Source organism: Mesorhizobium hunchu, assembly GCF_040081975.1.
In the GTDB taxonomy this organism is placed as follows: domain Bacteria; phylum Pseudomonadota; class Alphaproteobacteria; order Rhizobiales; family Rhizobiaceae; genus Mesorhizobium; species Mesorhizobium hunchu.
On sequence record NZ_JBEBMG010000001.1, the window covers coordinates 56104 to 110269 of the forward strand.

The 54166-nt window shown below is 65.7% G+C and carries 59 protein-coding genes (1 of these 59 cut by a window edge); 29 read left to right on the forward strand and 30 right to left on the reverse strand.

All coding sequences use genetic code 11. The features are described 5' to 3' along the window. Nucleotides 1-299, reverse strand: the 5' end (the start) of a protein-coding gene (locus ABMA46_RS00270) for a branched-chain amino acid ABC transporter substrate-binding protein (protein WP_348997288.1). Its footprint begins 808 nt before the window's first position; the window shows 299 of its 1107 coding nt (coding positions 1-299); the start codon lies at nt 297-299; the stop codon falls past the left edge of the window. A 139-nt stretch (nt 300-438) separates the two neighbouring features. Continuing rightward, the gene (locus tag ABMA46_RS00275; RefSeq protein WP_348997289.1) at nt 439-711 is read right to left on the reverse strand and encodes an usg protein; all 273 of its coding nucleotides are present in this window, start codon (nt 709-711) and stop codon (nt 439-441) included. Between the two features lie 293 nt (nt 712-1004). On the opposite strand from ABMA46_RS00275, the gene acs reads away from it, so the two are divergent. Together acs and ABMA46_RS00285 are read left to right on the forward strand one after the other, a co-directional pair. Next, the gene (acs, locus tag ABMA46_RS00280; RefSeq protein WP_348997290.1) at nt 1005-2960 is read left to right on the forward strand and encodes an acetate--CoA ligase; all 1956 of its coding nucleotides are present in this window, start codon (nt 1005-1007) and stop codon (nt 2958-2960) included. 14 nt (nt 2961-2974) lie between these two features. After that, a complete protein-coding gene (locus ABMA46_RS00285) occupies nt 2975-3706 on the forward strand; it encodes an MOSC domain-containing protein (RefSeq protein WP_348997291.1) in 732 nt (243 codons plus the stop codon). A 15-nt stretch (nt 3707-3721) separates the two neighbouring features. Here ABMA46_RS00285 and ABMA46_RS00290 read toward each other — a convergent pair whose 3' ends face one another. Next, nucleotides 3722-3880, reverse strand: a complete 159-nt coding sequence (locus ABMA46_RS00290) for a DUF72 domain-containing protein (RefSeq protein ID WP_348997292.1) — start codon at nt 3878-3880, stop codon at nt 3722-3724. A gap of 142 nt (nt 3881-4022) precedes the next feature. On the opposite strand from ABMA46_RS00290, the gene leuD reads away from it, so the two are divergent. The 7 genes from leuD to ABMA46_RS00325 all read left to right on the forward strand — a co-directional run bounded on the left by leuD (nt 4023) and on the right by ABMA46_RS00325 (nt 8966). Continuing rightward, entirely contained in the window at nt 4023-4628 is a 606-nt protein-coding gene (gene leuD / locus ABMA46_RS00295; RefSeq protein ID WP_348997293.1) for a 3-isopropylmalate dehydratase small subunit, read from the forward strand. A gap of 59 nt (nt 4629-4687) precedes the next feature. Next, a complete protein-coding gene (locus ABMA46_RS00300; RefSeq protein ID WP_348997294.1) occupies nt 4688-5635 on the forward strand; it encodes a hypothetical protein in 948 nt (315 codons plus the stop codon). A 5-nt stretch (nt 5636-5640) separates the two neighbouring features. Continuing rightward, on the forward strand, nt 5641-6027 hold the full coding sequence (locus ABMA46_RS00305; RefSeq protein WP_348997295.1) for a RidA family protein: 387 nt from the start codon (nt 5641-5643) through the stop codon (nt 6025-6027). Further along, nucleotides 6024-6374, forward strand: a complete 351-nt coding sequence (locus ABMA46_RS00310; RefSeq protein ID WP_348997296.1) for a VOC family protein — start codon at nt 6024-6026, stop codon at nt 6372-6374. Before ABMA46_RS00305 ends, ABMA46_RS00310 begins: the two co-directional genes overlap by 4 nt. Before the next feature lie 120 nt (nt 6375-6494). Then, on the forward strand, nt 6495-7601 hold the full coding sequence (gene leuB / locus ABMA46_RS00315; RefSeq protein WP_348997297.1) for a 3-isopropylmalate dehydrogenase: 1107 nt from the start codon (nt 6495-6497) through the stop codon (nt 7599-7601). Nucleotides 7602-7685: 84 nt separating this feature from the next. Continuing rightward, complete coding sequence (locus ABMA46_RS00320) at nt 7686-7820, forward strand: hypothetical protein (protein WP_348997298.1); 135 nt, start codon at nt 7686-7688, stop codon at nt 7818-7820. A 111-nt stretch (nt 7821-7931) separates the two neighbouring features. Further along, nucleotides 7932-8966 carry an aspartate-semialdehyde dehydrogenase gene (locus ABMA46_RS00325; RefSeq protein ID WP_348997299.1) on the forward strand — a complete coding sequence of 345 codons (1035 nt, stop codon included), beginning with the start codon at nt 7932-7934 and terminating at the stop codon, nt 8964-8966. Nucleotides 8967-9214: 248 nt separating this feature from the next. Here the strand turns inward: ABMA46_RS00325 and ABMA46_RS00330 are convergent, their stop codons facing one another. Then, a complete protein-coding gene (locus ABMA46_RS00330; protein WP_348997300.1) occupies nt 9215-9640 on the reverse strand; it encodes an ACT domain-containing protein in 426 nt (141 codons plus the stop codon). A gap of 48 nt (nt 9641-9688) precedes the next feature. Beyond that, nucleotides 9689-10831 carry an alanine racemase gene (gene alr / locus ABMA46_RS00335; protein ID WP_348997301.1) on the reverse strand — a complete coding sequence of 381 codons (1143 nt, stop codon included), beginning with the start codon at nt 10829-10831 and terminating at the stop codon, nt 9689-9691. Between the two features lie 437 nt (nt 10832-11268). Here alr and ABMA46_RS00340 point away from each other — a divergent pair, with 437 nt between their 5' ends. Continuing rightward, nucleotides 11269-11655 (forward strand): DUF2794 domain-containing protein, encoded by a 387-nt coding sequence (locus ABMA46_RS00340; RefSeq protein WP_348997302.1) that lies wholly within the window; start codon nt 11269-11271, stop codon nt 11653-11655. A gap of 37 nt (nt 11656-11692) precedes the next feature. Here the strand turns inward: ABMA46_RS00340 and ABMA46_RS00345 are convergent, their stop codons facing one another. The 4 genes from ABMA46_RS00345 to ABMA46_RS00360 all read right to left on the reverse strand — a co-directional run bounded on the left by ABMA46_RS00345 (nt 11693) and on the right by ABMA46_RS00360 (nt 16914). Beyond that, a complete protein-coding gene (locus ABMA46_RS00345; protein WP_348997303.1) occupies nt 11693-12259 on the reverse strand; it encodes a GNAT family N-acetyltransferase in 567 nt (188 codons plus the stop codon). Nucleotides 12260-12372: 113 nt separating this feature from the next. Next, nucleotides 12373-13149 (reverse strand): Bax inhibitor-1/YccA family protein, encoded by a 777-nt coding sequence (locus tag ABMA46_RS00350; protein ID WP_348997304.1) that lies wholly within the window; start codon nt 13147-13149, stop codon nt 12373-12375. 235 nt (nt 13150-13384) lie between these two features. After that, nucleotides 13385-15931: an ABC transporter permease gene (locus ABMA46_RS00355; protein WP_348997305.1), complete on the reverse strand. Its 2547-nt coding sequence runs from the start codon at nt 15929-15931 to the stop codon at nt 13385-13387. 287 nt (nt 15932-16218) lie between these two features. Continuing rightward, nucleotides 16219-16914 carry an ABC transporter ATP-binding protein gene (locus ABMA46_RS00360; protein ID WP_348997306.1) on the reverse strand — a complete coding sequence of 232 codons (696 nt, stop codon included), beginning with the start codon at nt 16912-16914 and terminating at the stop codon, nt 16219-16221. Between the two features lie 66 nt (nt 16915-16980). Between ABMA46_RS00360 and ABMA46_RS00365 the strand changes: the two genes are divergently transcribed. The 5 genes from ABMA46_RS00365 to ABMA46_RS00385 all read left to right on the forward strand — a co-directional run bounded on the left by ABMA46_RS00365 (nt 16981) and on the right by ABMA46_RS00385 (nt 19816). Further along, nucleotides 16981-17622 carry an arylesterase gene (locus tag ABMA46_RS00365; RefSeq protein ID WP_348997307.1) on the forward strand — a complete coding sequence of 214 codons (642 nt, stop codon included), beginning with the start codon at nt 16981-16983 and terminating at the stop codon, nt 17620-17622. Nucleotides 17623-17739: 117 nt separating this feature from the next. Next, entirely contained in the window at nt 17740-18336 is a 597-nt protein-coding gene (thpR, locus tag ABMA46_RS00370) for an RNA 2',3'-cyclic phosphodiesterase (RefSeq protein ID WP_348997308.1), read from the forward strand. Next, on the forward strand, nt 18333-18632 hold the full coding sequence (locus ABMA46_RS00375) for a 4a-hydroxytetrahydrobiopterin dehydratase (RefSeq protein WP_348997309.1): 300 nt from the start codon (nt 18333-18335) through the stop codon (nt 18630-18632). Before thpR ends, ABMA46_RS00375 begins: the two co-directional genes overlap by 4 nt. Before the next feature lie 75 nt (nt 18633-18707). Continuing rightward, on the forward strand, nt 18708-19070 hold the full coding sequence (locus ABMA46_RS00380; RefSeq protein WP_348997310.1) for a YkvA family protein: 363 nt from the start codon (nt 18708-18710) through the stop codon (nt 19068-19070). 242 nt (nt 19071-19312) lie between these two features. Then, a complete protein-coding gene (locus tag ABMA46_RS00385) occupies nt 19313-19816 on the forward strand; it encodes an invasion associated locus B family protein (protein WP_348997311.1) in 504 nt (167 codons plus the stop codon). A gap of 65 nt (nt 19817-19881) precedes the next feature. Here ABMA46_RS00385 and ABMA46_RS00390 read toward each other — a convergent pair whose 3' ends face one another. Further along, a complete protein-coding gene (locus ABMA46_RS00390; RefSeq protein WP_348997312.1) occupies nt 19882-21249 on the reverse strand; it encodes a chloride channel protein in 1368 nt (455 codons plus the stop codon). Between the two features lie 204 nt (nt 21250-21453). Here ABMA46_RS00390 and rlmN point away from each other — a divergent pair, with 204 nt between their 5' ends. Together rlmN and ABMA46_RS00400 are read left to right on the forward strand one after the other, a co-directional pair. Beyond that, nucleotides 21454-22686 carry a dual-specificity RNA methyltransferase RlmN gene (gene rlmN / locus ABMA46_RS00395; RefSeq protein ID WP_348997313.1) on the forward strand — a complete coding sequence of 411 codons (1233 nt, stop codon included), beginning with the start codon at nt 21454-21456 and terminating at the stop codon, nt 22684-22686. Beyond that, complete coding sequence (locus ABMA46_RS00400; RefSeq protein WP_348997314.1) at nt 22683-23162, forward strand: hypothetical protein; 480 nt, start codon at nt 22683-22685, stop codon at nt 23160-23162. The genes rlmN and ABMA46_RS00400 overlap by 4 nt, the downstream gene beginning before the upstream one ends. On the opposite strand, the gene ABMA46_RS00405 is transcribed toward ABMA46_RS00400, so the two are convergent. Continuing rightward, nucleotides 23143-23784 carry a LysE family translocator gene (locus tag ABMA46_RS00405; RefSeq protein ID WP_348997315.1) on the reverse strand — a complete coding sequence of 214 codons (642 nt, stop codon included), beginning with the start codon at nt 23782-23784 and terminating at the stop codon, nt 23143-23145. The genes ABMA46_RS00400 and ABMA46_RS00405 overlap by 20 nt on opposite strands. A gap of 193 nt (nt 23785-23977) precedes the next feature. Between ABMA46_RS00405 and ABMA46_RS00410 the strand changes: the two genes are divergently transcribed. Continuing rightward, complete coding sequence (locus ABMA46_RS00410; protein ID WP_348997316.1) at nt 23978-25201, forward strand: argininosuccinate synthase; 1224 nt, start codon at nt 23978-23980, stop codon at nt 25199-25201. A 65-nt stretch (nt 25202-25266) separates the two neighbouring features. Here the strand turns inward: ABMA46_RS00410 and ABMA46_RS00415 are convergent, their stop codons facing one another. The 3 genes from ABMA46_RS00415 to ABMA46_RS00425 form a co-directional block, all read right to left on the reverse strand. Beyond that, on the reverse strand, nt 25267-26064 hold the full coding sequence (locus tag ABMA46_RS00415) for a lytic murein transglycosylase (protein ID WP_348997317.1): 798 nt from the start codon (nt 26062-26064) through the stop codon (nt 25267-25269). Nucleotides 26065-26259: 195 nt separating this feature from the next. Then, nucleotides 26260-26982, reverse strand: a complete 723-nt coding sequence (gene phbB / locus ABMA46_RS00420; RefSeq protein WP_348997318.1) for a beta-ketoacyl-ACP reductase — start codon at nt 26980-26982, stop codon at nt 26260-26262. 127 nt (nt 26983-27109) lie between these two features. Next, the gene (locus ABMA46_RS00425) at nt 27110-28288 is read right to left on the reverse strand and encodes an acetyl-CoA C-acetyltransferase (protein ID WP_348997319.1); all 1179 of its coding nucleotides are present in this window, start codon (nt 28286-28288) and stop codon (nt 27110-27112) included. 291 nt (nt 28289-28579) lie between these two features. Between ABMA46_RS00425 and phaR the strand changes: the two genes are divergently transcribed. After that, nucleotides 28580-29191, forward strand: a complete 612-nt coding sequence (gene phaR / locus ABMA46_RS00430; protein ID WP_348997320.1) for a polyhydroxyalkanoate synthesis repressor PhaR — start codon at nt 28580-28582, stop codon at nt 29189-29191. Nucleotides 29192-29441: 250 nt separating this feature from the next. After that, entirely contained in the window at nt 29442-30509 is a 1068-nt protein-coding gene (locus tag ABMA46_RS00435; RefSeq protein WP_348997321.1) for a dipeptidase, read from the forward strand. Between the two features lie 224 nt (nt 30510-30733). Here ABMA46_RS00435 and ABMA46_RS00440 read toward each other — a convergent pair whose 3' ends face one another. From ABMA46_RS00440 to ABMA46_RS00455, 4 genes are read right to left on the reverse strand one after another with little or no spacing between them, the layout of a single operon-like run. Beyond that, nucleotides 30734-30997 carry a hypothetical protein gene (locus tag ABMA46_RS00440; protein ID WP_348997322.1) on the reverse strand — a complete coding sequence of 88 codons (264 nt, stop codon included), beginning with the start codon at nt 30995-30997 and terminating at the stop codon, nt 30734-30736. 2 nt (nt 30998-30999) lie between these two features. Continuing rightward, a complete protein-coding gene (locus ABMA46_RS00445; protein WP_348997323.1) occupies nt 31000-32238 on the reverse strand; it encodes an aminomethyl transferase family protein in 1239 nt (412 codons plus the stop codon). Next, the gene (locus ABMA46_RS00450) at nt 32235-33920 is read right to left on the reverse strand and encodes a phytoene desaturase family protein (protein ID WP_348997324.1); all 1686 of its coding nucleotides are present in this window, start codon (nt 33918-33920) and stop codon (nt 32235-32237) included. Before ABMA46_RS00450 ends, ABMA46_RS00445 begins: the two co-directional genes overlap by 4 nt. Next, nucleotides 33907-35526 carry a phytoene desaturase family protein gene (locus ABMA46_RS00455; protein ID WP_348997325.1) on the reverse strand — a complete coding sequence of 540 codons (1620 nt, stop codon included), beginning with the start codon at nt 35524-35526 and terminating at the stop codon, nt 33907-33909. Before ABMA46_RS00455 ends, ABMA46_RS00450 begins: the two co-directional genes overlap by 14 nt. A 195-nt stretch (nt 35527-35721) precedes the next feature. Between ABMA46_RS00455 and ABMA46_RS00460 the strand changes: the two genes are divergently transcribed. The 4 genes from ABMA46_RS00460 to ABMA46_RS00475 are packed head-to-tail and all read left to right on the forward strand — an operon-like array spanning nt 35722 to nt 39882. Further along, nucleotides 35722-36522 (forward strand): methyltransferase domain-containing protein, encoded by an 801-nt coding sequence (locus tag ABMA46_RS00460; RefSeq protein ID WP_348997326.1) that lies wholly within the window; start codon nt 35722-35724, stop codon nt 36520-36522. A gap of 30 nt (nt 36523-36552) precedes the next feature. Continuing rightward, complete coding sequence (gene betI, locus ABMA46_RS00465; protein ID WP_348997327.1) at nt 36553-37272, forward strand: transcriptional regulator BetI; 720 nt, start codon at nt 36553-36555, stop codon at nt 37270-37272. Between the two features lie 31 nt (nt 37273-37303). Further along, nucleotides 37304-38386 (forward strand): ABC transporter substrate-binding protein, encoded by a 1083-nt coding sequence (locus ABMA46_RS00470; RefSeq protein WP_348997328.1) that lies wholly within the window; start codon nt 37304-37306, stop codon nt 38384-38386. Beyond that, a complete protein-coding gene (locus tag ABMA46_RS00475; protein ID WP_348997329.1) occupies nt 38383-39882 on the forward strand; it encodes a flavin monoamine oxidase family protein in 1500 nt (499 codons plus the stop codon). Before ABMA46_RS00470 ends, ABMA46_RS00475 begins: the two co-directional genes overlap by 4 nt. On the opposite strand, the gene ABMA46_RS00480 is transcribed toward ABMA46_RS00475, so the two are convergent. The 3 genes from ABMA46_RS00480 to ABMA46_RS00490 are packed head-to-tail and all read right to left on the reverse strand — an operon-like array spanning nt 39846 to nt 42707. Next, a complete protein-coding gene (locus ABMA46_RS00480; RefSeq protein ID WP_348997898.1) occupies nt 39846-40919 on the reverse strand; it encodes an ABC transporter ATP-binding protein in 1074 nt (357 codons plus the stop codon). The genes ABMA46_RS00475 and ABMA46_RS00480 overlap by 37 nt on opposite strands. 46 nt (nt 40920-40965) lie before the next feature. Continuing rightward, a complete protein-coding gene (locus ABMA46_RS00485) occupies nt 40966-41793 on the reverse strand; it encodes an ABC transporter permease (protein ID WP_348997330.1) in 828 nt (275 codons plus the stop codon). After that, entirely contained in the window at nt 41790-42707 is a 918-nt protein-coding gene (locus tag ABMA46_RS00490) for an ABC transporter permease (RefSeq protein ID WP_348997331.1), read from the reverse strand. Before ABMA46_RS00490 ends, ABMA46_RS00485 begins: the two co-directional genes overlap by 4 nt. Before the next feature lie 251 nt (nt 42708-42958). Here ABMA46_RS00490 and ABMA46_RS00495 point away from each other — a divergent pair, with 251 nt between their 5' ends. Then, the gene (locus ABMA46_RS00495) at nt 42959-44371 is read left to right on the forward strand and encodes an aminotransferase (RefSeq protein ID WP_348997332.1); all 1413 of its coding nucleotides are present in this window, start codon (nt 42959-42961) and stop codon (nt 44369-44371) included. Between the two features lie 49 nt (nt 44372-44420). Here the strand turns inward: ABMA46_RS00495 and ABMA46_RS00500 are convergent, their stop codons facing one another. The 3 genes from ABMA46_RS00500 to ABMA46_RS00510 form a co-directional block, all read right to left on the reverse strand. Then, nucleotides 44421-45623, reverse strand: a complete 1203-nt coding sequence (locus ABMA46_RS00500) for an aromatic ring-hydroxylating oxygenase subunit alpha (RefSeq protein ID WP_348997333.1) — start codon at nt 45621-45623, stop codon at nt 44421-44423. Between the two features lie 316 nt (nt 45624-45939). Further along, nucleotides 45940-46248 (reverse strand): DUF1244 domain-containing protein, encoded by a 309-nt coding sequence (locus tag ABMA46_RS00505; protein WP_348997334.1) that lies wholly within the window; start codon nt 46246-46248, stop codon nt 45940-45942. Nucleotides 46249-46276: 28 nt separating this feature from the next. Further along, the gene (locus tag ABMA46_RS00510) at nt 46277-47074 is read right to left on the reverse strand and encodes an N-formylglutamate amidohydrolase (protein ID WP_348997335.1); all 798 of its coding nucleotides are present in this window, start codon (nt 47072-47074) and stop codon (nt 46277-46279) included. A gap of 300 nt (nt 47075-47374) precedes the next feature. On the opposite strand from ABMA46_RS00510, the gene ABMA46_RS00515 reads away from it, so the two are divergent. Further along, entirely contained in the window at nt 47375-47866 is a 492-nt protein-coding gene (locus ABMA46_RS00515; protein ID WP_348997899.1) for a DUF1036 domain-containing protein, read from the forward strand. After that, on the forward strand, nt 47863-49299 hold the full coding sequence (gene pyk / locus ABMA46_RS00520; protein ID WP_348997336.1) for a pyruvate kinase: 1437 nt from the start codon (nt 47863-47865) through the stop codon (nt 49297-49299). Before ABMA46_RS00515 ends, pyk begins: the two co-directional genes overlap by 4 nt. Before the next feature lie 79 nt (nt 49300-49378). Here the strand turns inward: pyk and ABMA46_RS00525 are convergent, their stop codons facing one another. The 5 genes from ABMA46_RS00525 to ABMA46_RS00545 form a co-directional block, all read right to left on the reverse strand. Then, on the reverse strand, nt 49379-49981 hold the full coding sequence (locus tag ABMA46_RS00525; RefSeq protein WP_348997337.1) for a hypothetical protein: 603 nt from the start codon (nt 49979-49981) through the stop codon (nt 49379-49381). A gap of 81 nt (nt 49982-50062) precedes the next feature. After that, complete coding sequence (ykgO, locus tag ABMA46_RS00530; protein WP_035022199.1) at nt 50063-50188, reverse strand: type B 50S ribosomal protein L36; 126 nt, start codon at nt 50186-50188, stop codon at nt 50063-50065. Nucleotides 50189-50444: 256 nt separating this feature from the next. Further along, nucleotides 50445-51536, reverse strand: coding sequence for a 5-(carboxyamino)imidazole ribonucleotide synthase (locus ABMA46_RS00535; protein ID WP_348997338.1), 1092 nt, complete (start codon nt 51534-51536; stop codon nt 50445-50447). Then, a complete protein-coding gene (purE, locus tag ABMA46_RS00540) occupies nt 51533-52030 on the reverse strand; it encodes a 5-(carboxyamino)imidazole ribonucleotide mutase (RefSeq protein WP_348997339.1) in 498 nt (165 codons plus the stop codon). Before purE ends, ABMA46_RS00535 begins: the two co-directional genes overlap by 4 nt. A 77-nt stretch (nt 52031-52107) precedes the next feature. Continuing rightward, nucleotides 52108-52647 carry a DinB family protein gene (locus tag ABMA46_RS00545; protein ID WP_348997340.1) on the reverse strand — a complete coding sequence of 180 codons (540 nt, stop codon included), beginning with the start codon at nt 52645-52647 and terminating at the stop codon, nt 52108-52110. A gap of 97 nt (nt 52648-52744) precedes the next feature. Here ABMA46_RS00545 and ABMA46_RS00550 point away from each other — a divergent pair, with 97 nt between their 5' ends. Continuing rightward, nucleotides 52745-53329 carry a TetR/AcrR family transcriptional regulator gene (locus ABMA46_RS00550; protein WP_348997341.1) on the forward strand — a complete coding sequence of 195 codons (585 nt, stop codon included), beginning with the start codon at nt 52745-52747 and terminating at the stop codon, nt 53327-53329. A 56-nt stretch (nt 53330-53385) separates the two neighbouring features. Here ABMA46_RS00550 and ABMA46_RS00555 read toward each other — a convergent pair whose 3' ends face one another. Next, a complete protein-coding gene (locus ABMA46_RS00555; protein WP_348997900.1) occupies nt 53386-53589 on the reverse strand; it encodes a YdcH family protein in 204 nt (67 codons plus the stop codon). 235 nt (nt 53590-53824) lie between these two features. On the opposite strand from ABMA46_RS00555, the gene ABMA46_RS00560 reads away from it, so the two are divergent. Next, complete coding sequence (locus tag ABMA46_RS00560) at nt 53825-54004, forward strand: YdcH family protein (protein ID WP_348997342.1); 180 nt, start codon at nt 53825-53827, stop codon at nt 54002-54004. Nucleotides 54005-54166 lie beyond the last annotated feature (162 nt).

Genomic DNA, 54166 nt, shown 5'->3' on the forward strand with positions numbered 1-54166 from the left:
GTGACCGGACCGACGACATAGAGAACACCGTCGCCGACGAGGCCGTTGGCGGCGGAAACACCCTGCTTCGGGTCGCCGGCGTCGTCGGCGAGCTGGAGCACGACCTTCTCGCCGAGGATGCCGCCGTTCTTGTTGATCGTGTCGACGGCGACCTGCGCACCGTTCTTGACCTGGTCGCCATAGGCGGCGACCGGGCCGGTCAGCGGCGCGATGAGGCCGATGGTGATGTCGGCCCAGGCAGCGGGCGTGAAGGCCAGGGTCGCGGCGACAGCAACGCTCGCGAGCAGCTTCGTCTTCATGGCTTTCCTCCTTGATTGGCCGGCTCCATCGGCCGGCAGGAACCCCGGCCATAGACGCTCGGCCCACCATTGGCAATCAAGGAGAGACAGTCACCCGTACCGTTTGACTGGACCAGTGGCCCGGCCCGATCCGCAACGATCAGTTCAGCACGAACTCGCCGTCGACCTTGCTCCATTCGCTGGGAGCGATCAGCCGCTGATGCGAATAGGTCACCGAATGCAGCGGGCCTTCCAGCTTCGCCTTCCAGAAGTCGATGAACCTGACCAGCGCCGGAAACGTCGGCGCCAGGTCGTAGTCCTGCCAGACATAGGTCTGGAGAAGGTGCGGATGGTCCGGATAATGGTAGAGGATCCGCGCTGTCGTCAGGCCGTAGCCCTTGAGCATCAGGTCCATCTCGGGATGGTCGCGCATGTCTGCCCCTCGGCGTTCGAGCTGGTCCTCCCGAAGAAAAGGTGCGCGCGGATGGTTAACGGTCAACTAAGAGCCGCCCTTTCGGCCAATCTTTATTCAGACGAAACAGGCGTTTAGCAGCACGATTGGTCGGGTGCTGGCAATTTGTCCGGCCGCGCCGCGACACGCTGCCACGCAACCGAACGTCTAATGTTGCCCCGGCGGCGGAACTGGTAATAATGCCCGCGATTTCGCGGCGGACGGCCGCGAGCCGCTGGCTATCGTCGGCGCGCCGGTTCGGGAGGAGAACAGAAATGTCCGAGGTTCATGCCCATCGCGTCCAGGCCGCCTGGAAGAAGAACGCGCTGATCGACAATGAGACGTATCTGAAATGGTACGCCGACAGCGTGAAGAACCCGGACAGGTTCTGGGGCAAGCACGGCAAGCGCATCGACTGGTTCAAGCCCTACACCAAGGTGAAGAACGCCTCCTTCGACGGCAAGGTCTCGATCAAGTGGTTCGAGGACGGGCTCACCAACGTCTCCTACAACTGCATCGACCGGCATCTCAAGAAACGCGGCAACCAGGTCGCCATCATCTGGGAAGGCGACAACCCCTACGACGAGAAGAAGGTCACCTACAACGAGCTTCACGAGCAGGTGTGCCGCTGGGCGAACGTGCTCAAGAAGCACGGCGTCAAGAAGGGCGACCGCGTCACCGTCTACATGCCGATGATCCTGGAAGCCGCCTATGCGATGTTCGCCTGCACGCGCATCGGCGCCATCCATTCGGTGGTGTTCGGCGGTTTCTCGCCGGACGCGCTGGCCGGCCGCATCACCGACTGCCAGTCGAATTTCGTCATCACCGCCGACGAGGGGCTGCGCGCCGGCAAGCGTATCCCGCTCAAGGAGAATACCGACAAGGCCGTCTCCATCGCTGCGAAGGACGGCGTCAAGGTCGACAAGGTTCTCGTGGTGCGCCGCACCGGCGGCGCCATCGACTGGGTCGACGGCCGCGACCTGTGGCTGCACGAGGAGGCGGCGACGGTGAAGCCGGACTGCAAGCCCGAGAAGATGAAGGCGGAGGACCCGCTCTTCATCCTCTACACCTCCGGCTCCACCGGCAAGCCCAAGGGCGTACTGCACACCACCGGCGGCTACCTCGTCTACGTGTCGATGACCCACCAATACGTGTTCGACTACCATGACGGCGACATCTACTGGTGCACGGCCGATGTCGGTTGGGTGACCGGCCACTCCTACATCCTCTACGGGCCGCTCGCCAACGGCGCCACCACGCTGATGTTCGAGGGCGTGCCGAACTATCCGACGCCGTCGCGCATGTGGGAGGTCTGCGACAAGCACCAGGTCAACATCTTCTACACCGCCCCGACCGCCATCCGGGCGCTGCGCGGCGCCGGCGACGAATGGGTGAAGAGGACCTCGCGCAAGAGCCTTCGCGTTCTGGGTTCGGTCGGCGAGCCGATCAACCCGGAGGCGTGGGAATGGTATTTCGACGTCGTCGGCGAGAAGAAATGCCCGGTAATCGACACCTGGTGGCAGACCGAGACCGGCGGCATCATGATCGCGCCGCTGCCGGGCGCCACCGACCTCAAGGCCGGCTCGGCCACCCGCCCCTTCTTCGGCATCGTTCCCGAACTGCTGGACAGCGACGGCAAGATCATGGACGGCGAAGGCAGCGGCAATCTGTGCATCCAGCAGGCATGGCCGGGCATGATGCGCACCGTGTTCGGCGACCATGACCGCTTCGTGCAGACCTATTTCTCGGCCTACAAGGGCAAGTATTTCACCGGCGACGGCTGCCGCCGCGACGAGGACGGTTATTACTGGATCACCGGCCGCGTCGATGACGTCATCAACGTGTCCGGCCACCGCATGGGCACGGCGGAAGTGGAATCGGCGCTGGTCGCGCACGAGAAGGTGGCCGAGGCCGCCGTCGTCGGTTACCCACACGATATCAAGGGCCAGGGCATCTATTGCTACGTCACGCTGGCCGAGGGCGAAACGGGTAGCGAAGCGCTTCGCAAGGAACTGATCGCCCATGTGCGCAAGGAGATCGGCGCCATCGCCACGCCCGACAAGATCCAGTTCGCCCCCGCCCTGCCCAAGACGCGTTCCGCCAAGATCATGCGCCGCATCCTGCGCAAGATCGCCGAGGACGATTTTTCGGCACTTGGCGACACGTCGACGCTCGCCGATCCGACAGTCGTGGACGACCTGATCGAGAACCGCCAGAACAAGAAGGCCTGACGCTGGATATGACCATGATCGGCAGCGCCGTCGAATTGTGGCGCTATCCGGCAAGCTCCTTCGGCGGCGAGCGCCAGGCGACGCTCAGCGTGGGCGAGGATGGCGCGTTCGGCGACCGCCTCTTCGGCCTGGTCGAGGAAGCGACCGGCGAGCCGGCCCGGCCGGACCGCGAGGCCAGGTGGCATAAGGTGCCGCTGGTGCGCGCCCGCCTTTCGGAAGCGGGCACACTGGAAATCGCGCTGCCTGGCGCCGATTGGATGCCAGCCCCTTCAACCGAAAGCGATGCGGCGCTCAGCGCCTTCATGGGTTTTTCCGTCGCGCTCAGGCCGTTCGGCCCCGATGCGGCGCCCGGCTTTGCCGGCCCCTTGACGGAGCCGCGCTATCGCAAGGCGCCGCTCCATGTCCTGACGACCGCCTCGCTGGCCAGGCTGAAGGCCCTGCACCCGGCCGCCGTTCCCGACCCGCGCCGTTTCCGGCCGAGCGTGCTGGTGGAGATGGACGCGGTCGAAGGTCATTTCCCGGAGACGGAGTGGATCGGCCGCCGCATCGCCATCGGCGAGGTCGAACTGACCATCTCGGAACCGTGCCGGCGCTGCGCCTTCACCATCATCGCCCAGGACGGCTTCGACCACGACGCGGAGATCCTGCGCACGCTGGTGCGCAACAACGGCCACAATATCGGCGTCTACTGCACCGTCGACCGACCCGGCCGTATCGAGACCGGCGACCGGGCGCGCCTGCTGTAACCTTCGCTGTTGGCATCAGCCTTCGTTCGCTGCCGGGCGATAGAAGGACGAGTTGATCTCGACGGCGTTTAGGCGCGCCGCGTAGCGTTCCAACTGCGTGCCCTCGTCGGGAAAACGGCCGGCATGGCGCGACGCGATGTTCCATCCGGCAGTGCCGACACGGACTTTACCCATGAACGGGAACTGGGTATCGCACCCGCCGCGTCAAGAGGCATCCTGGGCCGAACAGCCGACTTTCCTTCGCCCGTCCTTTCTTGTAGACCGGGCACCCTGAAACGCGATAACCAACAGCAAGCAACCGGAAGACTGGCCAGCCATGGACAAGTTCACCAAGCTCACCGGCGTCGCGGCGCCGCTGCCGATCGTCAATGTCGACACCGACATGATCATCCCCAAGGATTATCTCAAGACGATCAAGCGGACCGGGCTCGGCAAGGGCCTTTTCGCCGAGATGCGCTACAATGAAGACGGTTCGGAAAACCCCGATTTCGTGCTCAACAAGCCGGCTTACCGGCATGCGCAGATCCTGGTGGCGGGCGACAATTTCGGCTGCGGCTCCTCGCGCGAGCATGCGCCCTGGGCGCTGCTCGACTTCGGCATCCGCTGCGTGATCTCCACCTCCTTCGCCGACATCTTCTACAACAACTGCTTCAAGAACGGCGTCCTGCCCATCACGGTCAGCCCCGAAGACCTCGAGAAGCTGCTCGACGACGCCTCGCGCGGCGCCAACGCCACGCTCACGGTCGACCTGGAAGCCAAGGAGATCCGCGGTCCCGACGGCGGCGTGGTGACGTTCGACCTCGACGAGTTCCGGCGCCACTGCCTGCTCAACGGCTTGGACGACATCGGCCTGACCATGGAGAAGGCCGGGGCCATTTCGGCCTTCGAGCAGAAGAACGCGGCGGCCCGCCCCTGGGCCTGACGGCCTTCGAGCCCGCAACGGCGGCCGTGACCGCCGGCGCTCAGAGACGGAGAGATATCATGCGGCTTGCGCTTGCAGGAGTCGGTGCGATTGCGTTGCTTGCCGTGGCACAGCCGCCGGCCGTCGCGCAAAGCGCCGGCCAGGCGCCGGCGACCGCTGTGGCCAAGCCATCGCCGGACAGCACCTCGCCAGGCATTACCGACGCGCCCGCGACCGACGACGCTTCGGACTCCGACACGGCCGACGCCCTGCCGCCGCCGCTCGCCTTCGAGGGCGGGCGGTTCACCGTCACGCAGCCCGAGGAGTACGGCGAGAAGATCTTGTCCTACGACGGCAAGGAGATCGCGCGCGACTATTTCGTCATGCTCGACAAAGTCGTCGAGGTGTCCGGCAAGAAGGTGGCGATCTACGATGTCGGTCCGGGCGGCAACGCCTGCGGGCCGACCGCGCTGCTGGTCTGGAAGCCCGATGCCGGCGGCGGTATCGAAACGGTCAGGGTCGGCGAGGATTGCGGCGCCCCGCCCGCCGCCGTCTCGGACTACAACATCGTCTTCCTTCCCTATGTCCTGCCCGGCGCCACGGCGCTGGTCCAGACCTGGTCGCCGGAGACCGGGTTGACGACGGCGGGAGAACTGTCCTTCTCGCCCGAGCCCGGCACCGGCTGGAAGGATCTCCGTCCGTCGAAGCTGCAAAGCATGATCGACACGCTGCGCAACGCGGCGGTCTATCGCACGAGCCGCAAGCTGCTCGGCAAGAGAATGGAAGAGGTCGTCACCGGTCTCAGCGTCAGCGGCGCGCCGGAAACCACCAAGATGGGGCTGATCTACGGCAACGGCTGCACGCCGCACGCCTGCGGCGCCGCCGATTCCTTCATGGCCGTCGATACGAGGAACAAGGCCGTCTACTTCGCCCACCAGGGCGACAAGGGCATCGACGCCTGGCCCGCGCTGAAACGCTGGCCGGCCGCCATACGCGGCCTCATGAGCGCCGCGATCGCGCCGAACTGACTGCCATGCGCAAGCTGATCTCGACCGGCTCCCTCTTCGAGAAGACGGCCGGCTATTCGCGCGCCGTCGTGCAGGGCGACTGGTGCTTCGTCTCCGGCACCACCGGCTACGACTACGCGACCATGACGATGCCCGACAGCGTCACGGAGCAGACCCGCAACTGCATGGCGACCATCGCCAAGGCGTTGGAGACCGCCGGCTTCAATCTCGCCGATACCGTCCGCGTCCATTACTACGTCACCGATCCGGCCTCCGTCGATGTCGTCTTCCCGATCCTCGGCGGCTATTTCGGCGAAATCCGTCCTGCCGCCACGATGATCGTGTGCGGGCTCGCCAAGCCTGAGATGAAGATCGAGATCGAGGCGACGGCGCTGCGGAGAACCGCGCCATGACCGTGCGCCGCGTCGTCGCCAACCTGGCGGCAGCCGACATCGCCGCCGCGAGGCGCTTCTATGGCGACGTGCTCGGCCTCGACATCCTCATGGACATGGGCTGGATCGCCACCTACGGCTCGAACGAGCAGATGACGGTGCAGTTGAGCGTCATGCGCGAAGGCGGCTCTGGCACGCCCGTGCCCGATCTCTCAATCGAGGTGGACGATGTCGACAGGGTGCTGGCCGGCATGAAGGAAGCAGGCTTTCCGATCGAATACGGCCCCGCCGACGAGCCCTGGGGCGTGCGCCGCTTCTACGTGCGCGACCCGTTCGGCAAGCTGGTCAATATTTTGATGCACGGCTGAAAACCCGACCTGCGCTGGATCAGCGATTTGCAACCGATTCGCCTTGCGCGCCAGCGCTGCGCCGGTTAGCAAAGCCCCGGTTCGCAAGCATTTTCACGGCATCATTCCAGGACAGGTCTCATGGCTTCCAAAAACCTCTTCCTCCTCTCTGGCGACGGCATCGGCCCCGAGGCGATGGCCGAGGTGAAGAAGCTGATCGCGGCCATGAACGACAAGTTCGGCTCCGGCTTCGTCACCGACGAGGGATTGGTCGGCGGATGCGCCTACGACGCGCACGGCCAGGCGATCTCCGACGCCGACATGGACAAGGCCATGGCGGCGGACGCCGTGCTGTTCGGCGCCGTCGGCGGCCCCAAATGGGATGCCGTTCCCTATGAGGTCCGTCCGGAGGCGGGACTGCTGCGCCTGCGCAAGGACATGGAGCTGTTCGCCAATCTGCGCCCCGCCATCTGCTATCCGGCGCTGGCCGATTCCTCCTCGCTCAAGCACGAGGTGGTCGAGGGCCTCGATATCTTGATCGTGCGCGAGCTGACCGGCGGCGTCTATTTCGGCGAGCCGAAGGAGATCATCGACCTCGGCAACGGCCAGAAGCGTGGCATCGACACGCAGGTCTACGACACGTTCGAGATCGAGCGCATCTCCGGCGTCGCCTTCGAGCTCGCGCGGACGAGGCGCAACCATGTGACGTCTATGGAAAAGCGCAACGTCATGAAGTCGGGCGTGCTCTGGAACGAGGTGGTGACGGCGACCCACAAGGCGAAATACGCTGACGTCAAGCTCGACCACATGCTGGCCGACGCCGGCGGCATGCAACTCGTGCGCTGGCCCAAGCAGTTCGACGTCATCGTCACCGACAATCTGTTCGGCGACATGCTCTCCGACATCGCCGCCATGCTGACCGGCTCGATCGGCATGCTGCCGTCGGCTTCGCTCGGCGCGCCTGATGCCAAGACCGGCTCGCGCAAGGCGCTCTACGAGCCGGTGCACGGGTCCGCGCCCGACATCGCTGGCAAGGGCATCGCCAACCCGATTGCCATGATCGCGTCCTTCGCCATGTGCCTGCGCTATTCCTTCAACATGGTGGCGGAAGCCGACAGGCTGGAAGCGGCGATCGCGGCGGTTCTGGACGAAGGCTACCGCACCAAGGACATTATGTCCTCCGGCATGAAGGAAGTCGGCACCGTGGAGATGGGCGACGCCGTCCTCGCCAAGTTCCTCGCCGGCTGACCCGACCGGGCCGCGCCGGCGGCCACGATCTCGTTGACTCTTGGCGCAAAGCGCGTAAAAGCCGCGCCGAACAGGAATGATTTCATGCGCGGCCTGCTGATGGCCTTTTTCGCCCTCGATTTTCCCGGTCACGGCGTCATGCCGGCCGGCGGTCGTGCGCATGCGTTCTTCGCTTCGACCAAAACCACGGCCAAAAAAACGACCGCCACCACGGTCTGATCTCCCTTGGCCATGCCGATCCTCTCCCCGGCCTGAGCCGGAGGGGGACGGAACCCGCAACGGCCGGCGGGTTCTCCCAGGATCAAGCGGAGAGCGACAGGAGATGTCTTCATGGGTTTCAAGGTTGCGGTAGTCGGCGCCACGGGCAATGTGGGCCGCGAGATGCTGGGCATTCTGGAAGAGCGCGGCTTTCCCGCCGACGAAGTGGTGGCGCTGGCCTCGCGCCGCTCGGTCGGCCAGGAGGTCTCCTACGGCGACAGGACGCTGAAAGTGCGCGCGCTGGAGACCTATGATTTCTCCGACACCGACATCTGCCTGATGTCGGCCGGCGGCAACGTTTCCAAGGAATGGTCGCCGAAGATCGGCAGGCAGGGCTGCGTCGTCATCGACAATTCCTCGGCTTTCCGCACCGACGCCGACGTGCCGCTGATCGTTCCGGAGGTAAACCCCGACGCCATCGACGGCTTCACCAGGAAGAACATCATCGCCAACCCCAACTGCTCGACCGCGCAGATGCTAGTGGCGCTGAAGCCGTTGCATGACGCCGCCACCATCAAGCGCGTGGTCGTGTCGACCTACCAGTCGGTCTCCGGCGCAGGCAAGGAAGGCATGGACGAGCTCTTCACCCAGACGCGCGCCGTCTTCGTCGCCGATCCGGTGGAAGCCAAGAAGTTCACCAAGCGCATCGCCTTCAACGTCATCCCCCATATCGACGTCTTCCTGGACGACGGCTCCACCAAGGAAGAGTGGAAGATGGTGGCCGAGACCAAGAAGATGCTCGACCCGAAGATCAAGGTGACGGCGACCTGCGTGCGCGTGCCGGTCTTCATCGGCCATTCGGAAGCGGTGAACCTCGAATTCGAGAAGCCCATCACCGCCGACGAGGCGCGCGACATCCTGCGCGAGGCGCCGGGCTGCCTCGTCATCGACAAGCGCGAGGACGGCGGCTACATCACCCCGATCGAGAGCGCCGGCGAGGACGCGACCTACATTTCGCGCATCCGCGAGGATCCGACGATCGACAACGGTCTCAACATCTGGATCGTCTCCGACAATCTGCGCAAGGGCGCGGCGCTCAACGCCGTGCAGATCGCCGAGCTTCTCATCGCGCGCGGCCTGATCCAGCCCAAGCAGAAGGCGGCCTGACGTCCGACTTACCGTTTAAAAGCAAGGCAATCGGTATCGGGCACGATACGCCCCCGCCCTTGACCCTTTTCCCCGCAAGGGTGGGGCAATCGCATATGGTGCAGCACCCCCACCCCTAACCCCTCCCCGCAAGGGGGAGGGTGAGACTGTGGCGCCACAGTGCGCCAACCTGGCGATTTCGAGCGAAACGGTGATGTCAGCGTCCCCCTCCCCCTTGCGGGGAGGGGTTAGGGGTGGGGGTTATTGCGTCATGCGCGATCGTCTTGCCGCGGACGCGAAGGAGACAGATCCCGCAGCACATCCATCGCCTCACCCGCCCGGTTGGCCGGCACGAACAGGTGGTCGTGATGGTAAGCGGAAACCGGATTGACGCTGATGCCGGTCGCCGCCAGGGCGGTCGTGACCGCGGCGAGGAACCCGACGGCCTCCAGCGACGAATGGACGGCGAGCGTGATCATCCGGCAACGATAGTCGGCCTCGAGGCCCGCCGTGTGCGCCTCGTCCTCGGACAGGACCAGGGTCGTGCCTTCCTCTTCGCGAAAAGCCATCACCGGCTCGATACCCTGCGGCACTCCTTTCCCGTGCGGCACTGTCGCGAATACGAGGATATCCGGCCGCAGTCGCGGCTGCATGGCACCGATCAGCCGGCCAAGGTCGGTTTCACCTGTTGTCATGAAGGATCTCCCGAAACCACGGTCGATATATCCGGCATCGGCTACGCGTCATTGGTCGACATAACGCCTGAAGAAACGGGAGCCGAGGCCGGTCAGGACCTCGTAGCCGATCGTGCCGCCGCCGACGGCGACCTGATCGACGGATTGCGACGGGCCGATCAGCTCGACCAGGTCGCCGGCCTTCAGCCGGCCCGCCGGAACTGCCGAAATGTCGAGGACGATCGAATCCATCGAGACCCGGCCGACGAAAGGCAGCCGCCTGCCGTCGACGAAGGCAGCCGCCGCGTTGTGTCGCTGCCAGCCGTCCGCATAGCCCAGCGATATGGTGGCGGTGCGCAGCGACGCGGCGGCCCGGTAGGCGTGGCCGTAGCCGACGCCGGCACCGGCACCGACCTCCCGCGTCTGGATGACCCTGGCGTCGAGCCGCACGACGGGTCGCATGGGATTTTCGGCGTCCGGCGTCGGATTGATGCCGTAAAGGGCGGCGCCCGGCCGGGCGAGATCGAATTGCCAGTCGGCGCCGAGGAAGATGCCGGAAGAATTGGCCAGCGAGGCAGGCGCTGCCGGCAGCATGGCGCTGAGCCGCCGGAATTCGAGAAGCTGTGCCTTGTTCGCCGGATGGCCCGGCTCGTCGGCGCAGGCGAGATGGCTCATCACCAAGACGACGTCGATCCCGTCGAGGCCGTGTCTATCGGCGGCCAGGCGCTCCACCTCGCCGGCCGTCATGCCGAGCCGCGCCATGCCGCTGTCCACCTGCAGCGCCGCCTTCAACCGCCGTTCCAGCCGCCGCGCTGTCTGCCGCCATGCGGCGACCTGCTCCGCGCTGTTGAGCACCGGCGTCAAACCGGCTGCCGCGCAGGCCGCCTCCGCGCCTGGCGGAACGCCGTTCAGGATGAAGATGGAGGGGGCCTCTCCGAGGACCTGCCTGAGCGCGATGCCTTCCTCGGCCAGCGCGACGAAGAACGTGTCGCAACCCTCGCGCTGCAGCGCCTCGGCGATCGGAGCGGCCCCGAGCCCATATCCGTCGGCCTTGACGACGCCGGCGCAGGCGCCGCCGCCCAGCCGCGCCTTCAGGAGCCGGTAGTTGGCCCGGACCGCGCCGAGATCGATCGTCAGGACGGCGCCCGCCGACGCCTCTTCGGGTGGCGGGCATCCGGGCGACGGGCAAGGCCGCATGTCTGCAAAGGTCATCGTTGCCTCTTCTGTCACTCCCATCGGTAGCGACAGATGCAGCAGACCGCAATGAAGGCAAAGAAAAACCGGTGCCAGTCTGCTACCGACACCGGATCATTCAGGATTTTGGGATCGTCGCGCTCGGCCTTTCGTCAAGGCCGAGGTTGGTTCGATCCGACGCAGACCCGTGGGCGGGGGGCTTGGGGTTTACGAGCCGGTGCCGGACCGAACCGTCTCAGGCAACGGGTGTAAGGTCGTCGGACATTGGGGCGCGAGCACGGATAAAATGTGGCAGAAACGTGTCCGGCCATCACCATTTCCAACAGTCGTTTCATAAATGTGAGGGGGCGTTTTCCGACATTGCGTCTTTCGGCGGCTCCCGATCGAAGTCTTGCAATTCAGGGCTGAAAGCGCGACCTTGGTCGGCGAAGGTTGGTCGAAGCAAGGATCGCGGCATGGATGATAGCGGCGGCGGCAGGGAGGAGGGGGACGCATCCGCAATATTGATCCCGCTCGGCGAGGCGCGACGGCAGGGACAGGAAATGCCGGTCTCCTTCGACCGCCGCGAACTCGAACAGATTCTGAGACTGTACGGCCGCATGGTCGCCGCCAACGAGTGGCGCGACTATGCCATCGACCACATGACGGACCGGGCCGTCTTCTCCGTCTTCCGCCGCGCCAGCGAGGTGCCGCTGTTCCAGATCGTCAAGGATCCGAAGCTGGCGCGCCGTCAGGGCGCCTTTTCCGTGGTCGCGGCGGGCGGGCGCATCCTCAAGCGCGGCCACGAACTCGCCCGCGTGCTCGGCGTGTTCGACACGAGGCTGAAGCTGGTCAAGGCGTAGCCCCCCCCAGCCCGGCCGCAAAGGGTCGGAAGAGAAACTAGTCTCCCCTGAACCTGCGTTCCGGCCATGACTGCGGATCGGGCGCAAGGTCAGCCCCGCCGTTCATGGCAAGCTGCATGAAGGTGGTGGCCAGCCAGCGGCCATGCTTGTAGCCAGATCCTTCCAGCCTCCCCGCATGGACGAAGCCGAGTTTTTCGTGCAGCCGCACGGAAGCGCTCTTCGGCCCGCCGTCGCCGATGACGGCGACCAGTTGCCGGAACCCGAGCGCCTGCGTGGCCTCGATCAGCGCCTGCATCAGCGCGCGCCCGACGCCGCGGCCCTTCGCCTCCGGCGCCACATAGACCGAATCCTCAATGATGAACCGGTAGGCCGGCCGCGCCCGGAACGGACCCGCATAGGCATAGCCGAGGACGACACCGTCCTGCTCGGCGACCAGATAGGGAAACCCGCCGGCCCGCAGCGTCTCGAAGCGCGTACGCATCTCGGCCTCGTCCGGCGGCTCCAGCTCGTAGGTGGCCGTGCCGTGAACGACGGCATCGGCATAGATGGCGGTGATGCGCGCCAGATCGGCGTCCCCGGCCGGGCGAATGTCGAGAGTGCTCATGGAAGGCTTGGGTCCGTTTCGTCACCCGAAAAGAGCAAAGCTTCCGGCAAAAGAAAAGGGCGACCCTTGGGCCGCCCCTGACATTGCGCTGTTCCAGCGGTCTGGAGACCGTCCTAGCGGCGGTCGCCCATGAACTGCAGCAGGAACATGAACATGTTGATGAAGTCGAGATAGAGCTGCAGCGCGCCCATGATGGCCTTGCGGCCGGCGACCATCACGTCGTCGCCCACATAGTACATTTCCTTGATCTTCTGGGTGTCGTAGGCGGTGAGGCCGGCGAACACCAGCACGCCGATCGCCGAGATGGCGAAGGACAGCGCCGAGGACTGCAGGAAGATGTTGATCAGCATGGCGATGATCAGGCCGAACACGCCCATGATCAGGAACGAGCCGATTGCCGTCAGGTCGCGTTTGGTGGTGTAGCCGTAGAGCGACAGCGCGCCGAAGGCGGCGGCCGTGGCGAAGAAGGTCTGCGAGATCGACGCGGTCGTGTAGACCAAGAAGATCGACGACAGCGACATGCCGACCAGAGCCGCATAGACCCAGAAGGTGGTCTGCGCGGCCGAAACGCTCATCGACTGGACGCGGAAGGACAGGAAGAACACGGCCGCCAGCGGCGCCAGCATCACCACCCAGCGCAGCGGCGAGGCGAAGATGGCGTAGCCGAAGGATGTCAGCATCTCGCCGTTCGGCAGCGTGGCGACAGCCGAAGCGGGATCGGTCGTGGTCGCCAGCATGACGGTGCCGATCGCGGCAAGGCCGGTGATCAGCAGGCCAAGGCCCATCAGGTTGTAGACCTTGATCATGTAGGCGCGCAGGCCCTGGTCGATCGCGGCGTCGGCGTGGCCTGCGGGCACGGCGCGCGTCTGATAGTTGCGGAAGTCAGACATGGGATTCCTCTGTTGCTCTGCCCCGTCGGGTGTCGGGCACCGGCCCAGGCGCCGCTGGCGGGGCTCCAGCATGCCTGCTGCAAATATGAGGGTTATTCTCACCAAGAACAAGACCATGACTGGGCGCAACGCTTCGTGATCGGCTTGCCCTGCCGTGGAACGCCGGCTTTACGGGCCGTAACATGACGAAAATTTAACCCGAGCCACCACCTCTGACCGCATTGCGGGCTGGAAATCAGAGCGTCCTTAGCACGGGTGCGGCCTTTTGCCCGAGAATGCGCCATGTGCCGGCAAGCCCGATGCCGATGGTGAGCGCCAGCGCCAGCACCACCGTGATGAGCGCAACCTCGGGCATGAAATGCGCCGGCAGTCGCATGACGGTCGCCACCACGAACCAGCCGGCCGCGCCGCCGGCGAGCAGCGCGAACGCCGCCGTCGCCAGGCCGATCAGCGCGTATTCCAGCACGAAGGCGATCATCAGCGTGCGTCGCGTCGCCCCCAGCGTCTTGAGCACTACCGCATCGTGGATGCGCGCCCGGTTGCCCGCCGCCAGCGCGCCCGCCAGCACCAGCACGGAGGCGACCAGCGCCACGCCGGCTGCGGCGCGGATCGCCGTGCCGAGCTGGCCGACCAGCCGGTTGACGACATCGAGCGCGTCGCGGACTCGGACCGAGGTCACGGTCGGGAAGCGTTTTGTCACCGCGTTCAGCACCCGCGCATCATCGGCGGCCGTCGCCTTGCGATCGGCCAGCGTCGCCAGCCAGGCATGCGGCGCGCCGGCGAAGGTGTTGGGCGAGAACACCATGACGAAGTTGATGTTCATGGTCTCCCATTCGACCCGCCGGAAGCTCGCCACTTTCGCCGTGACGTTACGGCCCAGCACGTTGACGGTCACCGTATCGCCGAGCTTGAGGCCGAGCGCCTTGCCCTCATCGGCCGCGAACGACACCAGCGGCTCGCCCGAATAATTCGCGGGCCACCATGCGCCTTCGCTCAGCGTCGCATTGGCCGGCTTGTCCGCAGCATAGGTTAGGCCGCGGTCGCCCTTCAGCACCCACGCCCCTTCCGGCGCCACGTCGAGCTTGTCGGCTGGCGTGCCGTTCAGCGCCATGATGCGCCCGCGCAGCATCGGCACCTTGTCGAGCACCCCGGCAGGATCCTCTTTTGCGATCAGCCGGGAAAAATCTTCGACCTCGCTGCCCTGGATGTCGACGAAGAAGAAGTTCGGCGCACGCGCCGGCAGGTTGGCGCCGATCTGGCGGCGCAGGTTGCCGTCGATCAGCGCCAGCGTCACCAGCAGCGTCAGGCCGAGGCCGAGCGACAGCACGACCGAAGGCGTCAGCGCGCCCGGCCGGTGGATGTTGCCGACCGCGAGCCTGAGCGCGGTGGACGAGACGCGCGGGCTTTTCCTCGCCAGCCATTGCACCAGCGCCGCGACCGCCCGCAGCACCAGGAAAGAGACGATCGTGGCGGCGACGAAGATCGCGGCGATGCGGCGCTGATCCGAGACCAGCACAGCGATCGCCGCGAGTGCAGCAGCAATGCCGAGCGCCGTCGCGACATAGGCGAAACGCGGCAGGCCACGGCTTTCGAAACCCATCTCGCGAAACAGCGCCGTCGCTGGCACGTCGCGGGCGCGGCCGAGCGGCAGGATGGCGAAGGCCAGCGTCACCATCAGCCCGAACAGCGCAGCCAGCGCCAGCGCACCCGGGTAGAAGCCGCCCGCGGCCGGAACCGGAATGACCGAGCGCAGTGCCGCCGCGGCGGCGAAGGGCATGGCCGCGCCGAGCAGAAGGCCGGCCGCGATGCCGATGGCGGCGATGATAAGGATCTGCGTCAGGTAGAGCGTGAAGACGAAGCCGCCGGACGCGCCGAGGCTCTTGAAGGTGGCGATGACGCCGCGCTTGCCGTCCAGATAGGCGCGCACGGCATTCGCCACGCCGACACCGCCGACGACCAGCGCCGTCAGGCCGACCAGCGTCAGGAATTGCGAAAAACGCTCGATGTTGGACGACAGCGCCGGCGCGGCATTGGCGCGGGTGCGGATCGACCAGCCGGCCTGCGGGAAATCGGCGTTCGCCTTCTCCTCCGCGGCCCTGACGGCCGCCTCGTCCGCGCCGATGGGCAGGCGCACCTTGTAGGCGTGCTCGACGAGGCTGCCGGGCTGGACCAGCCCGGACGCGGCCATCGCCGCCTGCGAGATCATCAGCCGCGGCGCGAAGCCGAATCCGTCGGAGATCGCGTCCGGCTCGTCCGTGAGCACCGCGCGCAGCTCGATCGTCGCCGACCCCAGCATGACCCGGCCGCCGACCTTCAGCCCGAGACGCTCGAACAGGATGTCGGGCGCGGCCGCGCCGAAGGCGTCGTTCCTTTCACCGAACAGGTCCTGCCGGGAAAGCGCCGGCGCTATGGTCAGCGCGCCGTAGAGCGGATAGGCGGCGTCGACGGCCTTGACCTCGACCAGCGCCTGGTCGGACCCGTCCGTCAGGCGCGCCATCGAGCGCATGCCAACCGTATGCGAGACCGTGCCGAGACCGTCGAGGAAGGCGCGTTCGCGGCCGTCCGCCTCGCGCTGATTGAGTTCGAATCGCAGATCGCCGCCGAGCAGGGTCTGGCCCTGGCTGGCGACACCGGCGGCGATCGAGCGGGCGACGGAATTCACCCCGCCGATCGCGCCGACGCCGAGCGCGATGCAGGCGATGAAGATGAAGAAGCCGGACAGGCCGCCGCGCATCTCGCGCAGGGCGAAGCGGAGGGCGAGAGGGAGGTTTGCGGGCGGCATGGCGGCCTAGAACCGGCAGCCTGTCGAGGTCGCGCTGCATGGCGCGCGTCCCAGAGGAAGAACAATCGCAAACGGTGCAGCACCCCCACCCCTAACCCCTCCCCACAAGGGGGAGGGGGATTTTGCGGCGGCCCCACAGTGCGCCGACGCTGGCGGTTTCGGTCGAAACAGTGGCGCCAGCGTTTCCCTCCCCCTTGTGGGGAGGGGACAGGGGTGGGGGTGCGCGCCAGCCGAAATAAGTGACTTGGCGGGCCAGAGAGAGGCGGAAACAAACAGGTGCTTGGCCGTCATGCGGTCACCAGACGCGCCGGCTCCGCCTCGATCCGTCCCGAGCGCATGGCGACCTGCCGTGCGCAGCGGGCGGCCAGCGCCGGATCGTGGGTGACCAGAACCAGCGTCGTGCCGCGCTCGGCCGCCGTGGAAAACATCAGGTCGGCGATCTGCTGTCCCGTCGACTGGTCGAGATTGCCGGTCGGCTCGTCCGCGATCAGCAGGGGCGGGCGCGGCGCCAGCGCCCGGGCGATCGCCACGCGCTGCTGCTCGCCGCCGGACAGTTCGCCCGGGTAATGCGTCACCCGCGCGCCGAGGCCGACAGCCTCCAGTTCGCGCGCGGCGATGGCGAAGGCGTCGCGACGGCCGGCGAGCTCCAGCGGGACCGCGACGTTTTCCAGCGCCGTCATGTTGGGAATGAGGTGGAAGGACTGGAAGACGATGCCGATGGTGCGGCCGCGAAACGCCGCGATCTCGTCCTCGCTCTTGCCGCCGAGCGTTTCCCCGGCGATGGTCACAGTGCCGGTATCGATGCGCTCCAGCCCGGCCAGAACCATCAGCAGGGTGGACTTGCCGGAGCCGGAGGGGCCGACGATGCCGGTGGCCTCGCCCGCGGTGACCGTCAGGTCGACCTTTCTCAGCACCTCGACGCGCGAGGGACCTTCGCCCAGCGTCAGCGACACGTCTTTCAGCTCGATCACGGCTTCCGGCACGGCTGCACGATCCTATATGGAGTGGGAACAGGCGAGGATTGGCCTCGCTCATATGGGGCCGCGCTCATGCGTTTCAAACACGTCCTGCCGCTCGTCGTCGTGATTGCAATGAGCCTCGCTTCTTCATGGCCGGTTTTGGCCAAGCCGATCGCCATCGTCGGCTTCGGCGACAGCCTGATGGCGGGATACAACCTTGCCCCGGGCGAAGGCTTCACCGACCAGTTGCAGGCGGCGCTGCGCGCGAAGGGTCACGACGTCACCGTCGCCAATGCCGGCGTTTCCGGCGATACGACCAGCAGCGGACTGGCCAGGCTCGATTGGTCGGTACCGGACGGCACCGACCTCGTCATCCTGGAACTCGGCGCCAACGACATGCTGCGCGGCATCGATCCGGCCGAAGTCTCAAAGAACCTCGACGCGATGCTGGCGCGGCTGAAGGCGCGCAGGATTCCGGTCTTGCTCGCCGGCATGGCGGCGGCGCCCAATCTCGGCCATGCCTATGGCGAGGCGTTCGGGACGATCTATCCAAAACTCGCCGGGAAATACGGCGCGACCCTCTATCCGTTCTTTCTCGACGGCGTCGCCGGCAACGCCTCGCTGGAACTGGACGATCGTATGCACCCCAACGCCGCCGGCGTGAAGCGCATGGTGGACGGCATATTGCCGACGGTCGAAAAGGCGCTGACCGCTCTGCCGAAGACGCCGTGAACGGGCAAGGCAACGCTGCCGACGCATTGTGCGATGGACAACAAACCGCTTGCCCTGCTCCCGCTTCGATGATTCGCTGCGGGTGTGGAGTTCGATTCGAGGACAGGAGGCTTTGCCATGCCGCGTCTTTTCACCGCCCTCGAAATTCCGCGTGAGGCCGCCCTTTCGCTCTCGCTGCTGCGCGGAGGCTTGCCGGGAGCGCGCTGGATCGACGTGGAGAACTACCACATCACCCTGCGTTTCATCGGCGACGTCGAGGGCCATGTTGCCGACGAGGTGGCCGACGCGCTGGACAGGGTGCGACGCTCGTCTTTCTCGCTGACCCTGTCGGGCGTCGGCGCTTTCGGGGGAAAGAAGCCGCATTCGATCTGGGCGGGCGTCTCCGCCTCGCCGGACCTGCACGCGCTGCAAGGCGAGATCGAGCGCATCTGCCAGCGCCTCGGCCTGCCTTCCGACCCGCGCAAGTTCATGCCGCATGTCACCCTCGCCAGGCTGCGCAACGCCAGCCCGATCGACGTGGCGCACTATCTGTCGGCACGCGGCAATTTCGCCGCCATGCCGTTCAGGGTCGGCCGCTTCGTCCTGATGTCATCCCGCGACTCGGTCGGCGGCGGACCCTATATCGTCGAGGAGACATGGCCGCTGGCGAGTGGCGACATGCGCCCCGCCAATCGCCAGGACGACGCCCTGGACAATTTCCGGCTGATGCGATGACCGGACGCGCGAAACTGTCTCCGGACGCCATCGAGGAGGCGCTAGCCTCCGCCGACGGCTGGGCGCTGGCAGAGGATGGGACCTCGATCCGGCGCACCTTCACCTTCCGCAATTTCTCCGAGGCCTTCGCCTTCATGACGCGCGTCGCCCTCGCCGCCGAGAAGATGGACCATCATCCCGACTGGTCGAACGTCTACAAGACCGTCGAGGTCGCGCTGAACACCCACGACGCTGGCGGCCTCACCCGCCTCGACTTCGAGCTTGCCGGCAGGATCAACCGCATTTTCGGCGGCTGATCCTTGCAGCCCGCCTCCGCCTTCACCACATTTTGATCGCGGGCCGGTGGTCGGCACCGCAGGGAGAAAGGCTGGATGGCTCAGGAAAAAGGCTTCGATTTCTTTCGCTTCGGCGGCACGGCCGGCGACGAGGGCGAGGTTCGCGCGAAATTCTGGCGGACCGCGAAGAAGGCCGCCAAGCAGGTTCCCTTCATGGAAGAGCTTGTCGCCGCCTACTACTGCGCGATGGACAGGAACACGCCGCTGCGCGCCAAGGGTATCCTTTTGGCGGCGCTCGGTTATTTCGTCCTGCCCACCGACACCATTCCCGACTTCATCTTCGGCCTCGGCTTCACCGACGACATCGCCGTGCTGACGGCGGCGATCACCGCCGTGCGGGCACACATCACGCAGGCCCACCGCTTGGCGGCCCGCGAGGCGCTGGCCGACGAGAGCTGACTGTCGTTTCGCGAACTCGAGCGGCGGCCAGTCAAACTCTCGCCGCTTTCCTGCACTCCAACTCCCGCCCGGGACGGCGCGCTGCTTCGGGCAGCGCGCTTGATTGGCGGCGGGTTCCTTTGGCGGGCCTTCTTTTTGCGAGGGAGTTCACGCTTTGGTAACCCAGATTAAATCAAAATGAAACGAACGGGCGGGGCGCGGCGCCGGCCTGCCCCGATTTTATTTGGACTACAGGAAAGACGATGCGCGGACTGATTGCTACGATTTCGAGCCTAGCACTTTTGGCGATGGCGGGACCGGCGCTTGCACAGCAGGCGACCAAGCTCGGCCAGCACAACGCCTGGGGCACCTACAGCTACCAGGCATCGAGCGGCAAGGTCTGCTACGTGCTCACCGTTCCCACCGACAAGCAGCCGGCCAATTTGGACCACGGCGACGTGTTCTTCTTCGTCAGCCAGCGGCCCGGCCAGCAGGTCTCCTACGAGCCGCAGTTCATCGCCGGCTACAATCTGCAGGACAATTCCAAGGTGACCGCCACCGTCGGCTCCAGGAGCTTCACCATGTTCACGCGCGGCAAGTCCGCCTGGGTGGAGAACGCCGCCGAGGAGCCGCAGCTCATCGCCGCCATGAAGGGCGGTGCCGACCTCAAGGTCGAGGCGAAATCGGCGCGCGGCAATCCCACCAGCTACACCTTCTCGCTCAAGGGCATCACGGCCGCGCTTTCCTCGATCTCGAGCTGCAAGTAACGAGGCGCAGGACCCGCGGCGCGACGGCCGCCGGCTTACAAAGTCCTGTCAAAAGGTCGTCTTGATCAGGCAGCTTCGGGTTGGGCGGGAGCCGTCGCCGCAGTCTCGGCACGCTTGCGCCTGATGGCATCCGCTATGTAGACGCGCGACAGCGCATGATAGAGTGGCTCGTGCGAGATCATGCGCGCCGTGCCGTAGCCGAGCATGGAAGCGCACATCAGCGCGATCACGTTGTCATGATTGCCGGTCATTTCCAGAATGATGACGAAGGCGGTCATCGGGGCCTGCACGACACCGGCGAAATAGCCGGCCATGCCGAGCAGCGCCGCGATGCCGGCGCTGGAGCCGAACAGAACGCCCAGCGCCGATCCGAGGCCGGCGCCGACGGCGAGCGACGGCGCGAAGATGCCGCCGGGAATGCCCGCGATTCCGGTGGCCACGCCCGCCACGAACTTGGCGATGAAGAAATACCAGGGCAGCGGCGTGCCTTCGATGGCGCTGCGCGCCTGCGCATAGCCGGTGCCGAATGTCAGGCCGCCGGCGGCGAGGCCGACCGCGGCCACCAAGAAGCCGCAGACGGCCGCGATCAGCAACGTGCGCTTGAGCGGCGTGTATCGGCTCCAGCGCCGGATCCGCCGCGTCGCCTTGAGCGTCAGCACCGAGAAAGCCGCCCCCAATGCGCCGCCGATCACGCCGCAGGCGACGATCAGGCCGGCGTCGCTGGCGAACGAGACCGTGTCGTGCGACACGCCGAAATAGGTGTAGTTGCCGAGCAGTCCGAGCGAGGCGAGACCGGCCAGGATGACGGCTGTCAGCACAAGGCCGTTGGTTCGTGCCTCATAGGTGCGGCCCATCTCCTCGATGGCGAAGACGATGCCGGCGAGCGGCGTGTTGAAGGCTGCCGCGATGCCCGCGGCCGAACCCGCGAGGATGAGGCCCCGCGCCTGTGTCAGGCCGCCCCAGCGCGCCGCCTGCAGCATCAGCGATGCGCCGACCTGGACGGTCGGGCCTTCGCGCCCGATCGAGGCGCCGCAGAACAGCCCGACGATGGTCAGCCCGATCTTGCCCGCGACCATTTTCAGCGACAGCAGATAGGTGCGGTCGTCGTCGTCGCGCAGGTGCCGCGCCGCGATCGCCTGCGGGATGCCGCTGCCCTGCGAATTGGGAAAGAATGCGGACGCCATCCAGGCGCAAAAGACGAAGCCCGCCGGCGTCAGAAGCAGCGGCAGATACCAGCGCCAGCCGCCGGGCGCGCCGGTCAGCGCATGGAAAAGGTCCTGCGCCTTGTCGGCGAGGACCGCGAAGCCGACGCTGACGAGGCCGATCGCCAGCGCGCCGATCCAGAACACCAGGCGCGGCTGCCAGACACGGCGCGACACCCACATGGCGCGCGTGCGCCTCAGCATCGGATAGCGCCGCGATACCCCGGCCATCTGCAACGTCCCAAGCTTCGTGATCGAAGCGCCGTAGCACGGCAGCGCGGCCAGCGGAACCGTGCTTGACCGATCATCCGCCGACTTTGGGTGCGCAACGGCCCGCACGGCAGGCATGACTCGCGCGTCTTTCCGTGATATGCGCCGCGCTTCCGGCGCCGGTGCTGCTGCAATCGGCCACAAATCGCTTATATTGGACCGGCCATGAGCCTTTCATTCGACCTCACCGCCCCCGGCGCGCGCGATGCGCTGCGTGCTGCCGGCGCAGCGGAAAAGCCGTCGCTGGTCGGCATGGACCGCGCCGAGATGGCCGCCGCGCTCGTCGCCGCCGGCATCGTTCCGGAAAAGCAGGCAAGGATGCGAGTCAGCCAACTCTGGCACTGGCTCTATGTACGCGGCGTGTCCGACTTCGCGCAGATGTTCAACATCTCCAAGGACCTGCGCACCGCCCTCGACCGGCATTTCACCGTCGCCCGCCCCGAGATCGTCGAGGAGCAGATCTCCACCGACGGCACCCGCAAATGGCTGTTCCGCTTCCCTCCGAGGGGCGCCGGCCGGCCAGTCGAGATCGAGACCGTCTACATTCCCGAGGAAGGACGCGGCACACTCTGCATTTCCTCGCAGGTCGGCTGCACGCTCACCTGCTCCTTCTGCCACACCGGCACGCAGAAGCTGGTGCGCAACCTCACCGCCGAGGAAATCCTGGCGCAATTGCTGACCGCGCGCGACCGGCTGGGCGATTTCCCCGACCGCGACACGCCGGCCGGTGCCATCGTGCCCACCGAAGGCCGCAAGGTGTCTAACATCGTCATGATGGGCATGGGCGAGCCGCTCTACAATTTCGAGGCGGTCAAGAAGGCGCTGCTGATCGCCTCGGACGGCGACGGGCTGGCGCTGTCGAAGCGGCGCATCACGCTGTCGACGTCGGGCGTCGTGCCGGAGATCGCCCGCACCGGCGAGGAGATCGGCGTCATGCTGGCGATCTCGCTGCACGCGCCGAACGACGATCTGCGCGACCTTCTGGTGCCGATCAACAAGAAGTTCCCGTTGAAGGAACTGATGGCCGCCTGCCGCGCCTATCCGGGCCTTTCCAACGCGCGGCGCATCACCTTCGAATACGTCATGCTGAAGGACGTCAACGACAGCCTCGACGACGCCCGCGCATTGATCGACCTGCTCAGGGGCATTCCGGCCAAGATCAACCTGATCCCGTTCAACCCGTGGCCCGGCACCAACTACCAGTGCTCGGACTGGGAAACGATCGAGCGCTTCGCCGATTTCATCAACAACGCCGGTTACGCCTCGCCGATCCGCACGCCGCGCGGCCGCGACATCCTCGCCGCCTGCGGGCAGCTCAAGTCGGAATCGGAACGCATGCGCAAGGTGGATCGGCTTGCGCTGGAAGCCATGATGATCGCGGGGCACGGCGAGGCGTGAGCCGCGTCCTCGACTATCTGCTGCGTTGCGTCGCCATTCTCTTCGGCTATGCGGCGGCGTCGCTGGCGGCGAGCGCCTTCCTGCACCTGATCGTCGTTGCCCATTTCGAGACCGGGCTGGAAAACCAGCCGGCGCTGACAACCGCGCCGTTCCTGTTTTCCATTCCCTTCGTCGCGCTGTTCGTGGCCTATTTCGCCTTCCTGCCGGCCGCCGTGACGATCCTGATCTCGGAGGTGCTGGCGCGCCGCGACTGGCTGTTCCACGCGTTGGGCGGAGGCATCGTCGCCGCGATCGTCCTGGGCTTCCTCCATGAAGCCGCCGATCCGGGCTTCGAGGTCGCGGGCGCCATGCCGATGCTGACGGTTCTGGGCAGCGGCATCGTCGGCGGCTTCGTCTACTGGCTGTGTGTCGGTCGTGGGGCAGGCGCCTGGCAAGCCTCCGTAGCGCCCCGGGAGCCTACCGCGCCTGGGCGGTGATGATCTTCAGCGCGAAGGCCGAGAACACGCCCGCGAACAGCCAGTCCACCACCCGCGTCACGCGCGGGCTGGCATTCATGGCGGCGGAGAATTTTTCAGCGGCGAAAACCATCGGCGCCGTCACCGGAATGGACAGCACGACGAACATCGCGCCGAGGAAGAACAGCTTGCCCGGCGCATGAGGGTCGTGCGCGGAGACGAACTGCGGCAGGAAGGTCATGAAGAACAGGATGATCTTGGGGTTGAGCAAATTGACGCCCAAGCCCGCCAGCCACGCCTTCTTCAGCGATACTTTCGGTCCCATTTTCTTTTCCGGCGAGAAGGCCGATCCCTTGGTGATCGCCTGAAAGGCCAGGAAGATCAGGTAGCCGGCACCGAAGAACTTGAGCGCGAGGAAGGCATAGGGCGAGGCGACGATCAGCGCCGACACGCCGACGACGACCAGCGTGGTGTGGATGAGCGTGCCCGAAAGCGCGCCGAACATCGAGGCGAACCCGGCGGCGCGCCCCTGGCTCAACGTGCGCGAGACGAACAGCGTCATGTCCGGCCCCGGCGTGATCGCCAGGATGACGGTCGCGACGGCGAACTGGACAAGGACGGAAAGTTCCGGAACGAAGGTCATGACAGGTCTCGCGGCCTCTCGGCGATGATCTGCTTTAGCCGAAACGGCGAAGGCAAGCCATCCCGCTGACAGTCGGCGACGCTGATCCAGCCCTCAGCCGGACGGACACGGGCTGCGCCGCCGCCCGTCGGCCTTGCGGAACCGGGAAGCGGCGTGATACCTCGCCACGCGAAACCTTGCGCGGAACCCGGACATGTCGAAACTGAACAACGTCAAGAAGGTCGTGCTCGCCTATTCGGGCGGCCTCGACACCTCCATCATCCTGAAATGGCTGCAGACCGAGCTGGGCGCGGAGGTCGTCACCTTCACCGCCGATCTAGGCCAGGGCGACTCGGATCTCGAACCGGCGCGCAAGAAGGCCGAGATGATGGGCGTCAAGGAAATCCACATCGAGGACGTGCGCGAGGAATTCGTGCGCGACTTCGTCTTCCCGATGTTCCGCGCCAATGCGCAATATGAGGGCCTCTATCTGCTCGGCACCTCGATCGCTCGGCCGCTGATCTCCAAGCACCTGGTCGACATCGCCCGCGAAACGGGCGCCGACGCCATCGCGCATGGCGCCACCGGCAAGGGCAACGACCAGGTCCGTTTCGAACTGGCCGCCTATGCGCTGAACCCCGACATCAAGGTGATCGCGCCGTGGCGCGACTGGTCGTTCAAGTCGCGCACGGACCTGCTCGACTTCGCCGAAAAGCACCAGATCCCGATCGCCAAGGACAAGCGCGGCGACGCACCCTTCTCGGTCGACGCCAATCTCCTGCATTCCTCCTCCGAGGGCAAGGTGCTGGAGGATCCGTGGGTCGAGCCGCCGGAATTCGTCCACCAGCGCACCATCTCGCCGATGGACGCGCCCGATCAGGTCACCGAGATCGAGATCGAATTCCTGAAAGGCGATCCGGTCGCCCTGAATGGAGAGAAAAAATCGCCGGCCGAAATGCTCGCCGCGCTCAACGATCTCGGCCGCGACAACGGCATCGGCCGCCTCGACCTGGTCGAGAACCGCTTCGTCGGCATGAAGAGCCGCGGCGTCTACGAGACGCCCGGCGGCACGATCCTTCTGCAAGCGCACCGCGGCATCGAGTCGATCACGCTCGACCGGGGCGCCGCTCATCTCAAGGACGAGCTGATGCCGCGTTATGCCGAACTCATCTACAACGGCTTCTGGTACGCGCCGGAGCGCCTGATGCTACAGGCCGCCATCGACGAGAGCCAGAAGGACGTCGAGGGCACGGTGCGGCTCAAGCTCTACAAGGGCAATGTCATCGTGTCGGGCCGCAAGTCGAAGAAGTCGCTCTACCGCAACGACCTCGTCACCTTCGAGGACGACCGCGGCGCCTACGACCAGAAGGACGCCGAAGGCTTCATCCGCCTCAATGCGCTGCGGTTGCGCACGCTGGCGGCGAGAAATCGCGGCTGACAACCCAAAATATCGAAAAGGCCCGGCATTGACCGGGCCTTTTGATGTGTCCGCCTCTCGGGAACTCAATCGCCGTCGATGGCGGTGGCGATGCGGGCGATGGCCTGCTGGTAGACGCTGGCCGAGTTCCAGCCGGCGATGGCGCCCATGTTTCCGTCCGCGCCGACGCCGCGACGCCAGCCGTGTGCGCGCAGGAAGTTGGCGGTCGAGGCGAGCGCCGTTCCCCTGTCGCGCAGGTTCTTGCTGCCGACGCCGTATTTCAGCACGTTGCCGGGCAGGAACTGGGTGTGCCCGATCTCGCCGTGCATGGCGCCGACCGTGCTCGCGCTCAGCGCGCCGCTGTCGACCAGCTTCAGCGCCGCGATGGCGTGCGGCGTGAAGAAGCCGGGACGGCGGCAGTCATAGGCGAGCGTCAGGATGGCGGACACCGTGTTCTGGTTGCCCATATAGGAACCGAAGCCCGTCTCCATGCCCCAGATGGCGAGCAGCACGCCGGGCGACACGCCGTAGTCGCGCTCGATCTTGTTGAAGAGCGCGGCGTTGGATTTCTTCAGCGAGCGCCCCTTCGAAATGATGCTGGCGGCGCCGCGCCGCTTCATGAAGCTTTCCACCGAGCCGCTGAAAGCCTTGTGGATGGCGCGGTCGGCCTTGATGGTTCCGGTCGCGTAATGGGCGCCCGCCAGCGCCGAAAGACCCCGGCTGCCGACGCCTTCCGCTCTGGCCTCCTGGGCAAATTCCGTTTTCCACGCATCGAACCCGGCGGCGGACTTGCCGCAGCTTGCCGCCTGGGCGGCGCCGGTCAGCAGACCGATAACGGCTGCGCCCACCGCCACCAACAGTCTTCCCTTGGCAAGAAATGCCATCTTTCTCTCCTGATTGCCTGAATCGACCCCTTCGCCGGGAATTTGCCAGCCAACGGCGCCAATGTCACGCCCTGCCGTCAGTCCCGCCAAATGTCGGGACCTTGCCGACGATCACGCGCGAATTGTGACGAAGCGGCGGCGGGTCGCGTTTTTTTGGTCGCGGCTCGACCCAAGAGCTTTCGCCGGCGCGCCCGCTCAGGCGAGATACTGCCCGCCATTGGCCGTCAGGGTCGCGCCGGTGATGAAGCCGGCATCGTCGGAAGCCAGGAAGACGACGCAGCGGGCGATCTCTTCCGGCTCGCCGAGACGGCCCGTCGGAATCTGGGCGACGATGCTTTCGCGCACCTTCTCCGGCACCGCCATCACCATGTCGGTGGCGATGTAGCCGGGGCAGATGACGTTGACGGTGATGCCGGCGCGCGCGCCTTCCTGCGCCAGCGCCTTGGTGAAGCCGATATCGCCCGCCTTGGACGCGGAATAGTTGGCCTGGCCCATCTGGCCCTTCTGGCCGTTGATCGACGAGATGGTGACGACGCGGCCGAATTTGCGGTCCCTCATGCCGCTCCACAGGGGATGGGTCATGTTGAAGACGCCGTTGAGATTGGTGCCGATCACCTCGTTCCACTGGTCCCTGGTCATCTTGTGGAACATGGCGTCGCGCGTGATGCCGGCATTGTTGACGAGCACGGACACGGGGCCGAGATCGGCCTCGACCCGCGCTATCCCTGCCGCGCAGGCATCATAGTCGGCAACCGACCATTTATAGGTCCTGATGCCGGTTTCCTCGGTGAACTTCCGCGCCGCCTCGTCATTGCCGGCATAGTTGGCGGCCACCGAGTAGCCCGCATTTTTCAGCGCGACGGAAATGGCCGCGCCGATGCCGCGAGAGCCGCCGGTGACGAGTGCGGTTTTGGTCATGAGATTCTCCTCCCAAGGAAAAAGGCAATAAGGCAGTGAGGCATTACGGCAGTAGGAGAATAGGATGTCAGACAACACGCTGGCCGTTCCCGGCTTCTTCCTCGTGCTGCCCTACTGCCCTATTGCCTTAACTCAACCCTTCCACGCACATCGCCACGCCCATGCCGCCGCCGATGCACAGCGTCGCCAGGCCCTTCCTGGCGCCGCGGCGCTTCATTTCATGGACGAGCGTATTGAAAATGCGGGCGCCCGAGGCGCCGATCGGGTGACCGATGGCAATGGCGCCGCCGTTGACGTTGACGATGTCCGGGTTCCAGCCCATGTCCTTGTTGACCGCGCAGGCCTGGGCGGCGAAGGCCTCGTTGGCCTCGACGAGGTCGAGGTCGCCCGGGGTCCATCCGGCCTTTTCCAGCGCCTTGCGCGAAGCCGGGATCGGTCCCGTGCCCATGATCGCCGGATCGACGCCGGCCGTGGCCCAGGAGACGATGCGCACGAGCGGCGTGATGCCACGACGCGCCGCTTCCGCCTCGCTCATCAGGAGCGCGCCTGCGGCGCCATCATTGATGCCAGACGCGCTGCCGGCCGTGACCGTGCCGTCCTTGTCGAAGGCCGGCTTCAACTTCTGCATCGCCTCGATCGTTGCGCCGTGGCGGATATATTCGTCCTGGTCGACGATGGTGTCGCCCTTGCGGCCCTTGACCGTCACGGCGACGATCTCGTCCTTGAACCTGCCGGCCTTCTGGGCGGCCTCGGCCTTGTTCTGCGAGGCCAGCGCGAACCTGTCCTGGTCCTCGCGGGTGATCTGGTACTGCTTGGCGACGTTCTCGGCCGTGTTGCCCATATGATAGCCGTTGAAGGCATCCCACAACCCGTCCTTGATCATCGTGTCGATCAGCTTGGTGTCGCCCATCTTGATGCCGGCGCGCAGGTGCTGGGCATGGGGCGACAGCGACATCGATTCCTGGCCGCCTGCGATGATGACCTTCGCATCGCCGGTGGCGATCTGCTGCATGCCGAGCGCGATGGCCCTCAGCCCCGAGCCGCAGACCTGATTGAGGCTCCAGGCTGTCGTTTCCTTCGGCAGGCCCGCGCCGATCGAAGCCTGGCGCGCCGGGTTCTGTCCCTGCGCCGCGGTCAGCACCTGGCCGAGGATGACCTCATCGACCTCGCCCGCCTCAATGCCGGCACGGGCAAGCAGGTCCCGGATGACGACGGCGCCGAGCTCGTGGGCGGGCGTCGCGGCGAAGGCGCCGTTGAAGGAACCGACGGGAGTGCGCGCGGCGCTGGCGACGACGATTGACGACATGATGTCCTCCGATGCTTCAGGCGTGACAGGACGCCGATCCTCCGACTTTTCTTGCCGTTTCCGAAACCCCTGTCAAACCGGAAATCGGAGCCCGCTGGAAAGTCTCCGGCAAGACCTGACAATTGCTGCGCAGCATTTTGCAGCGCCGAACAATGCCTCAAAACTCCCGCACTGCACAAACCGCTTGGATTCGTGACGGTTTTACGCATATCCTCGGGCATAGGTTGTGATCGTCATCGGCTGCTTACCAAGAAAGCCGCCAGAAAAGCCGATTGTCCCGGGAGGATGTTGATGGCAGCGAAAGACGAACCGGTCGTCATCAAGAAATACGCCAACCGGCGGCTCTACAACACCGGCACCAGCACCTATGTCACGCTCGACGACCTCGCCGAGATGGTCAAGAAGGGCGAGGACTTCAACGTCCAGGATGCCAAGACGGGAGAGGACATCACCCATTCGGTGCTGACCCAGATCATCTTCGAACTGGAGAACAAGGACGGGCAGAACATGCTGCCCATCCCCTTCCTGCGCCAGCTCATCGCCTTCTACGGCGACCAGATGCAGATGGTCGTGCCGAGCTTCCTCGAACAGTCGATGATCGCCTTCTCCAAGGAGCAGGAACGCTTTCGCGAGCAGATGAAGTCCGCAATGGGCGCCTCTCCGATGGACGTCATGAAGCTGACCACGCCGATGAAGGCCATCGAGGAGCAGGCGCGGCGCAATATCGAGATGTTTCAGAACGCGATGCGCATGTTCACCCCCTTCCCCGCTGCGGGACCGGGCGGCCAGTCGGCCCAGCCCTCGCCCGAGCCGGCGGAAAAGGACGCAGCCGACGGCGGCGATCTTCGGGACCTGAAGGAACAGATCGCCGCCATGCAGCGCAAGCTGGACCGCCTGTCGTAGGCTTATCACGGCGAACGTCTCTTTCGCGCCGTGTTGGTGGACGGTCCTCGACCGGTCGGCGGCGTTGCGAGCAGTTCGGCGCTGCTCGTCCCCGAGTCTCGCCTGTGCAGGCAGGCCACGCGGCCGGCCGGCTTGCCTCAGGGACAAGCCATGCGCGACGCTGGCCTTTGCGATAATTCCGCGACAGGGCTAGCGTGAAGCCGATAACCGCGGCTGCCCGGCCGCCTGTTTCGAGAGTTGAAAGTTCATCATGCCAGATTCCGCGCCGGTTCCGGTCTTCGACGGCCACAACGACACGCTGCTCAAGCTCTATCAGTCAAAAAATCCCGACAAGGAAAAGCTGTTCATCGAAGGCGCTCCCGCCGAATGGCACATCGACCTGCCGAAGGCGCGCAAGGGCGGGCTTGCGGGAGGCATGTTCGCGATCTTCCCGCCGCCTCTGGAACGACCAAAGCGTAGCCCCGACGATCCGGAAAAGATGCCGGGCGCGAACGAACCGCTGCCGCCGCATCTGCCGCGCGCCGCCGCCGTCGATTCCACGATCGGCATGGCTTCGATCCTGTTCAGGCTGGACAAGGCCGGTGCTTTGAATATCTGCCGCAGCGCCGCCGACATTCGCGCCGCGATGAAGCAGAAAAAGCTCGCCGCCGTGTTCCATATCGAGGGCGCCGAGGCGATCGACACCGATTTCGCCATGCTGGAGGTGCTTCACGCCGCCGGCCTGCGCTCGCTCGGCATCGTCTGGAGCCGGCCGAATGCCTTCGGCCACGGCGTACCGTTCCGCTTCCCCTCTTCGCCCGATACCGACGACGGGCTGACCGATGCCGGCAAGGAACTGGTCAAGGCTTGCAACCGGCTGAAGATCCAGATCGACCTCTCGCATCTCAACGAGAAGGGATTCCGCGACGTGGCGAAGCTTTCCGACGCGCCGCTCGTCGCCACCCACTCCAACGCCCATTCGGTCTGCCCGCACGCGCGCAACCTGACCGACTGGCAGCTCGGCGCTATCCGCGAGACCCGCGGCATGGTCGGGCTGAACTACGCCACCGGCTTCCTCAATCCCGGCGGACCGGCAGCCGGCGGCGCGACGCTCGAGATGATGATCCGGCATGTGGACGTGCTGCTGGAGAAGCTCGGCGAGGATGGCGTCGGCCTGGGCTCCGACTTCGACGGCGCGCCGATCCCCTCCGAAATCCACGACGCGAGCGGCCTGCCCCGCCTCATCGAGGCGTTCGGGAAGCACGGCTACGGCAAGGACCTGATCGAGAAGATCGCCTGGAAGAACTGGATCGACGTGATCGAGCGCGGGATCGGATAGGACAAGCGCCCTCGCCTGCCGGCATCCTCTTCAGTGTAGAGCGCAATCTTACAGGGCGCCCCACCCCCACCCCTAACCCCTCCCCACAAGGGGGAGGGGTTAGGGGTGGGGGTGGGGGTGCACCGCCATATGCGGATTACACTGCCGTTTACGGAGAGAGGCGCCGACAGGGCCGCGAGAGTCAGTGCCGACGGTGAAAACTCGGCGGCCGTCATAGCGCGCGCCTACGAAGCCGATCCCATCCGTTCCAGCCATTCCTTGCCCACGCCGCGATCGCGAATGATCGGCAGCGGGTCCTGCCGGTCGAGGCGCGAGCAGATGCGGTAGACCTCCAGCGTGCCGGCATCCATCTCGCCGCGCCGATAGAACCACATCGCTGCGGCGTAGCGTGCCCGGCCCGACCAGTCCTCGCCGAGCGGCGTGTTCACCAGGCTCCACTGGAGGGCGGCTTCCTCGCCCAACGCCGCTATGTCCGGCTCCCGCGCCATGCTCAAAAGTCCGCGGGCGGCACCGCGGTGCGCCGATCGAGCTTGACGAAGGGGCGCGGCACGATGCGGGCGCGCTTCATCAGCCGCTCGTATCTCAGCTCGCGCATTGCGTAGATTTCCACCCACAGATCGTCCGTAACCGTATCTCCATAAGGCACTTCCAGCGAGGCGATCGCGATGTTGCGCTTGGCCATCGGCGACCACATGGCCGCGCTCACCAGTCCCGCTTCCTTCTTCCTGCGATGATAGACGACGGCATGCTCGGCGGGAATGTTGCCCTCGATCTCCAGCCCGACCAGGACATGACGCAGCGTCTTTCGCGCGCGCGCTTCGAGGATGGCACGACGACCGTTGAAATGGCCCTTTTGCACGTCGATCATAAAGCCGAGGCCGATCTCGTCGGGCATGCGGGTGCGGTTCGAGCGGACGGCGTGCTCGGCGGTGACGAAATCGGCGTTGGCGACGATCAGCCCTGCTTCGAGGCGCGCGCGGTTCAGCGCCGTATAGCCGATGGCGCGGAGTCCATGCAATTCGCCGGCCTTCACCAAGCGGTCCCACAGCGACAGAGCGAAATCGCGCCCGACGAACAGTTCGTAGCCGAGATCGCCGGTGAAGCCGGTGCGCGAAATGGTGATCGTGCCCCCTTCATGCGGAAACGCCGCAAGCTCGAAGACTTTCAGTCTCTCGACGCCGGCAAAACCGGCAGCGCGCAGAACCGCGAAGGATGTCGGCCCCTGCAGGGCGAGCCCCGCGACGTCCTCGGTCTCTTCCTCGACCGTCACGTCGAAGCCGGCGGCGCTGTCCAGCAGCCAGGGCAGGTGGCGCTCCTGGCTGCAAAGGCGAAACCGCGTCTGCGAGAGGCGAAACAACGTGCCGTCGTCGAGGACGAAGCCCTCGTCGTCGCACCAGGCCGTGTAGTGAACCCGGCCCGCTTTGAGCTTCGCCACGTCGCGCAGCGTCACCTTGTTGCAGAAGGCTTCGGCGTCCGGTCCCTCGATGCGGTATTTGGTCATCGGCGAAATGTCGAACAGGGCGCACTGGCTGCGGATGGCGAAATATTCCAGTTCCTCGTCCCACAGCGAATGCGGCGCGCGGTAGCCCGCCCAGTTGTACCAGTCGCTCGTCTTCGCCAATGCGTCGAGGCGCGGTTGCAACGGCGTACCAAGCCGCAAGGTGCGGAAGTGTGCCTGAGCGGCTGTCCGGTCGGCCGCGATGGGGGCGGCCTGTCCCGCCATGTTCATGACGCCTTCTCCCGCCGTTTTTGATCCGCCATCACCCGCCGCGCGGCGTTCATGCCCGGCACGCCGGAGATACCGCCTCCCGGGTGCGAGCCGGCACCGGCCAGGTAAAGCCCCTCGATCGGCGTGTCGTAGCCCGCCCATCCCGAGACTGGGCGCGACACCAGCATCTGGTCGGCCTGCAGCTCGCCGTGATGCCAATGGCCGCCGGGCATGCGATAGCGTGCCTCGATGTCGGCAGGCGTCAGAAGCTCCGCATGGCGCACGAGCCTGCCGATGCCCGGCGCATGGGCTTCGAGCTGCGCCATGATGGCGGCAAGAAATTTCGGCCGTCCCGGTCCCCATCCCTCCTTCAGCGAATAGGGTGCATACTGCACCACTGCCGAAAGCGTGCAGGCGCCGCTCGGCGCCAGCGATGGGTCGCCAAGCGACGGCAGCGTGATCTCCATCACCGGCTCGGGCGAGAACTCCCCGTATTTCGCTGGATTGAAAGCGCGCTCGACGTGGTCCGCCGACGGCGCGACGACGAGGCGCCCGGAAAGATCGGCCGCGGCGACCCCCGCGAAGTCGGGAACGGCGGCCAGTGCCAGATGCAGCTTCGCCGCATCGCCCTTCATGCGGATGTTTTTGACCTTGCGCACAAAGCCGGTGTCGAGCAGCGGCGCGCCGACGAGGTCGAGGAAGGTGGTGGCGGGATTGGCGGCGGACACGACCGTCCCGGCGCGGATCGCCTCCCCGCTCGCCAGCACGACGCCGACGGCGCTGCTGTTTTCGACGGTGATCTTCGCGACGGGGATGCCGGTGCGGATCGCCACCCCGGCATGCTCGGCTGCGGCACGCATCGCAGCGACGACCGCACCCATGCCGCCTTTTGGCACGATCTGCGCGCCGGGCGCGCCGTTCACGTCTCCGGCAAGCCGGTAATAAAGCCCGAGCAGCGAGGTCGGCGAGCGCGGGCCGAGATGCGATCCCAGGACGGCGTCGAAGGCGAGAAGCCCCTTCAGCCGATCGTCCAACAGTTGCTCGTCGAGCAGGTCGTAGACGTTCATCAGGAGCACGCGCAGGAAATCGCGCATGTCTTCCTTGCCGAGCCGCTTCAGCGCCAACGCCGCCTGCCCGAGCACCGCCATGTCGCCGAGCGAGCCGCCGCCGAGATCCGGCGGACGACGGGAGAGAAAAGGTTTCAGGATGCCGGCGTAACGCAGAAGCTGCGCGCGCAAATCCCGCCACGCGGTCTGTTCCGAAGCGGTGGCGCCGGTCAGCGTCTCTCCATAGGCGCCATGCAGCACGAGGGGATCGCCGCTGCGGGAAAGGGCGACGGAAGGCGCGAGCATTAATGTCTGCGCACCCCCACCCCTAACCCCTCCCCACAAGGGGGAGGGGGACTCGGGCGCGGCAGCTCCCCCTCCCCCTTGTGGGGAGGGGTTAGGGGTGGGGGTGCGCCAAGAGATATCCAGCCCGAGTTCTTCCAAATCGAGCCCACTCACCACCTCGGGATGCAGCCGGTTCAGCACATGCGCGGTCGAGGCATGAAAGCCGGGGAAGAACTCTTCCGTCCGCGCCGCGCCGCCGAGCTCGGCGGCCGCCTCCAGCACCAGCACGTTGCGGCCGCTCTTGGCCAGCAAGGTTGCACAGACCAGCCCGTTATGACCGCCGCCGACGACGATAGTGTCAAATGACGTCATGCGCCGCACTCATATGATGGTCCGGTTTGGCAAGGTCGCGCAGGATCTCCTTGGCCGCGTTGCGGCCTGGCGCTCCCATCACGCCGCCGCCGGGATGCGTGGAGGAGCCGCACATATAGAGCCCGCCGACCGGCGAGCGATATTGCGCGTAGCCCGGCACCGGGCGGTTGAACAGAAGCTGATCGAAGGTCAGTTCGCCTTGAAAAATGTTGCCTTCGGTAAGGCCGACCTCGGCTTCGATCTCGCGCGGCGTGCGCACTTCCATATGGACGATGCGATCAAGGAAGCCGGGCGAATAGTCGGCGATCTGCGACACCACCGTCTCGGCGAAGGCGTCGCGGTCGGCGTCTGTCCACTCGCGCCCTTCCACCTTCGGTGGCGCGTATTGCACGAAGCAGCTCATGAAATGTTTTCCCGGCGCCGCCATCGTCGGGTCGAGCGTGGTCGGGATCATCATGTCGAGGAAAGGATCGGCCGACCAGCGCCCGGCCTTCCAGTCGTCATAGGCGCGTTCCATGCGCTCGACCGAATCGGTGAAATGCAGGTCGCCGCGCAGGCAGGGCGAATCCTTCGGCAGCGCCGGGAATTCCGGCATCGAATCCAGCGCGATGTTGACCTTGCCGGACGAGCCCCTGATCTTGAAGTTCTTCACCCGGCGCAGGAAAGGATCCGGCAGTTCCTTTTCCTCGACCAGTTTCAGGAAGGTGCGCTTCACATCGGCGTTGGAGACGACGAGCCTGCCATGAATCTCCTCGCCGCCGGCCAGCACCACGCCCATCGCCCTGCCTCCCTTGACCAGTACGCGCTCGACCTCGGTGCCGGTGCGGATGGTGCCGCCGGAAGCCTGGAAGGAAGCGGCGAGCGCCTTGGTGACGGCCCCCATGCCGCCGCGCGCATAGCCCCAGGCGCCGACCGAGCCGTCGACCTCGCCCATATAATGGTGCAGCAGCACATAGGCCGTGCCGGGCGACATCGGCCCCAGCGCCGTGCCGATGATGCCGGAGATGGAGAAATTGGCCTTGATGACGTCGGTCTCGAAATACTCGTCGAGGAAATCCGAGATCGACATCGTCCAGAAGCGCAGCGTCAGCGCCATCTCTTCCCGGCTCAGCCCGGCGAATTTCTTGCCGAGATAAAGCATCTCGCCGAGGTCGCGCGGCCTGAAGCTTGTCGGGTCGGGCGCGGTGCGCATCAGAAGCGGCTGGATGAAGCGGCATTGCCGCGTCACATCGCGGGCATAGCGGTCGTAGGCCTCGGCGTCGCGCTTCGAGAACCGCGCGAACTCGCGGCGGTGTGCGTCGTGGTCGCGGTAGTTGGCGAGATAGTCGCCGTCATGGGTGAACACCGCCCCGCCCTCGTAGGCGATGACCTGCAGGCCGAAGCGCGGCAGCTCCAGGTCGCGCATGATCTCGGGCCGGAACAGCGAGCAGACATAGGAGCAATTGGAATAGAGGAAGCCCCGCGTCAGCTCGCGGCTGGTGGCTGCGCCTCCGACCCAGTCGTTCTTTTCCACCACCAGTACGTCGAGCCCGGCACGTTGCAGGTAGCAGGCGTTGACCAGCCCGTTGTGGCCGCCGCCGACGACGATCGCGTCCCAGCCCTTCATCGCGGCGCCTTCATTGTCGCTGCCTTCATGTCGATCTGGCCCGCCTTCCGCGCGACGGCTTGCCGATAACGGAAATCTGCCACGGCGAAAGCCGGTCTGTCTAGACATATTGAATGAATGTTCAACAAATTCCGTTGCGTTTTCCCTTGGACGGAGTAGGCTTCGCTCCCGATCGACAACCTTGCCGGGCACGCAATGATCGACACGGCAACCGCTGAACCGGAATATGACGATACGGCGATCCGTTTCTTGGAGGCGCTGTGGGGCGAGGGCTACCTGTCGCCTGGCGGACCGGAAGAGGTGGACCGCGTGGTCGAAGGCCTGCCGCTGCAAGGGAAGGCCTTGCTTGACATCGGCTGCGGCACCGGCGGCGTCACGCTTCATCTGGCCGAGAAATACGGACTTGCCTGCGCCACCGGCTTCGATGTCGAGAAGCCGGTCGTCGAGGCAGCGCGGCGGCGGACGGAGGCGCGGGGGTCCGCCGTCCGCGCTGTCTTCGTCCATGCGCCGCCCGGCCCCCTGCCCTTTGCGGATGCGTCCTTCGACGTCGTCTTCTCCAAGGATGCGCTGCTGCATGTCCCCGACAAGGACGCGCTGTTCGCCGAGATATTCCGCGTGCTGCGCCCCGGCGGCGTGTTCGCCGCCTCGAACTGGATGATTTCGCATGACGGCGAGCCTTCGCCCGACATGAAAGCCTATGTCGCGGCCGAGGGCCTGTCCTTCGCCATGGCCTCGCCGGCGCGCTACGCCGAGGCCATGCGCCGCGCCGGCTTCGAACGCGTCGAGACGCGCGACCGCAACGCGTGGTATCGCGATGTGGCGCGCGGCGAGCTGGCGAAGCTGAAAGATCCGCTCTACGCCGACGCGGCGGCCGCCGTCGGCGCAGCCTATGTCGACAGGAACATCGGGACCTGGGAGGCCATGCAGAAGGTGCTTGACTCGGGCGAGCACCGGCCCACTCATCTGCGCGGACACAAGCCGGGGCCGGCGAGGTAGCCGCCGGCGATGTTGGAGACCAGTGCGCCCATGACCGCCTCCCGGCTGCAAGACCGATCATCCGAAACCGCCGCGAGCAGGGACGCGTCCGAAAAACGCGGCCGCAAGCAGTCCAAGGAAGTGCGGCGCCTGCAACTGATCGAGGCGACGATCGATTCGCTTGCCCGGCGCGGCTATTCGGAGACCACCATGGCCGACGTCGCCGACGGCGCCGGCCTGTCGCGCGGCATCGTCAACTTCCATTTCGAGAGCAAGGAGAAGCTGCTCGTCGCCACGTTGCAGTTCATGGCCGACGAATACGCCGCGCACTGGCGCTCGGCGCTCCAGAAGGCCGGCGACGATCCCGCCCGCCAGCTCGCCGCCGTGGTCGCCGCTGATTTCGACCGCTCGATCTGCAACAAGCGCAAGCTTGCCGCATGGTGCGCCTTCTGGGGTGAGGCCAAATCGCGCCCGACCTACCAGGCGCTGTGCGGCGCGCGCGACGCGGCTTACCAGAAAGTCATCATCGACCTGTGCCGGACCCTGAAGCAGGGCGGCGGCTATGCCTACGAACCCCAGGCGATGGCGTTGGCGCTGTCGGCCATGCTGGAAGGCCTGTGGCTAAGGCTGATGATGGGCACCGAGGACGTTACCCGCGAAAGCGCGTTGCAGGCGGGCTACGAATTCCTGGTCGCCGTCTTTCCTCGCCACTACGCGCCTGCCGAACCGGGCACGAGACCCGGCGGCAAGCCCGCAATCACGATCGCATAACGGGAACGCAAGGACACGGGAGAACGACGCGATGAAGAGCCTGACACGCAGATTGACACTGACGCTGGCGCTGGCCGGCACGCTGGCGGCATCGGCGGCCGCCCTGGCAATCGCCGAGGACAAGGACCTGGTCGTCTTCGACTGGTCGGGCTACGAGGATCCGTCCTTCCATCCGAAATATGCCGAACAGCACGGCGATTCGCCGACCTTCGCCTTCTTCGGCGACGAGGACGAAGCGTTCGAGAAGATGCGTTCCGGCTTCAAGGCCGATCTCGGCCACCCCTGCTCGCAAAGCGTGGTGAAGTGGCGCGATGCCGGCCTGCTGCAACCGCTCGACACGTCCAGGATCACCGGCTGGAACGACCTTTTGCCGGGCATCATGTCGATGAAGAACCTCGCCACCGACGAGAACGGCAAAGCCTGGTTCATGCCCTGGGATTGGGGCAACACCCAGCTCACCTACAATTCCGACAAGATCGATGAAAAAGACGTCCAGTCGCTCAAGGCCTTCGCCGATCCCAAGTTCAAGGACCGCGTGTCGATCGGCGACAATGTCGACGACGCCTATGCGCTGGCCAGCCTCGCCATCGGGTTGAAGGACTGGACCAAAATGACCGACGACCAGTTCAAGCAGGCCTCCGACTTCCTGCGCCAGGTGCACAAGAATGTCCGCCTCTACTGGACCGACACCACCGATATCGTGCAGGCGCTGTCGGGCGGCGAGATCGACCTCGCCTGGGCCTGGAACGACGCCACGGTGCAGTCGGTCGCCGCCGGCGCGCCGATCAAGTCGAAGAAGGACACAGACGAGGGCATCTCGACCTGGGTATGCGGCTACGTCCTGTTCAAGGATGCGCCCGGCAGCATCGACAAGGCCTATGACTACCTCAACGCCGTCAACGACCCGGAAGTCGCCAAGACCCTGGTCGGTGACTGGGGCTACGGCCAGGCCAACGCTAAGGGCATGGCCAGCGTCGACCCGGCGGTGCTGAAGGAGAAGGGCTACGACGACGTGCAGAAATTCGTCGACAAGACGCTGTTCCAGTCGCCGGTGCCATCCGACCTGAAGCTGAAGATGATCGCCGAGTTCGAGAAGATCAAGGCGGGCTATTGAGCCGGCTGAGCGAACACGGCGGCCCCGAACGGACCGACGTCGTCATCGTCGGCGCCGGTTTCGCTGGCCTGTCGGCGGCGCACGCCCTGCGGGCCGCCGGCATCGATGTCCTCGTCCTGGAAGCGCGCGAGCGCGTCGGCGGCCGGGTCGAGGCCATCGTCAACGGGCTTGGCGAAAGCGTCGACAGCGGCGGCCAGTTCCTGTGCGAGGACATGCCGGAACTGATGGCGCTGGTCCAGGCGCGGGGCCTGACGCTGAAGGAATCGCATCTCGCCGGCCGTTTCGTCGCGCTGCCGCCGGTCAGCGATGTCGAAGCGCACCGGAACTACGCGGCCGCCACGGCGATCCGCGACCGGCTGAATGAATTGTCTCCCGACGCCCCGTCGCTCGCCGGCCTGACCGTGGCGGACTGGCTGGCCCTCCAGTCCGACGACGCCGACGCCAAGGCCGGCTTCCGCTCAATGATCGAAGGCCTCTGGTGCCTGGCGCTGGAGCGCATGCCGGCGTGGTATCTGGTCAGCAACGACCGCCGCGTCACCAACACGGTGGGCGAGCTGCAATATTATGTCGGCGAGACCATGCATGCGCTGGCCGAGCGTCTGGCACAAGACCTCGGCGATGCGGTGGTGTTGGGTGCGGCGGCATCACGGATCGAGCGTCGGCACGATGGCGTGCGGGTATTTGCCAATGTTGCCGCACCCCCACCCCTGTCCCCTCCCCACAAGGGGGAGGGGGACTCCATTGCGACGCCGCCACGCACCTTCACCAGCGATATAGTGCGAAACGGCGGAGCCACCGTCGCCCTCCCCCTTATGGGAAGGGGACAGGGGTGGGGGTACGCAGCGGACAGGTTGACGGTCGCAACGATCGACGCCCGCGCCGTCCTTGTCGCCGTACCGCCTATGATGGCCTCGCATATTGCGTTAACGCCGCCCCTGCCGGCGCCGCTCCGGCACGCGCTGACCGTCTGGGAAAGCGGTGCCGTGATAAAAGTCCAACTGCGCTATCGCACCGCCTTCTGGCGCGAGCGGGGCCTCTCCGGCATGGTGATGTGGCGCGAGCCGCCCGGCCTGTTCGCCTTCGACACCAGCCCCGACGGAGAGCGGCCGATGCTCACCTTCTTCATCGGCGGACCGAAGGCGCTGGCGATGACCGAACTTGACCCTGCGGCGCTGCGCGAAGCCGCGATCACCCATCTCATCGAAGGATTGGGGTCGCCGGCCGCCGAGCCGATCGACGTGACGGTGCGCGACTGGACGCATGATCGCTGGAGCGGCGGCGCCTACAGCGATGTCGTCATCGACCTCGACGCCACCGACGCGGAGGACGTTCTGCGCGCCGGTGCACCGCCGGTCTTCTTCGCTTCTTCGGAACTGTCGCCGTCCTATCCCGGCTACATCGAGGGCGCGATCGTTGCCGGGCGATCCGCGGCCGCAAGGGTCATCGCGTCGCTTAAGCCTCAATCCGCCAGCGCCACCAAGGCTTCGGGATCGTAGGCCAGCCGGATCGGTGCGCCGACCGGAATGTCGTCGGCGCCGAAATCGTTGGTTTCGGTGACGGACAGTGGCTTCTCCAGCCCCGGCACCTCGACGACGAGATGCGTGATCTCGCCGAAATAGTGGCGCTCGACCACCGTGCCGGTGACCTCGTGGCTGGCTCTCGCATCGTCCCACAGCACGCGCAACCGCTCGGGACGGATGCCCAGCGTCGCTCCCTCCCCGTTGCCCGTGAAGGCCGCCGGCCTGTCGGTCCTGACCCGGCCGAAACCCAGCGTGTCGAGGGTGAGCGACGCGCCGTTCTCCTCCACGATCCGGCCCTTGACGAAGTTCATGCCGCCGAGGAAGTCGGCGACCTGGCGGTTGACGGGCCGCTGGTAGATGTCTTTCGGCGAAGCGACCTGCGCGATCCTGCCGCCGAACATCACCGCGATGCGGTCGGACATGGCGAGCGCCTCGTACTGGTCGTGCGTGACCAGCACGAAGGTGATGCCGACCGCCTGCTGCAGCCGGCGCAGTTCCACCTGCATCTGCTCGCGCAGCTTCTTGTCCAGGGCCGACAGCGGCTCGTCGAGCAGCAGCACTTTCGGCCGCATGACCAGCGCGCGGGCGAGCGCGACGCGCTGGCGCTGGCCGCCGGACAGTTCGGTGGCCTTGCGCCTGCCGAGGCCTGTCAGCGACACCTGCGCCAGCGCCTCCTCGACGCGGCGCTTTTCTTCTCCTGCCTCAAGCTTCAGCCGCTTCAAACCGTAGGCGACGTTCTGCTCGACATTGAGATGCGGGAAGATGGCGTAGGACTGGAAAACCATGTTGGTCGGCCGCCTGTTGGCCGCAATGCCGTCCATCGGCTGGCCGTCGACGGCGATGGTGCCCGAGGTCGGATCATCGAAGCCGGCGATCATGCGGAGCAGCGTGGTCTTGCCGCAGCCGGAGGGGCCGAGCAGCGAGAAGAACTCGCCCTCGTTGATGCTCAGATTGGCGTCGTCCAGCGCCTTGATGGCACCGTAGCTGCGCGTCACGCCCCTGATCTCGATCATCGGGCGGCCGGAGCGTTCAGGCCTGGCAGGTTCGGACCCGGAATGGTCAGGCATACAGCCCTCCTTCGGAGTGGGTGCGGCGGGCGGCGCTGCGGCGCAGCACCTCGGCGATGGACAGAAGGACGAAGGAGGCGACCAGTAGCAGCGTGCCCAGCGCCAACACGCCGGGAAGCTTGGCGGCGAAGCGCAACTGTCCCCAGATGTAGATCGGCAGCGTCGCGTCGGTTCCGGTCAGGAAGAAGGCGATGATGAACTCGTCGAGCGAGATGGTGAAGGAGACCAGCAGGCTGGAGATGATGGCAGGCGTGACCATCGGCAGCGTCACGCGCCGGAAGGTGCCGAAGGCGCTTTCGCCGAGATCGGCGGAGGCTTCTTCGAGCGAGCGGTCGAAGCCCTCGAAGCCGGACGTCAGCACCGTCATCGAGTAGGGCACGCAGATCAGCACGTGGCCGAGCACCACGGTGAACAGCGACAGCGACAGGCCGAGCTGAAGGATGACCAGCAGCATGGAGATGGCGACGATGATCTCCGGCAGAACCAGCGGCGCCATGATCAGCCCATTGATCGGCCGGCGGCCGGGAAAGCGGTAGCGGGTGATGGCGCGGGCGGCGAGGATTCCGAAGACGGTGGACAGCACCGCGGCGGAGACGCCGACGATCAAGCTGTTCCACGCTGCGCTCATGAGTTCCGGCGTGTGCGGCAGCCCTTCGTACCATTTCCAGGTGAAGCCGGAGAGCGGGAATTTCGGCGTCGCGGCGGTGTTGACCGAAAAGATCGGCAAAAACAGCACCGGCACATAGAGGAACAGGATATAGACCAGGGCATAGACGCCGAGCCAGCCGTCCCGCGGCAGGATGCGCCTCAGCCCGCTCATCGCGCCCTTCCCGCCGCCCAGCGGATGATCAGCACCGCAGCCCCCGCCATCAGCGTCACCACGATCATGGTGGTGACCGAAAGCGCGGCGCCCAGCGGCCAGTTCGCCGCCCTGCCGAACTGCGCCTGGATGGCGTTGGCGATCATCACGCCGTCCTTGCCGCCGACCAGCTTGGGCGTGACATAGTCGCCGACGGTCGGGATCATCACGATCAGCAGCGCCGAGATGACGCCCGGCGCCGACAGCGGCAGCGTCACGCGCAGGAAAGAACGCAGCGGCCCGTCGCCGAGGTCCCTGGCCGCCTCGATCAGCGTGCGGTCGACCTTCTCCAGCGACACGAAGATCGGCAGGATGGCGAAAGCCGCCCAGGCATGCACCAGCGTGATGATGACGGCGGTGGAATTGTAGAGCAGGGCCGTGATCGGCTCATGGATGATGCCGAGCGCCTCCAGACCGGAATTCAGCACGCCGTTGTAGCCGAGGATGACCTTCCACGACATCACCCTGAGCAGGTAGCTGGTCCAGAACGGTATGGTGATGAGGAACAGCCACAGCCCCTTGTGGCGGCCACCACGGAAGGAGATGTAGTAGGCGATCGGATAGGCCAGCGCCACGGTCAGCACGCTGGTGGTCAGCGAGATGTAGAGCGAACGGCCGAGCAGGTCGCGGTAGATCGGCTCGGTCAGCGCGATGCGGTAATTCGCAAACGTGAAGGTGCGGTCGATGGTGAGGTAGTGCTGCGTCCAGAAGGAATGGGCGATGACCACGAAGATGGGCAGCACGAGAAGGACAAGCGCGTAGAGGAAGGTAGGCGATATCAGGGCGAAGCCCTGGAACGACTCGGATTGCAGAAGGGATTTTCGCCGCGGACGGGTCGCCGCAAGAGAGGAGGAACCTTCCGCAGCCGCCGTCATCGCCAGGCTCCGGAATTCGTGCTGGTTGCTGGCTTGGGTCGTCCCGCCACGCTGCCTTCCCGTTTGCCGCCGGTTGTTCCCCTTCATCATGTTCCGATGAGCCAGCTTGCGTTCAACATGAGCGCATCCGGCGATTGAAATCAAGCGGTATTTCTGCAAAATTGATTGAACGGACATTCAAAATGAAGTGAAGAAAGTCGCCTTTTTGAGCAACTTGATCCTTCACCCGGCAATGCGGCACGGAGACGAACATGGCGGCGATGCGCGAAGCGAAACCAGTGGAAAGCCGTGATCCGGAGGACGCCGTCGATCTGGCGACGCGCCATCTCGTCCAGCCCTGGCCTTACGCCGGCTCGGTCGGCGCCGAGGCGCGCGCGCTGATCGGCGAAGGCGACGGCATCTATATCACCGACGGCAGCGGCAAGAAGTTGATCGACGGCCCGGCCGGCATGTGGTGCATCAATATCGGCCATCGCCGCGAGGAACTGGCGAGAGTCATGTACCAGCAGGCGTTGCAGCTTTCCTACAACACCCCCTGGTACACGATGAACGCGCCCTCGGCGGAACTGGCGCGGCGCATTGCCGGCCACGCGCCGGGCGACCTCTCCCACGTCTTCTACACCACCGGCGGCTCGACCGCGGTCGAGACGGCGCTGCGTTTCATGCAGTTCTACAACAATGTCCGCGGCCGGCCCGAGAAGAAGCTGATCCTCAGCCGCGGCGGCGCCTATCATGGCTCGACCTACCTGTCGGCCTCGCTCAACGGCCGCCCGCGCGACCGTGACTGGATGGACGGCGCCGACGATCTGGTGGTCAAGCTCACCGCGCCGAACCCTTTCCACCGCCCGCAGGGCGTCACAAAAGAAGGCTTTGCCGATTTCCTCGTGGGCGAATTTCGCCACACGATCGAGCGGATCGGCGCGGACAGGATCGGCGCCTTCGTCGGCGAGCCGATCCAGGCCTCGGGCGGCGTCATCGTGCCGCCGGACGGCTATCTCAGGCGCATCCGCGAGATCTGCCGGGCGAACGACATCCTTTACGTCTCCGACGAGGTCGTCACCGCCTTCGGGCGGCTCGGCTCCGTCTTCGCCTCCGGCGAGGTATTCGGCCTCGACCCGGACATGATCACCTTCGCCAAGGGCGTTACCTCCGGCTATTTCCCGCTCGGCGGCGTCGTGATTTCCGAACGATTGCTGGAGGACCTGCGCCGCTCCAACCATCCGGACGCCCTGTTCGGCCACGGGCTGACCTACACCAGCCACCCGATCGGCTGTGCAGTGGCGCTGAAGAACCTCGACATTCTCGAAACCGAGCTACTGGCCCACACGCAGCAGGTCGCACCCTATTTCCAGGCACAGCTCAAGACGCTGGAGGCGCTTCCGCTTGTCGGCGAAGTGCGCGGCATGGGGCTGATGGCCTGCGTCGAATGCGTGGCGGACCGCGAAAGCAACGATCCGCTGGAACTCGACAAGGACGTCGGCAAGCGCATCGACCAGCACTGCCACGACCTCGGCCTTTTGGTGCGGCCGCTGATCAACATGTGCGTGATGAGCCCGCCGCTCACCATCACTCGCGACCAGATCGACGACATGGTCTCCATCCTGCGCGAAGGCATCTCGCGCACCATGGACGACCTGCGCCGCGAAGGCGTGTGGAACGGCTGAACCCGGCTACTTGGCCGCCGCCCGCTTCGCTCTTGGCGCGGCCTCGGGATCAGTTCCGCGACAGCAGCGCGTCGTTGAGTGCTGCCATGTCCTTCTCGTCCGGCGCCGTTTCGAGGTTGAGCACCGGCACCTGCCTGCGCAGATGGTCGTGATGGGTGCGCACGCCGTATTCGAGATCGGATAGGTAGAAGCCTCCGAACGCCTCCGACAGCATGGATTCGTTCGACCAGACGGAAAGCTGAACGTCCTCCGCCATCGTGTCGCGGTCGATGCGGTAGGCAAGATAGCGCGCCGCCGCCTGCTCGCGCGTCTCGTCGCGGCAGCGGTAGATCGCACCGCGCAGCAGCGTCTTGCCGGTCGTGAGCGGGAATTCCTGGTAGAACTGCACGGTTTCCGGCGTCGCCGCGATCACCGCGTTCGGGAAGATGCCGTAATAGACCCACGCCTCGCGCAGGTCTTCCGGCAGTTCCGGCGGGCGCGGCGCGATCTTCACATACTGCCTGACGCTCCAGCGCCGGCCCGCATGGGGATTATAGGTGGCGAACGACCGCGACACGCCGTTGAGGAATGGCTCGTCGTAATAGGTCGCGCCGTAAAGGTCCTGCAGCGCCGGATGCGCCATGGCGACATGGTAGCCTTCATTGTCGACGTCGCGCACCGACTTCCAGTTGACCGGTGTCGTCTGTGTCCAGATGCCCCAGGACGGCACCATGTCAGCGGCGCGATAGTGGGCGAACTCCGGCTCGATCGGGGCGAGCAGTTCCGCGACGGAAGGCTGCGGGCCACCCTTGCGGAAGCGGATGAAGATGAAGCCCATCCAGATCTCTAGGTCGAGCGGCATCAGTCCGAACTCGTCCTTGTCGAGATCCGGGAAGGAGCGCGGGCGCGCGGCCCCGCGCAACGTACCGTCGAGATTGTAGACCCAGCCGTGGAAAGGACAGACCAGCGCGTTCTTGCAGGTGCCCTTCTCGTCGGCCACGACGCGCGAGCCGCGATGCCGGCACATATTGTTGAAGGCACGCACCACGCCGTCCTTGCCGCGCACGACCAGCGCCCGCTCGCCGACCACATCCATGGTCAGATAATCGCCGGCGCTCGGCACGTCGCTGACATGCCCGACGATCTGCCAGTGATTGCGGAACACGCGCTCCTTCTCCAGCTCCAGCAGCGCGTCGGAATGATAGCTCCAGCCCGGCAGGCCCCTGCGGTCCCACTCGTTGGGAACTGCGACGTCACGGAGATGCGGGTTCATGGGTGAACTCTTATTTTGTTTGAACGATCATTCAATATGATCATAATTGACGTTTAAAAGCAATGATTTGTAAAAATACAATACGCGGCATGCGGCGCAACAAAGCGCTCGGTTCAAGAAATTTCTTCGATTTTTCGGGCGGTTAAGCCGAGTCAGGACGTCCTTCCGGGGCCGCGCAGCGGAACCCGGAACCCAGAGCGGGACCGTTGCCAATCCGGGTCCACATGAGCAATGCGGGCGGACTTGATTCCGGGCTCCACTGCGCGGCCCCGGAAGGACGCGAAATCGCGCCTGGGTGAATCCGGCTGTTTACAACCTAGTGATCCTTCGGCCGGTTCGTCTCGAAGGCGGTCTTCTTCTCCGAAGACGCTTCGGTCTGGTGGCGCGCCTGCCACTCGGCATAGGGCATGCCGTAGACGATCTCGCGCGATTGGTCTTTCGACAGCGCCACGCCATCGGCCTCCGCGGCCTCGCGATACCAATTGGACAGGCAGTTGCGGCAGAAGCCGGCCAGGTTCATCAGGTCGATGTTCTGCACGTCGCTGCGCTCGCGCAAATGCTCGACCAGCCGGCGGAAGGCGGCGGCTTCGAAATCGCGTTGCTGCTCGGGGCTGAACTCGCTCATGGCATCTTCCTTTCCGGCAGGCCCGCGCTCACAGCGGGCCGGTGCGCGAGCCGTACATCCTGACCTCATGTATATCGGGTCGGCGGTTGATGGCGTCAACGATCGGGGCCAGCCGGTTCGCCCATGCGACGGCGCCGGTGTTGTCGGCAATGAGGTCCTGGCGGATTTCCACCAGCGCGTGCGCGAAGCCGTTGACGATGGCGTGCTTGAACATGGTGTCGCCGCGCAGCGCCCCGTCATAGGGCTCGTTGTCGCCGACGACCAGATCCGCCTCGGCAGACAGCGCCTCGATCAGCGGTTTTGGCGCGCGGTCGTCGCTGTCCCACAGGATGCCGACATGCCACGGGCGGGCGACGCCCTGCATGACCGGCGTGAAGGAATGGACAGAAAAGAGGAAAGGCGCAACGCCGGACGCCTCGGCGACGGATGCCACCATCGACGCCACCGCGTCGTGATAGGGCCGGTAGAAACGGACCAGCCGGCGCTCGCGCTCCTCAGCCGTCATCGGATAGTTGCCAGGCACCACCGTGCCGTCATAGAGCTGCCGGATCAGCGTCGGGTCGTCCTCGCCGCGGTTGGGATCGATCAGCAGCCGTGAGAAATTGGCCAGCACGGCCGGCGCGCCGAGAAGCGCGGCCAGTTCGCGCGTCACCTTCTCCACGCCGATGTCGTAGGCGATATGCCGGTCGAACTCGGACGCCGGCAGGCCGAGCGCGCCATACTCATCCGGCAGGGCGCGGCCGGCATGATCGGCGACCAACACCAGCCCTTTCCCGCGATCGCCCTCGACCAGATCGAAGGGCGAAAAGACGGACAATCGGGTCATCACGGAAATCTGTTCTTGGCGGTTGGGGAGGGCGTTCGGGCTCGTCATCTCATTTCATGAAGCCGGCTGGGGCGCAATGCCGTTGTTTGGCCACGGTTTTTGCGGGAAACTGGCATCCAGCGGCGAAGAATCGCGCAACCGGGCTCCTAAATCGATTGGATTGAGGGTCGGAGGCGCGTTGACATGCGGCGGGAGTTTTCCGAAAAGGGGCGACAGAACATGCTGAAATGTTTCCCGAGAGGTTTGAGGATGGTCGCCGCACGGCCGCGCGCGAACACGGTTGACGGCCGATGGCTCGTCCTGCTCGGCGTGCTGGTCCTGCCGCTCGTCGCCGCCTCGCCGGCGCGGGCCGACTTCCGCGTCTGCAACGCCACTCAGAATCTCGTCGGCGTCGGCATCGGTTACCGCGCCAAGGCCGGCTGGATCACCGAAGGCTGGTGGCACATCGAGGCGTCGAGCTGCAAGACGCTGATCGAGGGGCCGCTGTCGTCGCGTTTCTATTATCTCTATGCGGAAGACGCCGAGCGCGGCGGACGCTGGGACGGGCCGATCTCGATGTGCGTGGCGGAAAAGGAATTCAAGATCGCCGGCGTGACCGACTGCGTCGCCCGCGGCTTCCAGCGCGCCGGCTTCCAGGAATATGACACGGGCGAGCAGTCGAGCTGGATGGTCCAGCTCACCGACCAGCCCGCGCCGGCAGGCGGCTCCGCCGCCGCGCCTTCAGGCAACGGAACGCCCGCCGGGAACAAGGGGGCCGCCGACGACGGCAGCCCGGAAAGCAAAGGTCAATGAGACGCAGCCGCAAGGTCAAGATCCTCGCCACGATCGGTCCCGCCTCCTCCGACGAGGCCATGCTGAAGAAACTCTTCGAGGCGGGTGCCGACACCTTCCGCATCAATATGAGCCATACCGACCATGAGCTCATGCGCACGCTGGTAAAGCGGATTCGCACGGTCGAGCAGGGTGTCGGGCGGCCGATCGGCATCCTGGCCGATCTCCAGGGACCGAAGCTGCGGGTGGGGAAATTCGCCAACGGCAAGGAGACGCTCGAAGTCGGCCAGGCCTTCACCCTCGACAGTGATCCGACGCCCGGTGATTCCACCCGGGTCTATCTGCCGCATCCCGAAATCCTCGCCTCCGTCGAGCCGGGCCACCGGCTGCTGATCGACGACGGCAAGCTGCAGCTCAAGGCCGTGAAGACCGACGGCAAGACGATCGTCTGCACGGTGGTCGCCGGTACGACGATCTCGGATAAGAAGGGCGTATCGCTGCCCGACACCGATCTGCCGGTCGGCGCGTTGACCGACAAGGACCGCGCCGACCTCGACGCGGTTCTCGATGCCGGCGTCGACTGGGTGGCGCTGTCCTTCATCCAGCGGCCCGACGACCTGGCCGAGGCGCGCAAGATCGCGCGCGGCCGCGCCCTGCTGATGTCCAAGATCGAGAAGCCGCAGGCCGTCGCGCGGCTGCCCGAGATCATCGAACTGTCGGACGCCATCATGGTGGCGCGCGGCGATCTCGGCGTGGAGGTGCCGCTGGAGAACGTCCCCGGCATCCAGAAGCGCATCACCCGCGCCGGGCGCAAGGCCGGCAAGCCGGTGATCGTGGCGACCCAGATGCTGGAATCGATGATCACCGCCCCCGTACCGACCCGCGCGGAGGTGTCCGATGTCTCGATCGCGGTGTTCGAGGGCGCCGATGCGGTGATGCTGTCGGCCGAGTCGGCCGCCGGCGCCTACCCGGTCGAGGCGGTGGCGACGATGAACCGCATCGCCGTCCAGGTCGAGAAGGACCCGCTCTACTCGGGTATCATCAACGCCCAGCGTTCCGAGCCGGAACCGACCGGCGCCGACGCCATCTCGCTCGCCGCGCGCGAGATCGCCGAGACGTTGAAGCTGGCGGCGATCGTCACCTACACCGCCTCCGGCACCACCGGCCTGCGCGCCGCGCGCGAGCGGCCGCAGGTGCCGATCATCGCGCTGTCGCCGATCCTCGACACGGCACGGCGGCTGTCGCTCGTCTGGGGCACGCATTGCGTCGTCACCGAGGATGCGCGCGATCTCGACGACATGGTCAACCGCGCCTGCCGCATTGCCTTCGAGGAGGAGTACGGCAAGCCCGGCGACCGCATCATCATCACCGCGGGCGTTCCGCTACGCACGCCGGGATCCACCAACATGCTGCGCATCGCCTATCTCGGCCCGGACGGGCAAGGGGGGCGGTAAGGCAGTAGGCAGTAGGCAAGCCTGGAACGGCCGCGACCGGCGATCAATCCGACTGCCGATTGCCTTCCCTCGATCCGCCTTAGATGGATTCGCCGGCGAGGTCTTCTGAAAGCGTCGACACCTGCTGCTGCGCGTTGCGCAGCATCGGATAGATATCGAGCACGCGCTGCCATGCCTTGAGCGCCTGCTCCTTTCGCCCCGTGTCGGCCATGATCTGCGCCAGGCCCGAGAGGGCGCCGAAGTGGCGCGGCTCCAGTTCCAGCACCCTGTCGATGTCGGCCATCGACTTGGCGTAGTTCTTCATCAGGAAATTCACGGTGGCGCGGCGGTTCCAGCCTTCCACGAAATCAGGCTGCAGCGTCACCACCTCGTCGAGGAAATCCATCGCGACGTCGAACTTCTGGTCCTGGATGGCCTTTTGTGCCCATTGCATCATCAGGTCGACGGACGCCGACCCCGAATCGTTCCAGACCATGTAGATCTGGTTGGCGATGCGCTCGGCGGCCTTCTCGTTGCGTTCGCGCTTGAGGTCGGCGAACAGCTTGTCGAGACGCTCGGCCCGGGTGCCGGGCGTGGCCTGCGGCGGCGCGACGTCCCGTGCCGCCGGCCCTGCCGCCAAGGCCGATGGGGCAAGGGAAACACTCAGGAAAGACGTCGCCAGAACGGCAAAAACGATCCGCATGGGCTGGAGTCTACTTCCATCCCGCGGATCGTCAAACCGATTTGTGCGTGAAAGCGCCGCTCTTGCGAGAGCGTCCGCCGCTCAGCCCTGGCGCGCCTTGTAGCGCGGGTCGGTCTTGTTGATGATGTAGATGCGTCCCTTGCGGCGGACCAGGCGGTTGTCCCGGTGACGCGCCTTGAGCGCCTTGAGCGAGTTCTTGATCTTCATGGCATTGCCCGTCAGTTCTGTGCCCCTACGGGCCAACCAAAAGGCGCGCCCGAAAGCGCGCCGAATTCGTGGCTTGGCTCATAAACGAGGCGCATAGGGGCTGTCAACCGCCAGTGCAGAGTTCCCCTCCCCCTTGAGGGGAGGGTGGCCAGCCGAAGGCTGGTCGGGAGAGGTCGCCAACCCTGGGACACGACCTCAGGACCGTGAAACGATGGTGATGACCTCCTCCCGCCTCGCTTCGCTCGGCAACCTCTCCTCAAGAGGGAGGGAAAGTCGGCGTCACCCGCGTGAAATGCCCCATCTTGCGGCCCGGCCGGGCCTCGGCCTTGCCGTAGAGATGAAGCATCACGTCGGGTTCCGCCAGCAGCGCGGGCGCACGCCCGACATCGTCGCCGATCAGGTTTTCCATCACGCAGTCGGCATGGCGCACGGTCGAACCGAGCGGCAGGCCGGCGACGGCACGGATATGCTGCTCGAACTGGGAGACGAGGCAGGCCGCTTCCGTCCAGTGGCCGGAATTGTGGACGCGCGGCGCGATCTCGTTGGCGATCAGCGATCCGTCGGCCATCGCGAAGAACTCCACCCCGATGACCCCGACATAGCCGAGCGCATCGAGGATGGTGCGCGCTGCCTCATGCGCGGCGGCAGCCGTCTGCGGCGGGATCGTCGCCGGCAGGGTGGAGGTGTGCAGGATGCCGTCGCGGTGGACGTTTTCCGCCGGGTCATAGGCAGCGAACGCGCCATCGGCCGCGCGCGCGGCGAGGACGGACACCTCGCGCTCGAAGGCGACCAGCGATTCCAGGATCAGCGGCACGCCGCCCATCGCCGCGAATGTCCCGTCGAAACCGACCGTTTCCATGTTGCGGAACACGCGCTGGCCCTTGCCGTCATACCCCATGCGCCGGGTCTTGAGCACGCCCGAGCCGTCGAACGCGGCGAGCGCTTCGGCAAGCTGCGCATCGTCGTCGACGGGCAAGAACCGCGCTGTCGCGATGCCGATGCCGTTCAGGAAGGTTTTTTCTACCAGCCGGTCCTGCGCGACTTCCAGTGCGCGCGCAGGCGGCCGGACAGGAACCGAGGCCGCCAGCGCGTTCGCGGCGGCGACGGGAACATTCTCGAATTCGTAGGTGACCACCGCCGAGACCGCCGCAAGCTCGGCGAGCGCGGCCGGATCGTCATAGGCGGCGACGATCTGACGGTTGCAGACCTGGGCTGCCGGGCAGTCCGCCTGCGGCTCCAGCACGACCGTGCGATAGCCGAGTCGGGCCGCGGCCATGGCCAGCATTCGGCCGAGCTGGCCGCCGCCGATGATGCCGATCGTCGTGCCGGCCGGCAGCATCGCGCTCATGCCGCATCCGTCGGCTGGGCGGCGACCTTCGCCGTCTGCTCGGCGCGCCAGGCATCGAGCCGCGCGGCCAATGCCTCGTCGGACAGCGCCAGCACCGCCGCGGCGAGCAGCGCGGCGTTGATCGCGCCAGCCTTGCCGATCGCCAGCGTGCCGACCGGAATGCCGGCCGGCATCTGGACGATGGAGAGCAGCGAATCCTGCCCCGACAGCGCCTTCGATTCCACCGGCACGCCGAACACCGGCAGCGGCGTCAGCGCTGCCGTCATGCCCGGCAGGTGGGCGGCCCCGCCGGCGCCCGCCACCACCACCTTATAACCGGCGGCCTTGGCGCCCCTTGCGAAGTCGTAGAGCCTTTCCGGCGTACGATGCGCCGAGACGATCAGGCTCGTGTGGGAAATGCCGAGCGCCGCGAGCGTATCGGCGGCATGCCGCATCGTCGCCCAGTCGGACTGGCTGCCCATGATGATGGCGACGTCGGCGCGCTGGTCGGTCAAGGGCGCGGTCTCCCGTTCAAGGAAGGCCGCGCCTTAGCGGAAATGGGCGCGCATCGCAAGGCAGGCGGCCGCCAACATCAGGCAGGCAGGGCGCCCACCCCTTGAGGCTGCCCGCCACCCTGCGAGCGACGGGACGGCTGCGCGCGATGCAGATACACCGCGAAAGTATCCCAGGGCGGCGTGATGGAAAGCTGGGAGAGGATCCGACACACCTCGCCGCGATGGATCGCCGAATGCAGCGCGACATGCATGAGCATCTCCTGCCGGGTCATGTAGCCTTTGTCTCCGTCGGTGAAAGTAAAAGCGACCGGACCGGAAAGTTGCTTCAGGCCGACCTTTTGAAGGTACTCCTGGTACCAACGATCTGTCGCCACCACCGCGGCGTGAAGCTCCTTCAACGCCGGCGTCTCGGCCGTGCGATCGGAGCCATATTGGCGCCCGGCGCCGCCCAGATGCCCCGCGAATATCCGCGCAACGACGTGATAATGATCGATCAGCCCAAGCGCCGTATCGAGTTCGGCAGCCTGCTTCCCGGGATCGAGGGTGGCCAATCTGCCGAGCAGATCGTCGTTTGCCCAGGCCTGATATCCATATAGGGTGCGAAGCATTTCGATCATGAGGGGCTTCCCGGCTCGAAGAAAATGCGAGTAACTTCTCCATATTCTGGACGGGAGCGCCTGATTGTCTACTCGCATTGCAAAACGCAAGCCTTCCATGCGCAAGGAGCCCCGCCAAGCCAGGTCCCGGGCGACGGTCGAAGCGGTCATCGAGGCTGGGGCTCGCATTCTGAGCGAAAGGGGATGGGCCGGCTTCACCACCAACAAGATCGCCGAGGCCGCCGGTGTCGGCATAGGGTCACTCTATCAGTATTTCCCCGACAAGGTCTCGTTGGTGGACGCGATCAGGCGGCGGCATCTGGACGACAGCCTCGCCGCCGTCGAAGGCGCGCGAAGGCAAGGGCAGCCCCTTGCCGAATATCTGGAAATCCTGGTCTCCAATATAATCGAGGCGCACAGCAAACATCCCGGCCTGCACAGGGTGCTGCTCGACGAGGCTCCCGGCCTTGAGGCCTACAGAGACCAGAACAGCCAAGTGGAAACGCGCTACCTTTCGCTCTACGCGCAGGCGGCAGCCGTCTATCGCCCGCACGATCCGCACGCAGAGGCCGTCGGCCTCATGATCTCGGACATCGTCGACGGGGTGATCCACAACGCGGCGCGACGCGGAACGCTGAATGACCCTGGCATCCGCAGGGAGTTGGTCAGGATGATCCGTCTCTATCTGGAGGACGAGGGTTAGAATCGGGAATGACGGGAATTCCTGTCTTCAGGGGCCGCTCCGCCGGATCGTCGCGCTCACGCGATGATGTCGGGAATGATCCTGTCTTCCAGCGCCGAGAGCCGGTCCTTGACGGCGAGCTTCTTCTTTTTCATGCGCTGGATCTGCAGCGGGTCGCAGCCGGTGGCGATCATCGCGTTGATGGCGGCGTCGAAATCGGTGTGCTCCTGTTTCAGCCGTGCGAATTCGAGACGAATCTCGGCCTGTTCCTGTTCCGACATGTCCACCATCTGGGTTCCGGCGCACGGTCGCGCATATGGGGCGGGACCGGCTTGAAACGTCCCCGCCGGCGCTCTGCGCATATCACATTTCACGATGTCGGGAAATGCTACCACGCGGCATTCGACATCGCGATTGTAAGGTGGCACAGTGTCATCCAGCCGTCATGAAGGCGGACCTGCGGTGGACGGCCTTCGACGGTTGCAATCGAGGAAACCATGAAAGGGAGAACCAATCATGTCTCTTGCATCCCATCTTGATGAGCTGCGGAAGAAGCATGGCGACATCGAGCGCGAGATCGACGAAGCCTTGCTTCATCCATCGGTAGACGACCTCGAGATCGTCAACCTGAAGCGGCGCAAGTTGGCCCTCAAGGACGAGATTGAAAAGCTGGCGGGAAGCCCGACCACGCACTGAAGACCCCTATTCTGACCAGAAAGGCCATCCGGGCCGGCGACAAATATCGTCGCTGGCCCGTGGTCCGGTTGTTTCATTCGATTTCCACCCGGTTTTCCGCCGGCGGGACATAATATTGCCTGTTCCGCCGTGTTTTCAGGAATGGCGGACGGAACGATTTGT

Coding starts and splice junctions, on each gene's coding strand:
- ABMA46_RS00275 (WP_348997289.1), bottom strand. CDS start 711: ATGCGCGACCATCCCGAGATGGACCTGATGCTCAAGGGCTACGGCCTG.
- acs (WP_348997290.1), top strand. CDS start 1,005: ATGTCCGAGGTTCATGCCCATCGCGTCCAGGCCGCCTGGAAGAAGAAC.
- ABMA46_RS00285 (WP_348997291.1), top strand. CDS start 2,975: ATGATCGGCAGCGCCGTCGAATTGTGGCGCTATCCGGCAAGCTCCTTC.
- ABMA46_RS00290 (WP_348997292.1), bottom strand. CDS start 3,880: ATGGGTAAAGTCCGTGTCGGCACTGCCGGATGGAACATCGCGTCGCGC.
- leuD (WP_348997293.1), top strand. CDS start 4,023: ATGGACAAGTTCACCAAGCTCACCGGCGTCGCGGCGCCGCTGCCGATC.
- ABMA46_RS00300 (WP_348997294.1), top strand. CDS start 4,688: ATGCGGCTTGCGCTTGCAGGAGTCGGTGCGATTGCGTTGCTTGCCGTG.
- ABMA46_RS00305 (WP_348997295.1), top strand. CDS start 5,641: ATGCGCAAGCTGATCTCGACCGGCTCCCTCTTCGAGAAGACGGCCGGC.
- ABMA46_RS00310 (WP_348997296.1), top strand. CDS start 6,024: ATGACCGTGCGCCGCGTCGTCGCCAACCTGGCGGCAGCCGACATCGCC.
- leuB (WP_348997297.1), top strand. CDS start 6,495: ATGGCTTCCAAAAACCTCTTCCTCCTCTCTGGCGACGGCATCGGCCCC.
- ABMA46_RS00320 (WP_348997298.1), top strand. CDS start 7,686: ATGCGCGGCCTGCTGATGGCCTTTTTCGCCCTCGATTTTCCCGGTCAC.
- ABMA46_RS00325 (WP_348997299.1), top strand. CDS start 7,932: ATGGGTTTCAAGGTTGCGGTAGTCGGCGCCACGGGCAATGTGGGCCGC.
- ABMA46_RS00330 (WP_348997300.1), bottom strand. CDS start 9,640: ATGACAACAGGTGAAACCGACCTTGGCCGGCTGATCGGTGCCATGCAG.
- alr (WP_348997301.1), bottom strand. CDS start 10,831: ATGACCTTTGCAGACATGCGGCCTTGCCCGTCGCCCGGATGCCCGCCA.
- ABMA46_RS00340 (WP_348997302.1), top strand. CDS start 11,269: ATGGATGATAGCGGCGGCGGCAGGGAGGAGGGGGACGCATCCGCAATA.
- ABMA46_RS00345 (WP_348997303.1), bottom strand. CDS start 12,259: ATGAGCACTCTCGACATTCGCCCGGCCGGGGACGCCGATCTGGCGCGC.
- ABMA46_RS00350 (WP_348997304.1), bottom strand. CDS start 13,149: ATGTCTGACTTCCGCAACTATCAGACGCGCGCCGTGCCCGCAGGCCAC.
- ABMA46_RS00355 (WP_348997305.1), bottom strand. CDS start 15,931: ATGCCGCCCGCAAACCTCCCTCTCGCCCTCCGCTTCGCCCTGCGCGAG.
- ABMA46_RS00365 (WP_348997307.1), top strand. CDS start 16,981: ATGCGTTTCAAACACGTCCTGCCGCTCGTCGTCGTGATTGCAATGAGC.
- thpR (WP_348997308.1), top strand. CDS start 17,740: ATGCCGCGTCTTTTCACCGCCCTCGAAATTCCGCGTGAGGCCGCCCTT.
- ABMA46_RS00375 (WP_348997309.1), top strand. CDS start 18,333: ATGACCGGACGCGCGAAACTGTCTCCGGACGCCATCGAGGAGGCGCTA.
- ABMA46_RS00380 (WP_348997310.1), top strand. CDS start 18,708: ATGGCTCAGGAAAAAGGCTTCGATTTCTTTCGCTTCGGCGGCACGGCC.
- ABMA46_RS00385 (WP_348997311.1), top strand. CDS start 19,313: ATGCGCGGACTGATTGCTACGATTTCGAGCCTAGCACTTTTGGCGATG.
- ABMA46_RS00390 (WP_348997312.1), bottom strand. CDS start 21,249: ATGGCCGGGGTATCGCGGCGCTATCCGATGCTGAGGCGCACGCGCGCC.
- rlmN (WP_348997313.1), top strand. CDS start 21,454: ATGAGCCTTTCATTCGACCTCACCGCCCCCGGCGCGCGCGATGCGCTG.
- ABMA46_RS00405 (WP_348997315.1), bottom strand. CDS start 23,784: ATGACCTTCGTTCCGGAACTTTCCGTCCTTGTCCAGTTCGCCGTCGCG.
- ABMA46_RS00410 (WP_348997316.1), top strand. CDS start 23,978: ATGTCGAAACTGAACAACGTCAAGAAGGTCGTGCTCGCCTATTCGGGC.
- ABMA46_RS00415 (WP_348997317.1), bottom strand. CDS start 26,064: ATGGCATTTCTTGCCAAGGGAAGACTGTTGGTGGCGGTGGGCGCAGCC.
- phbB (WP_348997318.1), bottom strand. CDS start 26,982: ATGACCAAAACCGCACTCGTCACCGGCGGCTCTCGCGGCATCGGCGCG.
- ABMA46_RS00425 (WP_348997319.1), bottom strand. CDS start 28,288: ATGTCGTCAATCGTCGTCGCCAGCGCCGCGCGCACTCCCGTCGGTTCC.
- phaR (WP_348997320.1), top strand. CDS start 28,580: ATGGCAGCGAAAGACGAACCGGTCGTCATCAAGAAATACGCCAACCGG.
- ABMA46_RS00435 (WP_348997321.1), top strand. CDS start 29,442: ATGCCAGATTCCGCGCCGGTTCCGGTCTTCGACGGCCACAACGACACG.
- ABMA46_RS00440 (WP_348997322.1), bottom strand. CDS start 30,997: ATGGCGCGGGAGCCGGACATAGCGGCGTTGGGCGAGGAAGCCGCCCTC.
- ABMA46_RS00445 (WP_348997323.1), bottom strand. CDS start 32,238: ATGAACATGGCGGGACAGGCCGCCCCCATCGCGGCCGACCGGACAGCC.
- ABMA46_RS00450 (WP_348997324.1), bottom strand. CDS start 33,920: ATGACGTCATTTGACACTATCGTCGTCGGCGGCGGTCATAACGGGCTG.
- ABMA46_RS00455 (WP_348997325.1), bottom strand. CDS start 35,526: ATGAAGGGCTGGGACGCGATCGTCGTCGGCGGCGGCCACAACGGGCTG.
- ABMA46_RS00460 (WP_348997326.1), top strand. CDS start 35,722: ATGATCGACACGGCAACCGCTGAACCGGAATATGACGATACGGCGATC.
- betI (WP_348997327.1), top strand. CDS start 36,553: ATGACCGCCTCCCGGCTGCAAGACCGATCATCCGAAACCGCCGCGAGC.
- ABMA46_RS00470 (WP_348997328.1), top strand. CDS start 37,304: ATGAAGAGCCTGACACGCAGATTGACACTGACGCTGGCGCTGGCCGGC.
- ABMA46_RS00480 (WP_348997898.1), bottom strand. CDS start 40,919: ATGATCGAGATCAGGGGCGTGACGCGCAGCTACGGTGCCATCAAGGCG.
- ABMA46_RS00485 (WP_348997330.1), bottom strand. CDS start 41,793: ATGAGCGGGCTGAGGCGCATCCTGCCGCGGGACGGCTGGCTCGGCGTC.
- ABMA46_RS00490 (WP_348997331.1), bottom strand. CDS start 42,707: ATGACGGCGGCTGCGGAAGGTTCCTCCTCTCTTGCGGCGACCCGTCCG.
- ABMA46_RS00495 (WP_348997332.1), top strand. CDS start 42,959: ATGGCGGCGATGCGCGAAGCGAAACCAGTGGAAAGCCGTGATCCGGAG.
- ABMA46_RS00500 (WP_348997333.1), bottom strand. CDS start 45,623: ATGAACCCGCATCTCCGTGACGTCGCAGTTCCCAACGAGTGGGACCGC.
- ABMA46_RS00505 (WP_348997334.1), bottom strand. CDS start 46,248: ATGAGCGAGTTCAGCCCCGAGCAGCAACGCGATTTCGAAGCCGCCGCC.
- ABMA46_RS00510 (WP_348997335.1), bottom strand. CDS start 47,074: ATGACCCGATTGTCCGTCTTTTCGCCCTTCGATCTGGTCGAGGGCGAT.
- pyk (WP_348997336.1), top strand. CDS start 47,863: ATGAGACGCAGCCGCAAGGTCAAGATCCTCGCCACGATCGGTCCCGCC.
- ABMA46_RS00525 (WP_348997337.1), bottom strand. CDS start 49,981: ATGCGGATCGTTTTTGCCGTTCTGGCGACGTCTTTCCTGAGTGTTTCC.
- ykgO (WP_035022199.1), bottom strand. CDS start 50,188: ATGAAGATCAAGAACTCGCTCAAGGCGCTCAAGGCGCGTCACCGGGAC.
- ABMA46_RS00535 (WP_348997338.1), bottom strand. CDS start 51,536: ATGAGCGCGATGCTGCCGGCCGGCACGACGATCGGCATCATCGGCGGC.
- ABMA46_RS00545 (WP_348997340.1), bottom strand. CDS start 52,647: ATGATCGAAATGCTTCGCACCCTATATGGATATCAGGCCTGGGCAAAC.
- ABMA46_RS00550 (WP_348997341.1), top strand. CDS start 52,745: ATGCGCAAGGAGCCCCGCCAAGCCAGGTCCCGGGCGACGGTCGAAGCG.
- ABMA46_RS00555 (WP_348997900.1), bottom strand. CDS start 53,589: ATGTCGGAACAGGAACAGGCCGAGATTCGTCTCGAATTCGCACGGCTG.
- ABMA46_RS00560 (WP_348997342.1), top strand. CDS start 53,825: ATGTCTCTTGCATCCCATCTTGATGAGCTGCGGAAGAAGCATGGCGAC.